At 69.5% G+C, this 57,282-nt stretch carries 48 protein-coding genes, 4 tRNA genes and 1 pseudogene (2 of these 53 running past the window's edge); 25 read left to right on the forward strand and 28 right to left on the reverse strand.

The window, feature by feature from the left end:
- On the forward strand, window positions 1-322 hold the 3' end of the coding sequence (locus H5398_RS05860; RefSeq protein WP_182799351.1) for a DNA polymerase IV. The gene continues 1,007 nt to the left of window position 1, outside the view; only the last 322 of its 1,329 coding nucleotides appear in the window; the start codon falls outside the window, past its left edge; its stop codon occupies window positions 320-322.
- A 4-nt stretch (window positions 323-326) separates the two neighbouring features.
- Here H5398_RS05860 and H5398_RS05865 read toward each other — a convergent pair whose 3' ends face one another.
- Together H5398_RS05865 and H5398_RS05870 are read right to left on the reverse strand one after the other, a co-directional pair.
- On the reverse strand, window positions 327-1,637 hold the full coding sequence (locus H5398_RS05865; RefSeq protein WP_182799352.1) for a DUF2254 domain-containing protein: 1,311 nt from the start codon (window positions 1,635-1,637) through the stop codon (window positions 327-329).
- 67 nt (window positions 1,638-1,704) lie between these two features.
- On the reverse strand, window positions 1,705-2,388 hold the full coding sequence (locus tag H5398_RS05870) for a hypothetical protein (RefSeq protein WP_182799353.1): 684 nt from the start codon (window positions 2,386-2,388) through the stop codon (window positions 1,705-1,707).
- Between the two features lie 73 nt (window positions 2,389-2,461).
- Here H5398_RS05870 and thpR point away from each other — a divergent pair, with 73 nt between their 5' ends.
- The 3 genes from thpR to H5398_RS05885 all read left to right on the forward strand — a co-directional run bounded on the left by thpR (window position 2,462) and on the right by H5398_RS05885 (window position 3,566).
- The gene (gene thpR, locus H5398_RS05875; protein WP_182799354.1) at window positions 2,462-3,019 is read left to right on the forward strand and encodes an RNA 2',3'-cyclic phosphodiesterase; all 558 of its coding nucleotides are present in this window, start codon (window positions 2,462-2,464) and stop codon (window positions 3,017-3,019) included.
- Between the two features lie 21 nt (window positions 3,020-3,040).
- Window positions 3,041-3,122: transfer RNA gene (locus H5398_RS05880), tRNA-Leu, on the forward strand.
- Between the two features lie 96 nt (window positions 3,123-3,218).
- Entirely contained in the window at window positions 3,219-3,566 is a 348-nt protein-coding gene (locus tag H5398_RS05885) for a NifB/NifX family molybdenum-iron cluster-binding protein (RefSeq protein ID WP_182799355.1), read from the forward strand.
- Between the two features lie 128 nt (window positions 3,567-3,694).
- Here H5398_RS05885 and H5398_RS05890 read toward each other — a convergent pair whose 3' ends face one another.
- The 4 genes from H5398_RS05890 to H5398_RS05905 all read right to left on the reverse strand — a co-directional run bounded on the left by H5398_RS05890 (window position 3,695) and on the right by H5398_RS05905 (window position 8,688).
- Window positions 3,695-5,521, reverse strand: coding sequence for an HNH endonuclease signature motif containing protein (locus H5398_RS05890; RefSeq protein WP_182799356.1), 1,827 nt, complete (start codon window positions 5,519-5,521; stop codon window positions 3,695-3,697).
- 833 nt (window positions 5,522-6,354) lie between these two features.
- On the reverse strand, window positions 6,355-7,479 hold the full coding sequence (locus tag H5398_RS05895) for a serine protease (protein WP_182799357.1): 1,125 nt from the start codon (window positions 7,477-7,479) through the stop codon (window positions 6,355-6,357).
- An 80-nt stretch (window positions 7,480-7,559) separates the two neighbouring features.
- On the reverse strand, window positions 7,560-8,216 hold the full coding sequence (locus H5398_RS05900) for a YigZ family protein (RefSeq protein WP_182799358.1): 657 nt from the start codon (window positions 8,214-8,216) through the stop codon (window positions 7,560-7,562).
- Window positions 8,209-8,688, reverse strand: a complete 480-nt coding sequence (locus H5398_RS05905; protein WP_182783577.1) for a peroxiredoxin — start codon at window positions 8,686-8,688, stop codon at window positions 8,209-8,211. Before H5398_RS05905 ends, H5398_RS05900 begins: the two co-directional genes overlap by 8 nt.
- Before the next feature lie 76 nt (window positions 8,689-8,764).
- On the opposite strand from H5398_RS05905, the gene H5398_RS05910 reads away from it, so the two are divergent.
- Complete coding sequence (locus H5398_RS05910) at window positions 8,765-9,097, forward strand: DUF3618 domain-containing protein (protein WP_182783579.1); 333 nt, start codon at window positions 8,765-8,767, stop codon at window positions 9,095-9,097.
- On the opposite strand, the gene H5398_RS05915 is transcribed toward H5398_RS05910, so the two are convergent.
- The 4 genes from H5398_RS05915 to H5398_RS05930 form a co-directional block, all read right to left on the reverse strand.
- Window positions 9,098-9,505: an arsenate reductase ArsC gene (locus H5398_RS05915; protein ID WP_182783581.1), complete on the reverse strand. Its 408-nt coding sequence runs from the start codon at window positions 9,503-9,505 to the stop codon at window positions 9,098-9,100.
- A 15-nt stretch (window positions 9,506-9,520) separates the two neighbouring features.
- Window positions 9,521-10,513, reverse strand: coding sequence for a metalloregulator ArsR/SmtB family transcription factor (locus tag H5398_RS05920; protein WP_182799359.1), 993 nt, complete (start codon window positions 10,511-10,513; stop codon window positions 9,521-9,523).
- Between the two features lie 197 nt (window positions 10,514-10,710).
- Window positions 10,711-10,786, reverse strand: a tRNA-Lys gene (locus H5398_RS05925).
- Window positions 10,787-10,859: 73 nt separating this feature from the next.
- Window positions 10,860-11,336, reverse strand: coding sequence for a hypothetical protein (locus tag H5398_RS05930; protein WP_182799360.1), 477 nt, complete (start codon window positions 11,334-11,336; stop codon window positions 10,860-10,862).
- A 140-nt stretch (window positions 11,337-11,476) separates the two neighbouring features.
- On the opposite strand from H5398_RS05930, the gene H5398_RS05935 reads away from it, so the two are divergent.
- A complete protein-coding gene (locus tag H5398_RS05935) occupies window positions 11,477-12,379 on the forward strand; it encodes an SDR family oxidoreductase (RefSeq protein WP_220489177.1) in 903 nt (300 codons plus the stop codon).
- Between the two features lie 491 nt (window positions 12,380-12,870).
- Here H5398_RS05935 and H5398_RS17220 read toward each other — a convergent pair.
- Window positions 12,871-13,320: pseudogene (locus tag H5398_RS17220) on the reverse strand (O-acetyl-ADP-ribose deacetylase); the annotation flags it as partial.
- A gap of 83 nt (window positions 13,321-13,403) precedes the next feature.
- Here H5398_RS17220 and H5398_RS05945 point away from each other — a divergent pair.
- Genes H5398_RS05945 through H5398_RS05955 form a run of 3 tightly spaced genes read left to right on the forward strand, consistent with a single transcriptional unit; the run spans window position 13,404 to window position 15,907 of the window.
- The gene (locus H5398_RS05945) at window positions 13,404-14,303 is read left to right on the forward strand and encodes an ABC transporter ATP-binding protein (RefSeq protein WP_182799362.1); all 900 of its coding nucleotides are present in this window, start codon (window positions 13,404-13,406) and stop codon (window positions 14,301-14,303) included.
- The gene (locus H5398_RS05950) at window positions 14,300-15,100 is read left to right on the forward strand and encodes an ABC transporter permease subunit (RefSeq protein ID WP_182799363.1); all 801 of its coding nucleotides are present in this window, start codon (window positions 14,300-14,302) and stop codon (window positions 15,098-15,100) included. Before H5398_RS05945 ends, H5398_RS05950 begins: the two co-directional genes overlap by 4 nt.
- A gap of 9 nt (window positions 15,101-15,109) precedes the next feature.
- On the forward strand, window positions 15,110-15,907 hold the full coding sequence (locus H5398_RS05955) for an ABC transporter permease subunit (RefSeq protein WP_182799364.1): 798 nt from the start codon (window positions 15,110-15,112) through the stop codon (window positions 15,905-15,907).
- A 51-nt stretch (window positions 15,908-15,958) separates the two neighbouring features.
- Here the strand turns inward: H5398_RS05955 and H5398_RS05960 are convergent.
- Together H5398_RS05960 and orn are read right to left on the reverse strand one after the other, a co-directional pair.
- Window positions 15,959-16,034 (reverse strand) — tRNA-His (locus H5398_RS05960).
- 54 nt (window positions 16,035-16,088) lie between these two features.
- Complete coding sequence (gene orn, locus H5398_RS05965) at window positions 16,089-16,724, reverse strand: oligoribonuclease (RefSeq protein ID WP_182799365.1); 636 nt, start codon at window positions 16,722-16,724, stop codon at window positions 16,089-16,091.
- A 50-nt stretch (window positions 16,725-16,774) separates the two neighbouring features.
- Here orn and H5398_RS05970 point away from each other — a divergent pair.
- Window positions 16,775-16,847: transfer RNA gene (locus H5398_RS05970), tRNA-Arg, on the forward strand.
- Here H5398_RS05970 and H5398_RS05975 read toward each other — a convergent pair.
- Complete coding sequence (locus H5398_RS05975) at window positions 16,813-17,445, reverse strand: 2'-5' RNA ligase family protein (RefSeq protein ID WP_182799366.1); 633 nt, start codon at window positions 17,443-17,445, stop codon at window positions 16,813-16,815. The genes H5398_RS05970 and H5398_RS05975 overlap by 35 nt on opposite strands.
- A gap of 60 nt (window positions 17,446-17,505) precedes the next feature.
- Between H5398_RS05975 and H5398_RS05980 the strand changes: the two genes are divergently transcribed.
- The 7 genes from H5398_RS05980 (at window position 17,506) to H5398_RS06010 (ending at window position 26,030) form a co-directional block, all read left to right on the forward strand.
- Window positions 17,506-18,882 (forward strand): PrsW family intramembrane metalloprotease, encoded by a 1,377-nt coding sequence (locus tag H5398_RS05980; RefSeq protein ID WP_182783598.1) that lies wholly within the window; start codon window positions 17,506-17,508, stop codon window positions 18,880-18,882.
- Window positions 18,879-20,606 (forward strand): ABC transporter, encoded by a 1,728-nt coding sequence (locus tag H5398_RS05985; RefSeq protein ID WP_182799367.1) that lies wholly within the window; start codon window positions 18,879-18,881, stop codon window positions 20,604-20,606. Before H5398_RS05980 ends, H5398_RS05985 begins: the two co-directional genes overlap by 4 nt.
- The gene (locus H5398_RS05990) at window positions 20,606-22,207 is read left to right on the forward strand and encodes a GTPase (protein WP_182799368.1); all 1,602 of its coding nucleotides are present in this window, start codon (window positions 20,606-20,608) and stop codon (window positions 22,205-22,207) included. The genes H5398_RS05985 and H5398_RS05990 overlap by 1 nt, the downstream gene beginning before the upstream one ends.
- Before the next feature lie 73 nt (window positions 22,208-22,280).
- Window positions 22,281-23,963: an energy-dependent translational throttle protein EttA gene (gene ettA / locus H5398_RS05995; RefSeq protein ID WP_182799369.1), complete on the forward strand. Its 1,683-nt coding sequence runs from the start codon at window positions 22,281-22,283 to the stop codon at window positions 23,961-23,963.
- Between the two features lie 119 nt (window positions 23,964-24,082).
- On the forward strand, window positions 24,083-24,442 hold the full coding sequence (locus H5398_RS06000; RefSeq protein ID WP_182783606.1) for a GntR family transcriptional regulator: 360 nt from the start codon (window positions 24,083-24,085) through the stop codon (window positions 24,440-24,442).
- Window positions 24,439-25,317 (forward strand): ABC transporter ATP-binding protein, encoded by an 879-nt coding sequence (locus tag H5398_RS06005; protein WP_182799370.1) that lies wholly within the window; start codon window positions 24,439-24,441, stop codon window positions 25,315-25,317. The genes H5398_RS06000 and H5398_RS06005 overlap by 4 nt, the downstream gene beginning before the upstream one ends.
- Window positions 25,314-26,030, forward strand: a complete 717-nt coding sequence (locus H5398_RS06010) for a hypothetical protein (protein WP_182799371.1) — start codon at window positions 25,314-25,316, stop codon at window positions 26,028-26,030. The genes H5398_RS06005 and H5398_RS06010 overlap by 4 nt, the downstream gene beginning before the upstream one ends.
- Window positions 26,031-26,095: 65 nt before the next feature.
- On the opposite strand, the gene H5398_RS06015 is transcribed toward H5398_RS06010, so the two are convergent.
- The 4 genes from H5398_RS06015 to H5398_RS06030 form a co-directional block, all read right to left on the reverse strand.
- Window positions 26,096-27,007 (reverse strand): hypothetical protein, encoded by a 912-nt coding sequence (locus tag H5398_RS06015; protein WP_182799372.1) that lies wholly within the window; start codon window positions 27,005-27,007, stop codon window positions 26,096-26,098.
- Entirely contained in the window at window positions 27,000-27,491 is a 492-nt protein-coding gene (locus H5398_RS06020; RefSeq protein ID WP_182783614.1) for a SigE family RNA polymerase sigma factor, read from the reverse strand. The genes H5398_RS06015 and H5398_RS06020 overlap by 8 nt, the downstream gene beginning before the upstream one ends.
- A gap of 94 nt (window positions 27,492-27,585) precedes the next feature.
- The gene (locus H5398_RS06025) at window positions 27,586-30,366 is read right to left on the reverse strand and encodes an FAD-binding and (Fe-S)-binding domain-containing protein (protein ID WP_182799373.1); all 2,781 of its coding nucleotides are present in this window, start codon (window positions 30,364-30,366) and stop codon (window positions 27,586-27,588) included.
- Window positions 30,367-30,371: 5 nt separating this feature from the next.
- Entirely contained in the window at window positions 30,372-30,827 is a 456-nt protein-coding gene (locus H5398_RS06030; protein ID WP_182783617.1) for a MarR family winged helix-turn-helix transcriptional regulator, read from the reverse strand.
- Window positions 30,828-30,953: 126 nt separating this feature from the next.
- On the opposite strand from H5398_RS06030, the gene H5398_RS06035 reads away from it, so the two are divergent.
- From H5398_RS06035 to H5398_RS06050, 4 genes are all read left to right on the forward strand, one after another.
- Entirely contained in the window at window positions 30,954-32,789 is a 1,836-nt protein-coding gene (locus H5398_RS06035) for a long-chain fatty acid--CoA ligase (RefSeq protein WP_370586066.1), read from the forward strand.
- Window positions 32,790-33,638, forward strand: a complete 849-nt coding sequence (locus H5398_RS06040; RefSeq protein WP_182799374.1) for a thioesterase family protein — start codon at window positions 32,790-32,792, stop codon at window positions 33,636-33,638.
- A 114-nt stretch (window positions 33,639-33,752) separates the two neighbouring features.
- A complete protein-coding gene (gene araA, locus H5398_RS06045; RefSeq protein WP_182799375.1) occupies window positions 33,753-35,261 on the forward strand; it encodes an L-arabinose isomerase in 1,509 nt (502 codons plus the stop codon).
- A gap of 43 nt (window positions 35,262-35,304) precedes the next feature.
- On the forward strand, window positions 35,305-36,276 hold the full coding sequence (locus H5398_RS06050; RefSeq protein WP_255443592.1) for a LacI family DNA-binding transcriptional regulator: 972 nt from the start codon (window positions 35,305-35,307) through the stop codon (window positions 36,274-36,276).
- A 4-nt stretch (window positions 36,277-36,280) separates the two neighbouring features.
- Here the strand turns inward: H5398_RS06050 and H5398_RS06055 are convergent, their stop codons facing one another.
- From H5398_RS06055 to gndA, 8 genes are all read right to left on the reverse strand, one after another.
- Complete coding sequence (locus tag H5398_RS06055) at window positions 36,281-37,696, reverse strand: glycoside hydrolase family 43 protein (protein WP_182799376.1); 1,416 nt, start codon at window positions 37,694-37,696, stop codon at window positions 36,281-36,283.
- 1 nt (window position 37,697) lies between these two features.
- A complete protein-coding gene (locus H5398_RS17725) occupies window positions 37,698-39,224 on the reverse strand; it encodes an alpha-N-arabinofuranosidase (protein ID WP_370586067.1) in 1,527 nt (508 codons plus the stop codon).
- Between the two features lie 12 nt (window positions 39,225-39,236).
- A complete protein-coding gene (locus tag H5398_RS06065) occupies window positions 39,237-40,730 on the reverse strand; it encodes an alpha-N-arabinofuranosidase (protein ID WP_182799377.1) in 1,494 nt (497 codons plus the stop codon).
- A gap of 135 nt (window positions 40,731-40,865) precedes the next feature.
- On the reverse strand, window positions 40,866-41,885 hold the full coding sequence (locus H5398_RS06070; protein ID WP_220489179.1) for a LacI family DNA-binding transcriptional regulator: 1,020 nt from the start codon (window positions 41,883-41,885) through the stop codon (window positions 40,866-40,868).
- A 72-nt stretch (window positions 41,886-41,957) separates the two neighbouring features.
- Window positions 41,958-42,803 carry an Fpg/Nei family DNA glycosylase gene (locus H5398_RS17730; protein ID WP_182799378.1) on the reverse strand — a complete coding sequence of 282 codons (846 nt, stop codon included), beginning with the start codon at window positions 42,801-42,803 and terminating at the stop codon, window positions 41,958-41,960.
- Window positions 42,796-47,358: an ATP-dependent helicase gene (locus H5398_RS06080; RefSeq protein ID WP_182799379.1), complete on the reverse strand. Its 4,563-nt coding sequence runs from the start codon at window positions 47,356-47,358 to the stop codon at window positions 42,796-42,798. The genes H5398_RS17730 and H5398_RS06080 overlap by 8 nt, the downstream gene beginning before the upstream one ends.
- Entirely contained in the window at window positions 47,355-48,350 is a 996-nt protein-coding gene (locus H5398_RS06085) for a hypothetical protein (RefSeq protein WP_182799380.1), read from the reverse strand. Before H5398_RS06085 ends, H5398_RS06080 begins: the two co-directional genes overlap by 4 nt.
- A 140-nt stretch (window positions 48,351-48,490) precedes the next feature.
- Window positions 48,491-49,945: an NADP-dependent phosphogluconate dehydrogenase gene (gndA, locus tag H5398_RS06090; protein WP_370586084.1), complete on the reverse strand. Its 1,455-nt coding sequence runs from the start codon at window positions 49,943-49,945 to the stop codon at window positions 48,491-48,493.
- Window positions 49,946-50,028: 83 nt separating this feature from the next.
- Here gndA and H5398_RS06095 point away from each other — a divergent pair, with 83 nt between their 5' ends.
- Window positions 50,029-50,472 (forward strand): VOC family protein, encoded by a 444-nt coding sequence (locus H5398_RS06095; protein ID WP_182799382.1) that lies wholly within the window; start codon window positions 50,029-50,031, stop codon window positions 50,470-50,472.
- Window positions 50,473-50,475: 3 nt separating this feature from the next.
- Here the strand turns inward: H5398_RS06095 and H5398_RS06100 are convergent, their stop codons facing one another.
- On the reverse strand, window positions 50,476-51,594 hold the full coding sequence (locus tag H5398_RS06100) for a glycoside hydrolase family 32 protein (RefSeq protein ID WP_182799383.1): 1,119 nt from the start codon (window positions 51,592-51,594) through the stop codon (window positions 50,476-50,478).
- Window positions 51,595-51,792: 198 nt separating this feature from the next.
- Complete coding sequence (locus H5398_RS06105; RefSeq protein WP_182799384.1) at window positions 51,793-52,788, reverse strand: aldo/keto reductase; 996 nt, start codon at window positions 52,786-52,788, stop codon at window positions 51,793-51,795.
- A 133-nt stretch (window positions 52,789-52,921) separates the two neighbouring features.
- On the opposite strand from H5398_RS06105, the gene H5398_RS06110 reads away from it, so the two are divergent.
- From H5398_RS06110 to H5398_RS06120, 3 genes are all read left to right on the forward strand, one after another.
- The gene (locus tag H5398_RS06110) at window positions 52,922-54,379 is read left to right on the forward strand and encodes a class I SAM-dependent DNA methyltransferase (protein WP_182799385.1); all 1,458 of its coding nucleotides are present in this window, start codon (window positions 52,922-52,924) and stop codon (window positions 54,377-54,379) included.
- A gap of 2 nt (window positions 54,380-54,381) precedes the next feature.
- Window positions 54,382-55,530 carry a restriction endonuclease subunit S gene (locus H5398_RS06115; protein ID WP_255443596.1) on the forward strand — a complete coding sequence of 383 codons (1,149 nt, stop codon included), beginning with the start codon at window positions 54,382-54,384 and terminating at the stop codon, window positions 55,528-55,530.
- A gap of 654 nt (window positions 55,531-56,184) precedes the next feature.
- Window positions 56,185-57,282, forward strand: partial view of a hypothetical protein gene (locus tag H5398_RS06120; protein ID WP_182799387.1) — the 5' portion only. Its footprint extends 279 nt past the window's final position; the window shows 1,098 of its 1,377 coding nt (coding positions 1-1,098); it begins with the start codon at window positions 56,185-56,187; its stop codon lies off the right edge, out of view.

The raw sequence follows: 57,282 nt of genomic DNA on the forward strand, positions 1-57,282 counted from the left end.
CGGGGTGAGCAACTTCGCCACCTCAGCACAGGAGCGCCTCTTCGGTGATGAGGAGGCCGCATCGACGGTCACGGAGGTGAGCCTCGGCGACGACGTGGGGCTCAGCGGGGTGCGCGGCCGCGGCTTCCATCCCGGGGCGGATGTGGTCCATGACGAGCACGGTCGCGGCTGGGTATGGGGGTCCGGCCTGGGGAGGGTCACGGTGCGGTTCGAGACGCGCACCACGGGTCCGGGACCGATCCGGACGCTGCCCGTCGACGACCCGGGCCTCAGCCCTGCGGGGATCTACGCGCTCCCGCGAGCCGTGGTCGACGACGGGTGACAGGTCAGGGCCGCGCCGGAGGCTGTGTGACCGAGTCTGCCCGGCTCGTGGCCACGTACTGCCTGAGGGTGGCCAGATCCGGGGCGGTGAGTTCACCGTCGGCCTCCTGCACCAGCAGATCGACGTGGCGGTCAGCACGGGCGGCCAGCTCAGCGTCCACCGCCGCCACGCGGATCCTGGCGGCGAGGTCCACCAACGATTCCAGCACGATGCGGGCGTTCAGCGCGTAGGGGCGCAGGTGCTCGAAGGGCATGTCGACGATCTCCGCGGCGCGCACGGGCCTCAGATACAGGCGCGGTGCCCCGTCGTCGTCGACGAGAATGGTGCCGGTGTCGGGCCTCGACACGGCGGTCAGCACCCCGGCGGCCACTTCCTCGACTGCGTTGACCGCCGTGTACGGGTCGTTGGTGCCCGGAGAGAGCGCCCGGACGGCGAGCTCCACCACCTGTTGCTCCGCGAAACGCACGTCCTGCTCCGTCGTCCGGGAGGGGCCGACGTGCACGTGGTCGCGGATCCCGTGCTGCGCCACGTCGACGGCCTCCGCCGGCCACACCAGTGCCAAGGGTTCGTCCTCCATCACCTGGTCCCCGACCCGCTTGAGCAGCCGCACAGAGGTGGCGGTCTGGGTGAGGTCCTCGGCGAGGTCGCGGACGTCGATCCTGGTGAGGTAGCCGGAGCGGCCGAGCGTCGCGACGCCGCCACCCTCGCGGGGCTGATCGAAGTGGTCGACGTGCTCGTCGTCGGGGTCGAGCCAGTTGTCCCTGACCGCGCGGCGGAAGTCGTCGCGGGCACCCTTGACGAGGGCGTCGACCTGGACCGATCCCGCGATGTGGTTGATGAACCAGACGAACAGGAAGACGTCCACCACGCCCAGGGCGATGGCCCCGTTGACGGCGATGTGCGGCACGAAGGCGGACCCGTCGTCGCCCTCGGAGCGGATGGTGCGCAACACCATGAGCGTGTAGACGAACGTGGCCACCAGCACCCCCAGGACGATCTGGTTGTTGCGGTCCCGCATGAAGTTGCGCACCAGACGCGGCCCGTACGTGGTGGAGGTGGTGCTGATCACCGAGATGGTGATGGAGAAGGCGGTGCCCGCGACGCCCAGGAACGACGCGACGGCCGAGAGCAGGGCCCTTGCCCCGTCGACGCCGGTGTCGAACAGGAAGCTCTCCACCACGCCCGGGAGGGGCAGTTGCGCGCGATCGGCCGCTACCAGGAGTTGCGACGCTGCGATCGCGGCGGTGATGAACAGCGCGGGGATGAACCAGAACCGTTGCGGAACGTCAGATAGCCAACTGCGGAGTCTGCCCATATCGGCAGGCTAGTGGAGGGCGCTCCGCCGTGGGAGAGGCCCGCGTCACGGGTCGGTCAGCGACGCCCTAGCTGAAGGCGGACCAGCCCACCATGAACAGCCCGCGCTGGGGCAACCAGAAGTCGCCCAGCGCCTGCTGCTCGGCAAGCGGGGCCGGGACGCCGAGAGAAACCCCGGCCAGCGTCGCTGACGAATCCTCAACCAGCCAGATGCGGCGCGGTCTGGCCACATAGCTCTGTCCATTGGGCGTCCCGCCGATCAGCGCCAGCCGGCCGGTGCGGAGGAAGGCGGAGGCGACCGCCCCCATCATCCGGGAGAACACCTCACCTCGCCACAGCGGATCGGGGAGGGCGTTGCAGGCGGCCGACATCGCCGTCGTCAGGGGAGTGGATCGCAGGGTGATCGTCCAATCGAGGTCCACGGGGTGACCCACATGGACCCGAAGGGTCGAGTCTCCGGTCCAGGCAATCGAGACAGCTGTTTCGAACTCCCCGTCCAGGGCGGCCCCGAAGTACCGGGGGCAGGACTGCTGAGGGGCGACGTTGGCGGCCATCGTCCAGGATCCGGCGGGATCCCTGATCCAGACAGCGTTGTACCCCGGCCCCACCGTCGAGACCGGAAAATGACGAAGGGCGAGGAGGTGCCCCGACGAGAAGGGCTGGCCGACCACGCCGAAACCCGCGAACCGTTCGTCGGTGCCGGCCGGCGGCCTGGCATCCTCAGCCTCAAGTGCGGCAGAACTGGGATCCATGCCTCACTCTACGTCCGGCTCAGGGCGGTTGACCAGAGAGCGACGGGCGTACGCTGGCCGCATGGGAGCGCGCATGTTTACCGCAGTCCTGCCGCCCGCCGGTGTCATCCGTCAGTTGGACACCCTGCTGGAGCCCAGACGCGACGCCGAACCGTCGCTGCGCTGGACCCGCCCCGAGGGGTGGCACATCACCACCTCGTTCATGGGCGAGGTGCCGGAGGAGAACCTCGGGCGGCTGGAGGAGAACCTGGCGGAGCTGGTGGCCCGGACGCGGCCGTTCGACGTGGAGCTCGTCGGCGGCATCGCTTTCCCCGATCCGGCCAGGTCCCGGGTGCTCGGCCTCGCGGCGGCCACCCCGGACGACCGGTTGGCGTCGCTGTCGGCGAGCTGCCGGGCCGCCGCCAGCAGGGCTGGGGTCGCGGCGGACGGCGCCCGGTTCGTCGGACACCTGACCCTGGCCCGGCACAACCGCGGGCTGCTCGCCGTGCGTTGGCTCGAAGTGTTCGACTCCTTTCCCAGCTGGCGTTGGGTGGCCGACGAGTTGTGCCTGGTGGAGTCGCACCCGGGCGCGCGCTATGTGGTCGCGGAGAGGTTCCCGCTGGGCGGGAAGCCGACGGGTCCCCTAGACTGAACGGCGCCCCCGACAGGGCGAGCCGAAGTGGTGGAATTGGTAGACACGCAGGATTTAGGTTCCTGTGCCCTCGGGCGTGCGGGTTCAAGTCCCGTCTTCGGTACCGCGCAGGTGCGATGATCCCACCCGCCTTCAGCCTCGTCTCCGCCCAGTGCGATAGTGGGCGGGTTCCACTCCGCTCGTCTCACTGGAGGACCTCATGTTCGTCGCCACACCCGTCACCCCCGATGGCCACTCCGCACCGTCCTGGGGCAAGGCGCACTGGATCGGCGTCGCGGAGGTCACCGATGGCGAGGTCACGTCGTGGCGGATCGACGAGGTGGCCTGGGATATGTCCCACGACGCCGGCACCCACGGCTCGCACCACGCGCGCATCGTGCGCTTCCTCAAGGACCAGTCGATCAGCGCCGTCGTGGTGGATCACATGGGGGAGGGGATGGTGCGCGTCATGAACACGATGGGTATCCCCATCCTCTCGGCCACTCCTGGCGACGCCCGCGTCTCCATCCTGAAGGCTCTGGAGGCCGCCAGTACCACCGCCCCCTGAGGAGGGCCGCCCGCACCACCGCTCCCTGAGGAGGGCCGCCCGCGGAGCGTGGCCTGTCCCCATCGCTCCCTGAGGAGGCGCGCCGCCGAAGGCGCGGGTGCCGTCTCGAAGGGTTGTGACTACCACCTTCACGCAGTTTTTGTGGTCGGGTGTGGTGAGCCGTGAGCCGATGCCCATGCGGCCGATGTCCATGTTCTTGAGGTCGTCACGGCCAGGGTTTGTGGTCGGGTTGTTGAGGCCGCCCGGGCGTCGTCTCGCGTCTCCCCGCACTCGCCCTGCTTGTGGCGTTGCCTGTTCCCGGGTGCGGCTCGGTAGGGCGGCGTTGGGGGTTGGGTGTGCTTGGGCGGGATGCCGGTTGGGCGATCCTCGGGTTGGGCACCGCTGCGCAGTGCCGCCCTGCCGTCCCCCACCCTGGCTCTCAGGGGAGGGTTCTCGACCTGAACATCAATCCCTGACTGAGTCCGCTGCCCTGCACTCGTGAGCGGGTCGTCGGGCCCTGGTGAACCAGCGGGCTGACCTCTAGCCGGCGGAAGCCCAGACGGCGGAGCTGCGGCCGATGAGTTCGTCGAGGTCCGGCGCACGGCGCTCAGGCACGACCGGCGAGACCGAGTCAGGCAGCCGGGGTCGGGTGGGCAGGGTGGTCCCGCGACGCGGGGTGTGAGTTGCTGCAGCCGGTGGCGTTGATGCTGCCTCGGCCTGCGCGCCGGATCGATGTGCCGGGGTGGGGTGAACCAGGGCATACCTGTGGCGGGGTCGAGGTGGACCTGCCATTGGGATTCTTCGGATTGGAGGGGGTCGGGTTCGACGAGGCGGTGGTGGAATGGGCAGAGCAACACGCCGTTGGCGAGGCATGTTGCGCCGCCTTGCCACCACGGAATGATGTGATGCGCCTCACAGCAGGCCGGTGTTGCGGCACAGCCGGGGAACACACAGCCCTGATCCCGCTCGACGAGTGCGGCCCGGAGGGCGGGGGTGAACATGCGATGCGTGCGGCCCACGTCCAGTGGCCGCGATGGGGTGCCCAGCATCATCGGGATCAGGCGCGCGTCGCAGGCCAGGCGGCGGGCCTCCCCCGCCGACAAACCATCGACCCCGCCGGAGCCGAGGACGCTGACTTCACCCAGCCCGGTGGTGAGGGTGTCGTAGTTGAGGGTGATGTGGACCTGGGGCCGGTCCACCCCATGCGAGGGGAGGGTGCCGCCACTGGCGGCGTGCTGGGTCAGCAGCACCAGGGCGTCGGCGCGGCGCGCGCCGCGGCTCGGGGTCTCGCCGGTGGTGCCGTAGGTGGAGGCGGCTGGCATCAGGGCGTCGAGTTGGGCGGTGAGGAGGGCGGCGTCGGCGACGGGGAGTTGGCCGGTGATCCGCATCGACCCGTGGAAATCGGGAGACAGGTGCAGGAACCTGTCGCGCCGCGCGGCGGTCTCTTCCCGGGCCAGACGTGTCGCGTCGTCGGCATCTGAGTGGTCGGGGTCGATCACCTCGACCAGCCGCGATGCCAGGATGCGTAGCTCTCCGGGGCCGAGGGTGTCGGCGTGGGCGAGGATCAGTTCCTGGCATTCGATCAGCTGGGCGCGGGTCAGGCGCGCCGGGAGTTTCCGCAGCCCGGCGACGATCGCTTCCGCCTGCGCCACCGACACTGAGCCTTCACTCAACGCGGCGCCGATCAGCGGGAACCGGTCCCCCAAATCCTGCGCGAGGGGCAGTGTCGCGGTGGCTTGGGCGGGGGTGGTGCGCACCGACTGCCGCACCCCGTCGATCACCGCGTCCGCGGCGGAGAGCTTGGCTTCGTGGAGGAGGTGCAGACGGAGTCCGGCCAGTTGGGCTTCGGCCTCACTGATGGAGTCCATCAGCCCGGCCAGGCGTTGCATCGCGATCTGGTCTGCGCCGATGGATGCGGCGGCGTCCCAGAGGGCGGCGATGTATCGCTGTCCCAGGTCTGCCACCGTCTCGCTCATGTGAACAATTCTGTCACCGGCCACTGACAGAAACGGGCCCAGAACCCCGCCCCTGCAGAAGAAATTCAGGCAATTTCTGGTTGTCTCTGGGAGCATGCCGCGTAGGTCGAGGCCAGGAAGTGACATGCCTTGTCAACCGACAGTTGAGTCGGTTCGAGAGCATCCGTGGTTCCCGATGTGAACACTTGGTCGGGGCCTGCTCGACGGTCGGGTTGGCTTCGACGCGGGCTGCGCCGCTACGCGGCTTTGCCCGGCTCACCCAGCTGTCGGAATGGGGCGGGTTGGCCACGACGGAGGTTGCGCCCTCCGCGGGCAAGTTCGAGCACGGAGGGTCCCGCGCCTGACAGGTAAGGGTGGGGGACGGCAGGGCGGCACTGCGCAGCGGTGCCCAACCCGACGATCACCCAGCTGGCATCCCGCTCAAGCAGACCCAACCTCAACGCCGCCCTGCCGGCCCGCACCCGGGACCTGGCAACGCCACAGGCATGACGAGTGCGGGGAGACGGGAGACGATGCCCGGGCGGCCTCAACACCCCAGCCACCAACCAGACCAGCAGTCGACAACGGGACTCTGGACAACGGCCGCCCGGACATCGACTCACGGCTCACCGCACCCGACCATGAGATTCGCACGAAGGTGGTAGTCACGACCCTTCGAGACGGCACCCGCGCCTTCGGCGGCGCGCCTCCTCAGGGAGCGGGAGCCGACCGGCCACATCGCTTCGCGGGGGCCCTCCTCAGGGAGCGGGAGTCGACCTGCCACGCCGCTCCGCGGGCGGCCCTCCTCAGGGAGCGAAAGGGGACAGGCCCCGCCGCTCCTTAAGCGGAGCTGCTCAGGGGAAGTCGTTGCGGGCTCGGATGATGAGGTCCACCATGTGTGAGCCGCCGCTCGCACCATTGGTGGTGGCGTTCTGCCAACTCTGGTCGGCCACCACTCGGGGCCACGGCTCACCCTCCCACCACCCGAACATGGGCCCGCCGGACTGGCCCGGGATCACGTCGGCCTGGTGCATGATGGCCTGCGCCGTCTCCGGCTGGGAGTCGTGCCCGTCGAGGCTGAAGTCCCCGACGAAGCATGGGCGGCTGCCGCCGGCGATGTCTTGCGGGTAGCCGATGTGGCTCCAGTAGTTGCCGCCGTCCCACGAGTCCGAGTAGGTGCGCGAGCCCATCCACCCGGTCAGGTCACCCATCCGCCGGTCGAGCACCACCACCACGTAGTCGTGCCGTTCCTCCGTGCCCTCGATGGTGGGCCCGAACACCTGCTCCTGCCAGTAGATGTGGATCCCCCATGCCGTGCCGAACGGGGTGCTGCCGTCGAAGTAGCTGGGCATGAACTTGATCCAGCCCGCCACGTGCGGGTCCGGGTTGATGATCCAGCCGATAGCGTGGCTGCAGGTCAGGAGGTGGCGGGGGCCCACCATCGCCCCCGACGCCCAGCCGCCGTTGGACGTCTCCACCCTGCCGGCGGTGCACCACGGGAAGCCGGTGTCGCTGAAGTCGTAGCGGTCGTCGGTACCGAAGACGGTAGTGGCCCACTTCGCGTCCGGGTCATCGAGGCTGGGGATGCGGCCCTTGAGTCGACGGCGCAGCCTTCGGTCCAGCTTCTCCGGCTTCACCCGGAGATCCAGGTGGTCAGGCAGGAAACCGACCACCGCGTCGGAGTGCTCCTCCTCCGTGAACAACCGTCGTCGAGAGGAGAGTTTGGTGCTGTCCACGCCGGGTCCGAACGAGTGGACGCCGATGGCCTTGCGAGGGATGGTCAGGTCCACACGGAAGGTCTTGTCGTCGCTGAGCGCAACCACAGGCTCGACCACCTCGACGTGGCGCACCTCCGGGATGGGTTCGCGGCCGGTGAGGAACAGGGTCTCGGTCACGCCCTCATCGGGCGGTGATGTGAGGGCCTCGCGGGCCTGGACGGCGCGTTCGAGGCGCTCATAGCGGATCGGTTCGGAGCTCATGGTCATCTCCCTCGTCTGGGACCGCCGTGCCAGCGGTCACACCCGTGAAGAGGCGCGCAACAGCCGTCCTGATACGCGAGCTATCCCATCCAGCGCTCGCCGGCTGGCGCCGCTGTCAGGCTCCCCCCGGAGATCGTTGCCAGCACCGCCGCGAAGTCGGACTCGCCGCCGGCCTCCACCGCGACCGTGATGTGTGCGCGGTCGGTCCACTCCACCCCGTCGACCACCACGGTCAGGCCGGACGGCAGGATCAGCCCCCGTAGCTGGTTCTCGTAGGCGCCGGCCTCGGCGTAGTCCACGTCGACCCTGAGCAGGCGGCTCAGCCGCACCTCGCGGATGCCCACCGCCTCCACGGCCGCGGCGACGGCGTCGGAGTACGCCCGCACAAGTCCTCCGGCGCCCAGCTTGATGCCGCCGAAGTAGCGGGTCACCACCGCGACAACGTCGGTCAGCGCGTTCTTCTGCAGCACCTGCAGCATCGGCAGCCCGGCGGTGCCGGCGGGCTCGCCGTCGTCAGAGCTGCGGGCGGTGCGCCCATCCACCCCCAGAACGAACGCGGAACAGTGGTGGCGGGCGTCAAAATGTGCCGATCGCCGTTCCTCGACGACGGCGCGGGCGGCGTTTTCAGTGGACACCCTGCGGAGCCGGGTGAGGAACCGCGACCGCCTGATCTCGAGTTCGACGTCGACGCCACCGCCCTGCGAGACGTCGATGGTGCGGAACGAGGTCTCAGACACCCAGCTCGCGCCGCAGCTTGGCCACGTGGCCCGTGGCCTTCACGTTGTACTGCGCCACGCGCACGATGCCCTCGCCGGCGTCGTCGACGTCGATGACGAAGGTGGAGCGGAGCACGCCCTCGATCTCCTTGCCGTACAACTTGCGAGGGCCGTAGGCGCCGTACAGGTTGTGCACCGCCTTGCCCGGATCCGCAAGGAGGGTGAAGCCCACTTCAGAGGTCTGCTTGAACTTGGCTAGGCGTTCCACCGGGTCCGGCGAGCAGCCGAGCACCGTGTAGCCGGCTTCGGTGAACTCCTCCAGCGACTCGGAGAAGTCCACGGCCTGCGTGGTGCATCCGGGCGTCATCGCCGCGGGGTAGAAGTAGAGGATCACAGTGCCGCCGGCGTGATCTGCCAGGGAGACGCTCGCGCCGTCCTGATCAGGGAGGGTGAAGGCGGGGGCGGCGGAGCCGGTGGTCAGGCGTGCGGTCATGCGCCACATTCTAGGGCCCCCAACCACGGGCTGGTTTCGTTGAATAGGCTGGGGGCAGTCAGTTGAGGAGAACCGCATGTCTAATGGCTCACGATCCGTCGATGAGATCCGCGCAGACCTGGCCGCGGCGCGCGCGAAGCTCGCTCAGGCCACGTCGGATGCGGTGGAGTCCGTCAAGCCGCAGAACATCGCCCGGGCTGGGGTGGACCAGGCCAAGCAGTTCGCCAAGGCCGAGTTCGACGCTGTGGCCGCCCAGGTTCGCGACGATGAGGGCGGCTGGCGCACCGACCGACTGATCGCCATCGGTGGGGCGGTGCTCGGGCTGGTGGTGTTCGTGGTGACCATCAACACCATCGCCAACCGTCGCACCTCCCTTGAGGCGCGCACCCGGCGGGCCCTCACCCGCTGATCACGCAGCCGGCAGTAGCTCGGCGATCAGCTCCTCCACGCGACGGCGGATGTCGTCGCGGATGGGGCGCACGGACTCCACGCCCTTCCCGGCAGGGTCCTCCAGGACCCAGTCCTCATAGCGCTTGCCCGGGTAGAAGGGGCAGGTGTCGCCGCAGCCCATGGTGACCACCACGTCGGAGACCTGCACGGCCTCCGTGGTGAGGATCTTGGGGCTCTCGGCCGAGATGTCGATCCCCTCCTCGGCCATCGCCTCGACGGCGGCCGGGTTGATGCTGTCGGCGGGGGCCGAGCCGGCTGAGAGGACGTCGATCCTTCCCTGGCCGAGGTGGCGCAGATAGCCGGCGGCCATCTGGGAGCGGCCGGCGTTGTGGATGCAGACGAAGAGGACACTGGGCTTGTCGGTCATGGGGTCAGGGGCCTTTCAGGTGGTGGGGATGCCGAGCTCGACGAGCAGGCCTTGAAGCTTGGCGGAGATCTGGTCGCGGATGGGGCGGACGTCGTCGGGTGACTGGCCCGCCGGGTCCGGGAGCTCCCAGTCCAGGTAGCGCTTCCCGGGGTAGATGGGGCACGAATCGCCGCAGCCCATGGTGACGACGACGTCGGCGGCGCGCACCACGTCGTCGGTGAGGGGCTTCGGGAACGCCTGACCAAGCTCGAGGCCGATCTCGGCGAGGGACTCGATCACGGCTGGGTTGATCTCGGAGGCAGGCAGCGAGCCGGCGGAGCGCACGTGCACCCGGCCGGGGGCCATCGCGGTGAGGAGCGCGGCGGCCATCTGGGAGCGGCCCGCGTTGTGGGTGCAGACGAACAGCACCTCGGGGACCGTCTTGGCGATGTGGCCCTGCGACTGCGCCAGAGCAGTCAGCCGCTCCTGGGCGAAGCGGACGGCCAGCACCGGCACGAAGGTCTTGATCCGTGCCGTGCGGTACAGCGTCTGGAAGGACTCGTGGACGTAGCGGTCCACGGTCTCGCGGGCGAAGGTGCCGGTGAAGCGGTAGGTGAGCTCGTCGACGCCGCGGGCCAGGACATGCTCGACGGTTCCTGCCGAGGGCAGCTCGAGGTGAGCGGATTCGTGGACCTCGGGCGCCGGCCCCTTGCTGAAGGAGCCCAGCGCCTGGGCGACCTCATCCAGCTTGGTGGGCACCACGCGGTAGAAGACCCACGTGCCCTCCTTGCGGCGGGTGAGGAGCCCGGCCTCGAACAGCACCTTGAGGTGGTGGGAGACGGTGGGCTGGGCCAGGTCGATTGAGCCGGTGAAGTCGCAGACGCAGGCCTCGCCGCGCGGGTCGGCGGCGATCATGGCCACCATGCGCAGGCGTGCGGGGTCTGACAGTGCCTTGAGGGCGGTGGTGAGCTCGGAGGCGCGCTCCGGGCTGAGCGGATCAGGTAGGTCTAACTGCTCACAAATTGACATAGATAAATAGTGACATGCGTCGATACAAGGTGCAATGTGCTGGGTCCGCGAGGCGATGGGCGCACAGGAGTGGCTACCTGATGTCGCTCGCGATTCGATGATGAGTCCGGCGCTGACCAGATCGAAGAGGGGCCCCGTGGGGCACGAACGCCACGTGGCCCCCACCCCGAAGGGCGAGGGCCACGTGGCTACGACGTTGGTACACCGCCAGGGACTTGAACCCTGAACCCGCTGATTAAGAGTCAGCTGCTCTGCCAGTTGAGCTAGCGGTGCGCGCGAGGACCAACTGTAGACGCTACCTTCCGGCGAAGTCCAATCGATCGGGCCGGCTCTGACCGGGTGACGGTCAGGGTGCCGCTTGGATGAGCTCCAGGAGCGCCGGCTCCAGGTTGCGTCCGTTCTTCGACACGTCCGTCACCTGAACGTCCACCGCCCCCTGCCACTCGATGGCCAACGAGTCGGCCAGAATGCCGCGGGCGGAGGTCAGCCTGAGATCGGGGTGGGCCCGGTAGTCGATGCTGATCGCGGTGCTTTGATCGTCGGGTTCCCGGATGATGCGGAGAAACCGGTCCGTCAACACGATGGCCGCCGGCTCGAGCGTCAGCGACTTGTCCACCGGCACCTGGCCGACGCACACCAGGATCGCGGTCTCCCCGCCGTCGAGGAAGTAAGGCAGCGTTCCCAGGAGTTCGCGGTTTATCGTCACTTCGCCCTCGGTCAGCCCGACGGCGGCCTGCTGTACCCCATGGCTTCCGGGTAGCGCGGCAGCTGGCGCGTCCACGTCCACCGCCTGATCCTCGTTGCCCGGCCCCCAGTTGCCCATGTGAACTCCTTCGCCCGCAGGTTCGCTCATGGTAGCGCCGCATAAATCGGGAGGCGGGACGTTGTTTGCCACTCAGAGGAAGTGGGTACGTCCCCTCCAGGGGCAACGCTCCGACCAGAGAGAACCACGGGAGGATGACCATGGATCTGTACGCAGTGGACAAGTCAGCTCGAGAGCTCGCAGGGGAGAAGGGCGGGTTCCCCGCCCAGGAGCAGCAACCCCCGGGCCTGACCCCACCGATGGACCCGTACCCCGATCACGGCGAGGAGTCGTGGGTGGGCCGCGACCGCCTTGCCGGCCTCAAGGCGCTCATCACCGGAGGAGACTCGGGCATCGGGCGTGCCGTGGCCATCGCCTACGCCCGTGAAGGCGCCGACGTCGCCATCAATTACCTCGCCGAGGAGCAGTCCGATGCCGACGAGACCCGGACGTGGGTGGAGAAGGCGGGCCGGACCTGCGTGCTGCTGCCTGGGGACCTGACCGACGAGGCTGTCTCCCGCGGAATCGTCGACGACGCGGCCTCCGCGCTCGGCGGCCTGGACATCGTCGTCAACAACGCAGGCTTCCAGTGGGCCCGCCGCGGGAACGGGCTGGCCGATGTGACCACCGACGAGATGGACCGCGTGTTCAGGACCAACCTGTATGCCCTGTTCTGGGTGACCCAACAGGCACTCGAGTACCTGGGCAGGGGGTCCAGCATCATCAATGTGAGCTCCATCCAGGCCTACGATCCGTCGGAACCGCTGATCGACTACGCGGCCACGAAGGCTGCGATCAACAACTTCAGCGTCAACCTGGCCGCCGACCTCGGCGCGAAGGGCATCCGGGTCAACGCGGTGGCGCCCGGGCCCATCTGGACTCCGCTGCAGCCGGCCACGAAGCCGGGGGAGGGCATGCCCACGTTTGGCGGAAACACCCCGCTGGGCCGCGCGGGCCAGCCGTCGGAACTCGCCGGCGCCTTCGTGTTCCTCGCCAGCCCGGCCGAGGCGTCCTACGTCAGCGGCACCGTGATCGGGGTCACCGGCGGGCGTCCGGTCTTCTGACCGCATCAAGCCCCGCCCGGTGGGTGGGGGTACCGAACACCGCTTCCCCAGCCGATCTCCCAGCCTGCTGAGTCGTCGAAGTAGTCAGCGGAGGCGAGGGGCAGCCGTCCGGCCTCCTCAACGCGGCTCAGCAGCCCGGCGAACCACTCGACGTAGGCGGGATCGTCGTGCGTGGCGCTGAGCCCCGGCCACTGGCCGAGGATGAGCTCGGCCACCTCCTCGGGGCCGGCGGCGAGGGTGACCTCCCCGCCGGCGAATCCCGTCAGGTCGCCGGTGGTGTAGCGGAGCACCTCGCGTGGCGGGCGATCCGCACCGGGATCCGTCGCGGTGAGGGTGGCCCGCCAATGCATGCCCGAGGGGCTGATGCTCGGCCAGACCCGGATGCGGTGGTAGCCGCGCTCGTGCAGCGCGCGCACCCCCCGGAGGATGCGCAGCGGCGTCCCCGCCGCGAGCGCCTGCCGGACCTCCTCCAGCGTGCTCTGGGCGGGCGTCACGATCCTCACCTCGTCGACCCGGGTCGACGCCGACGCGATGCTCTCGACGGCCGCGGCCACGGCGTCGCTCAGCGGCCAGCCGTACACGCCGGCGCTGATCAGCGGGAACGCCACGCTGCGGGCCCCGAGCTCGTCGGCGACCTGCAGCGCGCGGCGATAGCAGGATTCCAGCAGGGCGCGGTCGCGTTGCCCGGCGGCATAGTTGGGGCCGACGGTGTGGATCACCCAGCGGGCCGGCAGGTCGCCGCCTGTGGTCCATCCCGCGTCTCCTGTGGCGAGCCCGGTCGGGAACCGGGCGATGCAGTCGCGGAGGATCGCGGGGCCGCCGGCTCGATGGATGGCGCCGTCGACGCCCCCGCCTCCGCGCATCCGGTTGTTGGCGGCGTTGACGATCGCGTCCACGCTCTGTTCGGTGATGTCGCCCTGCACGACAGTGATCGCGGTCATGATCCCAGTGTGGCCCGAAGCTCACTCCGTCAACCGTGGATGGCTACGATTGGAGGTGGTTTCCACCGCTCATCGGAGCAGAGATGTACGTCATCGAGACGCAGAAGCTGACCAAATCCTACGGCAGCGCCCGCGGCATCGTCGATGTCGACATGTCGGTGCTGGACGGCGAGATCTACGGCTTCATCGGACCCAACGGGGCCGGCAAGTCCACCACCATCAGAACGTTGCTCGGCCTGATCCACCCCACCAGCGGCTCCGCGACCGTGTTCGGCAAGGACATCACCCAGTTCGGGCCCGAGATCCGGCAGGAGGTCGGATACCTGCCCTCTGAAGTCTTCTACTACGACGACATGCGGGTGATCGACCTCCTGAAGTACTCGGCGAGCTTCTACGCCAAGGACCGGAAGGTCACCGAGGCGAGGATCCGGGAGCTCGCCGAGATGTTCGACCTGGACCTCAAGAAGAAGATCGACGACCTGTCCTACGGCAACAAGAAGAAGGTCGGGATCATCCAGGGGTTGGCCCACGAGCCGAAGCTGATCATCCTCGACGAGCCCACCGGCGGCCTGGATCCGCTCATCCAGCAGCAGTTCTTCCACCGGCTGAGGGAGGAGAACCAGAGGGGCGCCACCATCCTGTTCTCCTCGCACATCCTGGGGGAGGTGCAGCGGCTCTGTGACCGGGTGGCCATCATCAAGGAGGGCTCGATCATCAAGGTCGAGGAGATCAGGACGCTGCTCGAGAACCAGACCAAGCGCTTCACGGTGGAGCTGGCGGAGCCGCCGGACCCGTCGCGCTTCGGGATCGAGGGCGTGAGCGACCTCGTGGTGGCCAACCACACGGCGAGCTTCCTGTACCGCGGCCGCATCAACGAGGTGACGAGGATGCTCGCCGAGCAGGACCTCGTCGACCTCCTCGTCGAGGAACCGGACCTGGAGGAGATCTTCCTGCACTACTACCAGAGGGGGGACGAGCGGTGAACGTCTTCCTCCGAGAGCTCAGGGCCTACCGGGGGTCGACGATCACCTGGGTCATCTCCCTCTCCTCGATCCTGGTCGTGTTCATGGCCCTCTATCCCGCCTTCACCGCGGATGTCGCGGTGACCCGGCAGGTGTTCGAGCAGTTCCCCGCGGTGGTGATGGACGCCTTGAACATCTCGCTTGCGAGCTTCTTCACCATCTTCGGCTTCTTCGGATACCTGCTCAGCTTCGCGATCCTCGCCGGATCCATCCAGGCGATGAACCTCGGCACCGGGATCATCTCCAAGGAGACCTCGGGAAAGACGGCGGACTTCCTGTTGACCAAGCCCGTCACCAGGTCCCGCGTGGTCACCGCCAAGCTCGGCGCGGCTCTGGCGCTGCTCATCCTCACCAATCTCGTCTTCGCAACCGTCGCCTACGCGGTGGCGCGTGTCATGTCCGAGGAGGCCTTCTCGGCCCGGACCTTCCTCGTGATGGCGTCCACGCTCTTCCTGGTGCAACTGTTCTTCCTGGCGCTCGGGGCGCTGTTCGCCGTCACGATCCCCAGGATCAAGTCGGTTGTCGCGGTGTCCCTGCCGACGGTCTTCGCGTTCTACATCGTCGGCGTGGTGGGCGACGTCGTGGCCAACGACGAAGCCTGGTTCCTGACGCCGTTCAAGTACTTCGAGACCGAGCACATCATCGCCAACTCGAGTCTGGCGACCGCACCGCTGATCGTGCTGTCCGTCTTCGTGGTCGTCACGATCGGCCTGAGCTATCTGATCTACGTGCGCAAAGACGTGCGGGCGTCGGCGTAGGAGAAAAGGATGAACGTCTTTCTGCGTGAGTTGAAGGTGCACCGCCTGGGGCTGCTCTTCTGGTCGCTGGGGATGGTGGCCCTCGTCGGCGCCGGCATGGCGAAGTTCGCCGGCTACGAGGAGGCGGGAGAGTCCGTCGAGGCCTTGATGGCCACTCTGCCGAGGGCGGTCCTGGTGGTGTTCGGGATGACCGGCTTCGACCTGTCGACGGCGAGCGGGTTCTACGGTGTGCTGTTCCTGTACGTGGCCGTGATGGGGGCCGTACACGCCGTCCTCCTCGGCTCCACCCTCATCTCGAAGGAGGAGCGGGACAGGACCTCCGAGTTCCTGTTCGCCAAGCCCATCACCCGTGGCCGTGCGCTGACCGGCAAGCTGCTCGCCGGCCTGGTCAATGTCCTTGTCCTCAACCTCGTGACCACCGCCTCGTCGCTCTACTTCGTCGGCTTCTTCGGCGACGGGCGGTCCTCCAGCGATGAGGTGGCCGTCCTGATGGTGGGGCTGCTGTTCCTGCAGCTCATCTTCCTGGCGGTGGGCGCCCTCGTGGCGGGTGCATCGAGGCGCCCGAAGCTGGCCGCCTCAAGGTCTACCTCGGTGATGTTCCTGACCTTCCTCGTCTACTACCTGGTCAACCTCAACGAGGACCTCGCCTTCCTGAGGTTCCTGACGCCGTTCAAGTACTTCGACGCGGCCACGCTGATGGCTGACGGCGCCCTGGACCCGGTGTTCGTGGCACTGTCTGTCGGCATCATCGCGCTTGCCGTCGCCGGGACCTATCGCCTCTTCGCGGACCGCGACCTGGCCGTGTGAGCGCCGATGGCGCAGAAAACCCGCCCCGAGATGCTCGGGGCGGGTTCTGCGTGGGGTGAGTAACGGGACTTGAACCCGCGGCCCCCTGGACCACAACCAGGTGCTCTACCAGCTGAGCTATACCCACCATGTTGCCGTCAAGCCCACAGGGGCGCGACGACTGAGAAACAATAGCGCACCCCTAGTGGCCCTGCGAAATTGCCTCTCCTGCGGCCCCGGTGAGGGTCCCGCGATGGCGCTCCGCGATGGCGCGCAGCTCCGTCGGCGACGGACCTGGCGGCGGCACGAAGACCGCCTCGCGGTAGTAGCGCAGCTCCTCGATGGATTCCTGGATGTCCGCCAGAGCCCGGTGGTTGCCGGCCTTCTTCGGCGCGCCGTAGTGCACCCGCGGGTACCACCGCTTCGACAGCTCCTTGATGGTGGACACGTCCACGTTGCGGTAGTGCACCCACTGCTCCAGCTCCGGCATGTCGCGGGCGAGGAACGCGCGGTCCGTCCCGATGGTGTTGCCCGCCAGCGGAGCCTTGCGGGCGACCGGCACGTGGGTCCGGACGTAGTCCATCACCTGCTCGGTGGCCTCGGCCATGGTCACGCCCAGGGGCAGCTGATCGAGGAGGCCGGACTTGGTGTGCATGGCGCGGACGAAGTCCCCCATCTGCGCCAGGGCCGCGTTGCTGGGCTTGATGAGGATGTCCACACCCTCGCCCAGCACGTTGAGGTCGCCGTCGGTGACGAGCACGGCCACCTCGATCATCGCGTCCTCGACGACGTCCAAGCCGGTCATCTCGCAGTCGACCCACACCAGTTTCTCGCTCATGGGAGCCAAATCTAGGCCCTCGGGCCAAGCCCGTTACACTCAGGTGACCAGCCCCTGTAGCTCAGCGGATAGAGCATCTGACTTCTAATCAGCCGGTCGCAGGTTCGAGTCCTGCCTGGGGCGCCGTCGTTGGCAGAGACCAATTGGCCAACTCGATGAAGTCGAACCACCCCAGCTCCGGGCGCACTGTCACGGACAGCAGGTGCGCCGTCGCCACCCGCATCCGACCCACCGGCGCAGCGCCCGTCAGCCTGCCCCGCACCTCGTCGTCGGAGACCTCCCCTGTGGCATAGGCCAGCGTCACGTGCGGCGCGTACGGGCGGTCGGGCATCGTGCCCCCGAACGTGGCCAGGGCGGCGCGGCGCACCGCGTCGACCAGCGACTCCCACCCGGACGTGGACCCCGCGACACACTCGACGGCGACGTCGTGCACCTCCGGCGCCCCCACCTCCAGATCGAATGCCGGGACGCCGGCCAGCTCGACGGTGAGGGCGTCGCCGAGGCGCGTCAGCTCGGCCATCGACAGATCGTCGAACTGGGCCAACCGGTTGACGGTGAAGTGCAGCCACGCGCGCGGCATCACGGGGAGGTTCGGCACCCCGGCCAGCCGGGACTGCAGGTCCTCCAGGCGGTCCGCGGCCTCGTCGTCGGGCAACACGTAGACGTGGAGTGAGCCATCGGGCTGGTCCCAGGGCGTCATGGAGGCGAAGAAGCTCTGCATGGCCACACCGTAACGGCATCTCGCCGGTCCCGGAGGCGCGGCGGGTAGGCTGTCGCCATCATGACTACCGCGGAGATCGCCACCAGGCAGCGACGCCTCAACGGGCTGCCCGTGCCGGATGCCCGCCCGTGGTACCGGCGCATGCTCGCCAATCCGCTGTTCTGGATGACGCTCGTCCTCCTCCCGGCCTACGCGTACTTCGTCTACGCCCAGTACTGGATTCTGGCTCCGCCGCAGACGTTCGAGGACGGCACCCAGACCCTCGGCATCACCACGGAGGCGTTCCGCAAGGCCGCCTTCTGGGCGATGTGGACGGCGCTGGCCTACTCGGCGCTGTTCATCTGGCTGGACCGCTTCCGGGCATCATCGCCGGTTGCCTGGCTGCTGACGTTCCTGTGGGGAGCCTGCGCCTCCACCTGGGTGTCCATCCACGTCAACTCGTGGGCCGCGGAGATGATGGCCACCACAGAAGCCAACTCGGACACCGGATCACGCGCGGCGGTGTTCTCGGCGCCGTTCATCGAGGAGCTGTCCAAGGCCACGATCCTCGTGGTGCTGGTGATCTTCATGCGGCGGCGGCTGGTGTCGCGGCTGAGCATGGTGGCGCTGGCGGGCCTGTCCGCGGCGGGCTTCGCCTTCACGGAGAACATCATCTACTACGCCCGCGTGTGGATGCAGGCCACCAACGACATCACCATCGCCAACCCGGACGAGACCATGATGGAGTTGGTCATGCTGCGCGGGGTCTACACCTCGTTCGGGCATCCGCTGTTCACCCTGATGACGGCCTCGGGCCTGGTCATCGGGCTGGGCGCGCGCAGCAGGATCGTGCGCGTCCTGGCCCCGGTGGGCGGCTTCCTGCTCGCCTGCGCCGGCCACATGTTGTTCAACGGCCTCGCCTCCACCAATCCCATGGACCAGCTGCAGCGGGCCTGGTACCTCGCCCTCGCGCTCGTCGGTGTGATCATCATCTCCCTGATCGTCAGCGTCGTCGGAAACGGCCAGCTGATCCGGGCCCGGCTCACCGACTATCAGCGCGCCGGATGGCTCACCGAGCAGGATGTCGCGGTGTTCGGCGGCCCCCTCAAGCGGCTCAAGCTGCTCTGGTTCGCCCTCTTCAGAGGGCCCCGCACCTGGTGGCACACGGCCACCCTGGTGCGGCGCGTCACCGAGCTGGCCTACCTCCGCAACTCCATGACGCGCGGCGTCGTCGACGAGGCGGGGGACCTGCACGCCCGAGACCTCGTCCACGAGATCGACGCCCTCCGCGGCAAGGCCCTCACCGACACCACCGGCCTGCGCCTGATCGAGCGCCGCCGCACCCGGTCCCTGCCGCCCCCACCGCCCGACGGCGCCACCCCTGGCCCGCTGACCAGCAGCTATCCGCCACCCCAGGCGCCCGGCCCCGCCGGCGTGGGCGGGAACTGGCCCCGATGAGCGGCGCAGACAGCCTCGCCCGGGCCTTCCACCAACTCGACGACGCCCTCGGCGGCGCCCAGTTCCCGCTGCCTCTGCCAGGAGCCGAGGAGCTGCGGGCCATGACGGTTTCGCTGGGTCACCAGGTGCGCGACTACCTCCTTCCGCGCGCCTCGCGCCTCGACGCCCCGCTGCTGGCCGTCGTCGGCGGGTCCACAGGCGCAGGCAAATCCACCCTCGTCAACTCCCTGCTGCGGGCCTCCGTCACCAGGCCCGGCGTCCTGCGCCCCACCACCAAGTCCCCGGTGCTGGTGTGCAACCCGGCAGACGAGGCCTGGTTCCGCAGCGACCAGGTGCTGCCCGCGCTGGTGCGCACCGACACCCAGCTGCACGACTCGCGCGCCCTGCACATCGTCTCCTTCCCGGACCTCAAGCCGGGCCTGGCGCTGCTCGACGCGCCAGACATCGACTCGGTCGACGACGCCAACCGCACCCTGGCGCGCCAGCTCCTGCTGGCCGCGGACCTGTGGCTGTTCGTCACCTCGGCCGCCCGCTACGCCGACGCCGTGCCCTGGGACTACCTGGCCGCCGCCGCCGAGCGCAACACCGTCGTCGGCGTCATCGTCAACCGATGCCCGCCCGGCGCCGTCGGCGAGGTCTCCGGTCACCTCGCCGAGATGCTGGCCGAGCGCGGGCTGGCCTCGGCCAAGCTGTTCGCCGTCGTGGAACGCTCGCTGCCGCCGGACGGCATGCTCCCGGCCGGGGATGTGGCAGGCATCCGGCACTGGCTGGAGTCCCTCGCCGCCCAGTCCGAGGCCCGCTCCCAGGTGGCGGTACAGACACTGGCGGGGTCAGTGCGCTCCATCGACACCCAGCTGAAGGACCTCGGCGAGGGAATGGCGCGCCAGGAGGCCGCCATTGAGGAGCTCCGTGAGCAGGCCGCCCGCGCCTACCGCCAGTCCGCGGCGGACGTCAGCCAGGCCGCCGGCGACGGCACCATGCTGCGCGGCGAAATCCTCAGCCGTTGGCAGGACCTGGTGGGCACCGGCGAGTTCATGCGCACAGTCGAACAGCGCATCGGCGCTCTCCGAGACCGGATCACCGGCTGGTTCACCGGCGACGAGCGCGTCCAAGCCGTCGAGGTGGCCATCTCGGACAACCTGGCCGCCGTCGTCAAGGACGCCGGCGAGCGGGCCGCCGAGGCCACCGCCGTGGCGTGGTCGCACACCCGATGGGGCCGCGACATCATCGTCGCCGAACCCTCGCTGGCCACCGCGTCGGCAGGCTTCGACGAGGCCGCGGCCGCCGCCATCCGGGCCTGGCAGTCCGACGTGCTTCAACTCGTCGAGGAGCAGGGTCGCGGGCGGCGGATGCGGGCCCGGTTCCTGGCGCTCGGCACCAACGCCGTCGGCGCCGCGCTCATCATCTACGTGTTCACGCTCACCGGCGGCCTCACCGGCGCCGAGGTGGGCATCGCGGGCGGCGCCTCGGTCCTGGCCCAGCGCCTCCTGGAGGCCGTCTTCGGCGAGGACGCCGTCCGCAAGCTGGCCGAGCAGGCGCGGCGGGAGCTGGAGGCCCGCGTCGACGGCGCCCTGGGGCTCGAGCTCGCCCGCTACACCGAGGTGCTGGACTCGCTGGCCGTGGAAGCGGGGGCCGCGGCCGGGCTCGAGGCCGCCCGCAGCTCCCTCCGGTCGGCCGCCCGGGACGCGTTCGACGACCTGACCAAGCCCGTGGGGATGGATTGATGGCCGCCGTCGCCCAGCAGCTGGAGGTGCTGCGCGAGGCGCTGGACCTGGTGGCCGGGCGCATTCCCGAGGAGGTGGAGCGGCGAACCCTGGACGTCCTCGGGCGCGCCGGGCGCCGTCTCGCCGCCGGCGAGCAGTCCGTGGTGGCGCTGGCCGGCGCCACCGGCTCCGGGAAGTCGTCGCTGTTCAACGCGCTCACCGGCGCGCGGCTGGCCGAACAGGGCCCCCGCCGCCCCACCACCTCCACCACGCTGGCGGCCAGCTTCTCCGCCACCAACGTCGCGCTGCTGGACTTCCTCGGCGTTGAACGCCGCCACGAGGTGGCCCCGCCGGAGCCGCGGATGGCGGATCTGGTGTTGCTGGACCTCCCGGACCACGACTCCACGGCCTCGTCGCACCGCGTGGAGGTGGACCGCATGGTGGGTGTGGTGGACCAGTTCGTCTGGGTGCTCGATCCGCAGAAGTACGCCGACGCGGCGCTGCACAAGAACTACCTGCGCCCCCTTGCCCAGCACCGCGAGGTGATCACGGTGGTGCTCAACCAGGCGGACCGGCTCACCCCGGCCCAGCTCGAACTGTGCCTGGCCCACATCCGCCGGCTGCTGGTCGACGACGGCCTGGACGACGTGCCGCTGATCGCCACCAGCGCCGTCACCGGCACGGGCGTGGCCGAGCTGCGCGACCACCTGGCTCGAGTGGCGGCCGGGAAGCGGGCCGCTGCCGCCCGGCTGGCCGCGGACGTGAGTGTCGCGGCCGGGGCGCTGGACGAGGCCGTCGGCCGTGGACGGGTCGGCACCGCGGACAAGAGCACCGTCAGCCGACTCACCGCCGACCTGTCGGGTGCCGCCGGTGTTCCCATCGTCGTCGACGCCGTGCGAACCTCTGTGCGCCACCGTGGCCAGCTCCACACCGGCTGGCCCCTGGTCAAGTGGCTCGGAAGGCTCCGGCCGGACCCCCTCAAGCGACTGCGGCTCGGCGCGCCGAAGGAGAAGGCGCAGCTGGAGGGCCCGGCGCTGACGCGCAGCTCGCTGCCGGCCCGCTCAGCCGCGGCAGGCGCGCAGCAGTCCTCCGGCCTCCGGGCAGTCGCGGCCGAGCTGGGCGAGGGGATGCCGCCGGTGTGGCAGGAGGCCATTGGCCGGGCCGTGCGCAGCAACGAAGACACGTTGGCCGACGAGTTGGACCGCGCCGTCGTCGCCACAGACCTGCGGGTGTCGCGGACGCCGCTGTGGTGGCAGGTGATCCGCGTCCTGCAGTGGCTCCTCATCGGCGCCGTCGTGGTGGGTCTCGGCTGGCTCACGCTCAACGTGGTCCTCTCCTACTTCGGACTGGGGCAGCTGACCACGGTGCCCGTCGGACCCGCGGACGGCCCGCGGGTGCCGCTGCCCACGGTGCTTGCGCTGGGCGGGGTGGCTGCCGGGATCCTCTTGTCCTTCGGGTCGCAGCTGGCCATCGGCGCATCGGCCAACCGCGCCGCCCGCAGGGCGAAGAAGGCGCTGGAGGCCTCCGTCGCGACGGTGGCCCACGAGCTGGTGCTGCGGCCCGCTGAGGGTGAGGTGGCCCTCTACGCCGCCGCCCGGGCCGCGTTGGACCGTCTGCTCTGAGGCCACACCGCCGAATCGGGTCTCCTGGGGATTGCTGGCATACTGGCGTGCGGTCAATTCGAAAGGCTTTCAAGTGGCTGAGTTCATCTACACCATGCACAACGTGCGCAAAGCGGTGGGCGACAAGGTCATCCTTGACAACGTCACCCTCTCCTTCTACCCCGGCGCGAAGATCGGCATCGTCGGCCCCAACGGCGCCGGCAAGTCCACCATGCTCAAGCTGATGGCGGGCATGGACCGCCCCAACAACGGGGATGCGCAGCTGCAGAAGGGGGCCACCGTCGGCATCCTGCTCCAGGAGCCCCCGCTCACCGAGGGCAAGACGGTTCAGGAGAACGTGGAGGAGGCCGTCGCCGAGATCAAGGCGAAGATGGCCCGCTTCGAGGCGATCGGCCACGAGATGGCCGAGCCGGATGCGGACTTCGACGCCCTGCTCGTCGAGATGGGGGACCTCCAGACCTACCTCGACGCGCACGAGGCATGGGACGTCGACGCCCGCCTGGACCAGGCGATGGACGCGCTCCAGTGCCCGCCGGCGGATGCCATCGTCGACGTGCTCTCCGGCGGCGAGCGCCGCCGGGTGGCGCTGTGCAAGCTGCTCCTGCAGCAGCCGGACCTCCTGCTCCTCGACGAGCCCACCAACCACCTGGATGCCGAGTCCGTGAACTGGCTGGAGGGCCACCTCAAGGCCTACCCGGGCGCTGTCCTGGCCGTCACGCACGACCGGTACTTCCTCGATAACGTGGCGCAATGGATCTGCGAGGTGGACCGCGGCAAGCTCCACCCCTACGAGGGCAACTACTCCACCTACCTCGACACCAAGCGCCAGCGCCTCCAGATCGAGGGCAAGAAGGACGCCAAGCGCGCCAAGATCCTGGAGAAGGAACTCGAGTGGGTGCGGTCCTCGCCCAAGGCCCGCCAGGCCAAGAGCAAGGCGCGCCTGCAGCGCTACGAGGAGATGGCGGCCGAGGCCGAGCGCGATCGCAAGCTCGACACGGGAGAGATCAACATCCCGCCGGGCCCCCGCCTGGGCTCGATCGTCCTCGAGGTGAAGAAGCTGACTAAGGGCTTCGGGGACCGCGTGCTCATCAAGGACCTCTCCTTCACCCTCCCGCGCGCCGGGATCGTGGGCATCATCGGCCCCAACGGCGTCGGCAAGACCACCCTCTTCAAGACCATCACGGGCCTCGAGGAGCCGGACTCGGGCTCGGTCAAGATCGGCGAGACGGTCTCGTTCAGCTACGTGGACCAGAACCGTTCGGGTCTCAACCCGAAGGACAACGTGTGGCAGGTGGTCTCGGACGGCCTGGACTTCATCAAGGTGGCCAACTTCGAGATGCCCTCGCGCGCCTACGTCGCGTCGTTCGGGTTCAAGGGGCCGGACCAGCAGAAGCTGGCAGGCATCCTCTCCGGCGGTGAGCGCAACCGCCTGAACCTGGCACTCACCCTCAAGCAGGGCGGCAACGTGCTGCTCCTCGACGAGCCCACCAACGACCTGGACGTCGAGACCCTCTCCAGCCTCGAGGACGCACTGCTGGACTTCCCCGGCTGCGCCGTCGTGATCTCCCACGACCGTTGGTTCCTGGACCGCGTCGCCACCCACATGCTCGCCTGGGAGGGCGAGGACGAGGACGGCACGCCGCGCTGGTTCTGGTTCGAGGGCAACTTCGCCGACTACGAGGTGAACAAGCTCGAGCGCCTCGGCCCGGAGGCGGCCCGCCCGCACCGTTCGACCCACCGGCGGCTCACCCGCTGACCACCCCTGTACGACAGGCCGTCCCCTCGGGGACGGCCTTCGTCGTTCCCGGGTCTTGCAGATCGTCGACATGGTTGCTAGGTTAGTTGGTGTACTAAGTAACCAAGAAGGAGCGGGACGTGTTCGACGACGCATCACCGATCTTTCAGCAACTCGCCGACTCGCTGAGTGACGACGTGCTGCGCGGCGTCTACGCGGAGGGTGATCAGGTGCCCTCCATCAACGAGCTCGCCGTCTTCCACCGCATCAACCCCGCCACGGCCAACCGGGCCGTCTCTCTCCTCGTAGACCAGGGGGTCCTGGTCAAACGAAGGGGTGTGGGCATGTTCGTCGCCGACGGTGCACTGGACCTCATTCGCACCGCACGCCGCACAGCCTTCACCGCCCGATTCGTCGTGCCCCTCCTCGCCGAGGCGCGCACCCTCGGCATTCACCCCGACACCCTCGTCGACCTGCTGCGAAAGGAAGCCACCCCATGAGTGCAGCCATCGAGGCCCGCAGCCTCACCAAGCGCTACGGGCCGGTCACCGCTCTAGACGGTGTGACCCTCTCCATCGAACGCGACGCGATCACCGGGCTGCTCGGGCGCAACGGCGCCGGCAAGACCGTTCTGATGTCGCTGATCACCGCCCATGAGACACCCACGTCCGGCACGGTCCGGGTGCTCGGGGAGGACCCGCGGGAGAACGAACGGGTGCTCGGCCAGACCTGCTTCGTCCGCGACAACCAGCGTTACCCGGACGAGTTCCGTGTGCCCCACCTCCTGAATACGGGCGCACGCTTCTACCCGTCCTGGGACGCGGACCTCGCCGCCCGCGTCGTCGACACCTTCGAACTTCCGACGGACCGCGACATCCGCAAGCTCTCGCGCGGCCAGTTGTCCGCCGTGGGCATCCTCGTGGGGCTGGCCTCTCGGGCACCCCTGACGTTCTTCGACGAGCCGTACCTCGGCCTCGACGCCACGGCGCGCATGCTCTTCTACGACCTGCTCCTACGCGACTACATCGCCCATCCCCGCACCATCGTCGTGTCCACGCACCTCATCGACGAGATCGAGGAGCTGCTGAGCAGGGTGATCGTGCTGGACCACGGCCGGGTGCGCGAGGACGCCGAGGTCGACGAACTCAGGGGCAGGGCGCTGCGGCTGAGCGGCCGGATGGACGCCATCGAACGCGTCACCGCCAACCATGCGGTGCTGCACCGCAACTCGCTCGGGGTGCTGGGCACAGCCGTCGTCACCGCGACGACGGACCTGGCACACGAGGCCGCCGCAGCCGGCCTGACGACGGAGCCCGCTTCGCTGCACGAACTGGTCGCGGCCTACGGGCTGCACACGAAGGAGGTCTCGTCATGAAGCGCGCGCTCGACGTCTTTGCGCTGCACGTCTCCCGCCGGTCGACGACGTGGTTGATGCCGCTCTGGCTGAGCCTCGGGGTGGTCGCGGTCATGGTCGTCATCACGTTCGCGATGAGGCTGGCCGGCGTGGACACCCTCGACCCGGAGATCGCCGACGGGCTGCGCAACAGCCAGGGCATCCTCTGGACTCTCATCGGCTTCCTCATCGCGCTCGGGGTGCAGTCCTCGGTGGCGTGCTTCGCCTTTGCCCTGGCCCTGGGCACGACGCGTCGGCAGTACGTCATCGGGACCGGCCTGTACTTCCTCCTGCAGACCGCCTACCTCTCGGTCCTGCTCTCCCTGCTCCTTGCGCTGGAGAAGGCCACGAACCACTGGTTCATGGGCGCGCACACCCTCGACATCTGGGCGCTCGGGGCCGGCGACTGGGCGCACTTCCTCACCGTGGTCCCCAGTGGGGTGTTGGCCAGCCTGGCCCTCGGCGCCCTGTCCGGCGCCTCCTGGTTGAGGTTCGGCAACCGTGGACCGATGATCATCTGCGGGGCGTTCGTCGTGCTGGTCCTGGCGGGGATCCTGCTGGTCATGCCGAGACTGGAGGCGTTCCTGGGGTGGTTCTCAGTGCTGTGGGCCGGTGTGGCTCTCACGGTGCTGGCCGCCATCTCGCTGGCAGGGGCCTGGAGCTTCCTGAGCCGGGCCAGCGTCCGAAACGCCTGACCCCCCCATCGCACGAGCGGCGTTTCCCGGTCCGGGCCGGGAAACGCCGCTCGTGTTTCGGGCTGCTACTTGACGAGGAGCTCGAGCACCTCCGGCATCGACTTGGCGAACGAGCACTGGCCGGCGTCGTCGTTGGCCAGGACCGAGCAGTTGTTGTCCATGCCCTCGAAGGTGCTGACCAGCCACACCACGCGCTCGCCGGCCTGCATCACCAGGGTGTCGTTGAACACGCCGACGTCCTCACCCTCCATGACGGCCATGCCGAAGAAGTAGGCGGCGCGCGTGGGTTCCTCCTCGACGGTGGAGCCGTCGAACGGCAGCCTCGTGTCCTCGGCCGAGCTCACCCGGTCCCAGCCGGCCTCGGTCATGATCGACTCGCACTCGACGGCGGCGGTGTGGATCTGGTCGAAACCCTCGGAGGCGGCAGCCTCGTCGGCGTACCCGAGCACGATGGCGTAGGTGGGCAGCTCGCCCTCGATCCCGAACGAGCGGACCAGGGTGGTGGTGGGACTGCCCCACTCACCGCGGTCGCACAGTCCCTTGGCGGTCTCACCCATCGCCTCGCTCTCGGACAGCACCCCGACCAGCGGTGAGGAGCCGTACGGGTACATCAGAGCGGCGGTGGGCACGTTCGCCCACGTCGGCGGCACCGGCACGGCCGGCGCGGTGGGCGACGGCGCATCCGTCGGGCTCGGCGAGGGCGTCGGGTCCGGCGAGGCAGTGGGGCTGACGGTCGGGCTGACGGTCGGGCTGGGCGAGGCGGCCCAGTCGGGGTTGTCGGCCCCGCGGAGCAGGGGAGTGACGGCCCAGACGCCCACGCCGAGCGCGGCGACGGCGCCGACCGCGGCCACGGCCAAGCCCGCGCGTCGCGTGGTGCGACGGCGGTCGCCGAGACGACGGACTTCGTGAGCGGGGAGCATGGGGGCCTCCTGAGCCTGGGCCGCGAGGTCGTCGAGTTGGGGGATGTGTTCAGGCATGACGAACCTCCAGATCGGTGTTGAGCAGGCGGGCGAGTGTCTGGCGCCCGCGGGCGAGCCGGGCCTTGACGGTCCCGGTGGGGGAGCCCACCTCCTGCGCGATCTCGCTGACGCTCAGATCGCACAGGTGGTAGAGCACGATCGCCCGACGCTGGGCGTCAGGCAGTTGCTCGAGGGCGCGGTTGATGGCGACCCGGTCCGGGGTGGGCTCAAGGGTGCGCTCGGGCTCGAGTGCCCGGTCCGGCTGCCGGAACGCGCGGCGCGCCTTGCGCCAGCGGCTCACGGCCAGGCGGTAGGCGGTGGTGCGCACCCAGGCGTCCGGGCTGCGGAGCACGTCGAGTTGGCTGCGATGGTCCCACGCCCGGATGAACGCCTCCTGGACGCAGTCCTGGGCCTCGGCCAGGTTGCCGCACATCGCATAGACCTGGCCCACGAGCTTGGAATACGAGTTCGCGTAGAACCGGTCGAATTGGGCTTCGTCCACGTCCCTCCCCCTCCTTCTTGGCGTTGTGAGTGATGTGTCCTGTCTACGCCCGGGGGGAGGGTGCCGGTTGCATGTGAGTTCCGGCGCGCCGCGATCAGTGGGTGGCGAGCAGCTCCGCCAATGACATCGAGGACCGACCTGCCAGGGAGGTGAGCTGGGTCTGGCAGCTGAATCCGTCCGCCAGCACGATCGCGTCCGGGTGTGCCTCGACGGCGGGGCCGAGGTCGTGCTCGAACACCTTCACGCTCACGTCGTGGTGCCCCCGCTCGACGCCGAAGTTTCCGGCCAGGCCGCAGCAGCCGCCCACCGCGACGAGCCGGGCGCCGGTGGACTCGATGAGCGCCTTGTCGTGTCCCCAGCCGATGACCGAGGCATGGTGGCAGTGGGGCTGAGCGACGATGGTGTGACCCGTGAGGTCCGGGGCGCGGAAGTCGGCGTCGGTGGCCAGGAACTCGGCCAGAGTCAGCACTGTGCCGTCGAGCGCGGCGACGTCGGCGTTGTCCGGGAGAAGCTCGGGGGCATCGCTGCGCCAGACTGCGGTGCAGGAGGGCTCGACTCCGACGATCGGCACCCCGTCGCGCACGTACGGGGCCAGGACGGCCGCGGCGTTGGTCAGCTGACGGCGGGCGCCGTCGAGCTGACCGGTGGAGATCCAGGTCAGGCCGCAGCAGGCGTTCTCGTTCAGGACCTCGGGCTCGTAGCCGAGCCGCACCAGCACCTGGACCATGGCGGCGAACGAGGTGGACTCGAAGCAGTCCGAGAACGAGTCCACCCAGATGAGGACCCGACCCTTGCTGCCCGCGGGCACCGCGGGCATCCGGCTCCGGGCGCTGCGGTTGGCGAAGCGGGGAATGTCGCGGCGGGCGTCCACGCCGGCCCCCCATCGCAGCAGCCGCCCGAGCCCGGGGGTCTTGCCCACCACGTTGATCAGCGAGCCCAGCCCGGGGATGGCGGTGATGAGCCGACCCCAGCGGGGGAGCCAGCCCAGCGCGTAGTGGTTGCGGGGGCGGAGCCTGCCCTTGTATCGCTCGTGGGTGACGCGGGCCTTGTAGGCGGCCATGTCGATGCCGGTGGGGCAGTCGCGTGCACAGCCCTTGCAGGAGAGGCACAGGTCCAGCGCGGCGTGCACCTCGGGGGAGCGCCAGCCCTGGGTGATCAGCGAACCGTTGACCATCTCCTGGAGCGCCCGCGCCCGGCCACGCGTGGAGTCCTTCTCGTTGCGGGTGGCCTGGAAGCTCGGGCACATCACCCCGCCTGCGCCCGTGGTGTCCGCCAGGCACTTGCCCACCCCGCTGCACTGGTGGACCTGCTCGACGAACTCAGGCTCCGACAGTGACAACGGTGACCGGCTGGCGGCCACCATCCTGAGATCGGCCTCCACGGGGGCGGGGTCGACGAGCACCCCGGGGTTGAGCAGGTTCCTCGGATCGAAGATCTGCTTGACGCCCGAGAACAGCTCCAGCGCTTTGGGCGAGTACATGTGCGGCAGCAGGGCCGAGCGTGCGCGTCCGTCGCCGTGCTCGCCGGACATCGAGCCCCCGAAGCCCGCCACCAGCGCGGCCGCCTCCTCGACGAAGGCGCGGTACCGCGCGGCGCCGTCGGGTTCGGTGAGGGGGAAGTCGATCCGGCAGTGCACGCAGCCGTCGCCGAAGTGGCCGTAGGGGAGGCCGTGCAGGCCGTACCTGGCCAGGAGGTCGTCGAACGCGCGCAGGTAGTGGCCGAGCTGGGCGGGCGGGACCGCCGCGTCCTCCCAGCCCCCGTAGGCGGGCTTGGCCAGGCTGACGCCCGCGAGGCCGGCGCCATCTGCGCGGATCTTCCACAGCTGGGAGGCCAGGGCCGGATCGTCGACCACCCAGCCCTCGCCGGCCTTCGCGGCGGCCGCCAGCGCCTCAGCCCTGGCGCGGACCTCGGCGGCGTCGTCGCCGACCACCTCGAGGAACATCCAGCCGTCACCGGCGGGCAGTGGCGGGACGGCGGCGGCGCCCGACTTGGCGACCACCACGTCCACGATGCGCCGGTCCAGGCCCTCGCACGCGGAGGGCTTGAAGCGCAGCAGGTTGGCGATGTCGTCTCCCGCGTCGGCCATCGTCGGGTAGCCGAGCGCCACCATGAGCCGCTCGGGGGCGTCGGCTACAAGGCGAACGGTCGCGCGGACGATCACGCCGAGCGTGCCCTCGGTGCCGGCGAAGAACTTCGCCACGTCGAACTTCCGCTCCGGCAGCAGGTGCTCGAGCGAGTAGCCGGAGACCTGGCGGGTGAACCGGCCGAACTCGGTGCGGATGACCCCGAGGTTGGCCGCCACCAGCGAGCGCAGCTCGGGCACGTCGTCGGCGCCGAGGGTCAGCAGCTCGCCGTTCCCGGTGATGATGTCCAAGCTGACCACGTTGTCCGCCATCCGGCCGTAGCCGAGCGCGCGGGGGCCGCAGGCGTTGTTGCCGATCATGCCGCCGACGGTGCACCGGTTCGAGGTGGAAGGATCCGGGCCCAGCCTCAGGCCGAACGGCCGGGCGGCGATCTGCAGTTGCTCCTGTACCACGCCGGGATCGATCACGGCGGTGCGGGTCTGCGGGTCGATGGAGTGGATCCGATTGAGATGCCGGGAGGTGTCGATGACCAGGCCGGGGCCGACGGCGTTGCCGGCGCAGGAGGTGCCCGCGCCGCGGGCGGTGATCGGGGTGCCGGTGTCCAGGGCTGCGCGCACCAGCGAGGTCAGCTCTTCGGTGGTGCGGGGATGGGCCACCGCCTGCGGGGCCACCCGGTACAGCGAGGAGTCGCTGGAGTACAGAGCGCGGGTGAGCGTGGAGGTGTCGACGATCCCCGCGAGGTCCCCGAGGCGGTCGAGCAGCTGAGCGTGGGGCGCGGAGGTGGTGGTCACCCGCCCTAGTCTGCCACCGCCAACACCGCCGACATCGCGCGCCCGAGCGCAACATAGTCCTCCGGGGACATGGCGTCGACGAACACGCGCCGCACCGAATCCACATGGGCAGGCGCGGCCTTCTTCAACAGATCGAACCCAGTCTGGGTCATGGTGGCCTGGACCCCGCGACCGTCGGAGGCGCACGACGTCCGCTTGACGAAGCCCGCCTGCTCCATCCGCTTGACGGTGTGCGTGAGGCGCGACCTCGAGTGCCCGACCGAGGCGGCCAGCTCCCCCATCCGGATGGTATGGTCCGGGGACTCGGACAGGCGCACGAGCAGCTCGTATTCGGCGAGGCTCAGCCCGAAGTCGCGCAGGGCCTCCTCCAGGTATTCCTCGATGTGGGTCTTGGCCAGGAGATAGCTCCGCCAGACGCGTTGCTGGCTCTCGCTGAGCCACCCGTTCACTGGTTCGGACATTCCGTCAGTCTAGCAGGTTGTTAAGCTTTCAAGTATCCCTGCCGATACTTCGCCCACGGCTCAAACCCCTACCCGCTCAATGCCACCCCCGATAGTCTTGGCTGAAAGTGAGAAGGGACTGCCACCGTGGGTATTCGTGAAGACATCTTGGAGAAGGCGGCCGACAGCGTCGGCCACATGTTCCGGCGGCGCGTTGAGGCGACGCCCAACAAGCTCGCCTTCATGTATCCCGAGGCGGCGGCCGACATGCCGGCCGGGTGGACGAAGCTGACCTGGCAGGAGACCAACGACGTCGTGGAACGTCTGGCTGCCGGACTGCTCGCACGCGGTCTGCAGTACGAGCAGCGCGTCGCGATCTGCTCCAACACGCGCATCGAGTGGATCTTCATGGATCTCGCGATCGCGCTCGCCGCCGGGGCCACCACCACGGTGTACCCGAACACGCAGGCCTGGGACCTCCACTTCATCGTCAAGGACTCCGACTCGGTGATCTTCGTGGCGGAGAACGCCGAGCAGGTGGCCAAGCTCACCGACACGCCCGAGTTCGATGCGCAGGTGCACACCATCGTCGTGTTCGACACCACAGGCCTGACCCTTGACGACCGGATCATCTCCTTCGAGCACCTGCGTGAATCCGGCGAGCGCTACCTGGCCGAGCATCCCGAGGCCGTCGACGAGGCGGTCTCCTCCACCCACCGGGAGTCGCTGTCCACCCTGATCTACACCTCCGGCACCACTGGCCGGCCCAAGGGCGTCCGGCTCAACCACATGTCCTGGGTCTACGAGGGCGCCGCCACCAAGTACCTGGACATCATCGGCCCGGACGAGCTGCAGTACCTGTGGCTGCCGCTCAGCCACGTCTTCGGCAAGGCGTTGATCGCCGTTCAACTCGACTACGGCTTCGCCTCCGCCGTCGACGGGCGCATCGACAAGATCGTCGAGAACCTCGGCATCGTGAAGCCTTCGTTCATGTGCGGCGCGCCCCGCATCTTCGAGAAGGTCCGTGCCGCCGTCATGACGGGGTCCACTGGGCTCAAGGGCAGGATCGCCCGCTGGGCCTTCCACGTGGGCTACCAGTCCATCGACGACCGCCTCGCGGGCCGCCCGCTGACCGGTGCCCTGGCGCTGCAGTACAAGGTCGCGGACAAGCTTGTCTTCTCCAAGCTCAAGGAGAAGCTGGGCGGCAACATCAAGTTCATGATCTCCGGCGCGGCCAAGCTCTCGCCGCAGGTGCAGCAGTGGTTCTACGGTGCGGGCATCCTCATCGTGGAGGGCTACGGCGCCACCGAGACCAGCGCCATCGCCGGCGTCGACCTCCCGCGTGACCCGCACTTCGGCACCGTCGGCCCCATCCTGCCCGGCATCGAGCGGAAGCTGGCGGACGACGGCGAGCTGCTGCTGCGCGGCCCCATCATCACACCCGGGTACCACAACCTTCCCGAGGAGACGGCGGAGGCGCTCGACGCCGACGGCTGGTACCACACGGGCGACATCGCCGAGATCACGCCGACCGGCCACGTCAAGATCACGGACCGCAAGAAGGACCTCTTCAAGACCTCCGGCGGAAAGTTCGTGGCCCCGCAGAAGGTGGAGAGCGCCATCCAGGCCAACATCCCTTACGTGGCGCAGTCGATCGCCATCGGCGACGGCCGCAAATACGTCTCCGCCCTGGTGGTGCTGGACCCGGTGATGCTGCAGAAGTGGGCGGACAACCACGGGCACGGCGGGCTCAGCTACGCCGAGCTCAGCCGGCGTCCCGAGATCCGGGCCTCGATCGAGCGTTGGATGGAGCGCGTCAACGCCAAGCTCGAGCGGTGGGAGACGGTCAAGCAGTTCGCCATCCTGGACCACGAGCTGACGGTGGACAACGAGGGCGTCACGCCCAACATGAAGATCCGTCGCTCCATCGTCACGGAGAAGTACTCGGACCTGGTCAACTCCCTGTACCCGCAGGAAGGCTGAGTGTTCGAGGTCCGCTGCCCCCTGCGCTGGTCAGATCTGGACGCGCAGGGGCACGTGAACAACGCCATCGTGGTGGATTACCTGCAGGAGGCCCGCGTGGCGTTCCTCCGCAGCGGCCCGGCCTCCGACCTCCTGGACGCCGGGGTGGTCGTGGTCGGCCACGAGGTGGAGTATCGGCGGGCCATCGACTATTCGGACGACGGCGTGGACGTCCGGCTCGGCGTGGCGGAGCTCGGCGCGGCGCGGATCGCGCTGTCCTATGAGCTACGCCAGGCGGGCGAGCTCGCCGTCGTCGCCCGGACGCTGCTCTGTCCCTTCGATTTCGAGGCGCAGGCGCCCACGCGGATCCTCCCGGAGTACCGGGAGTTCCTTCAGGCCCATCGCGTGGAGGCCGAGCCGCTCAGGGCGCTGGCGGCGCCGTCGCTCGAGGGTCGCGGGACGAGGGTGCCGTTGCCCGTGCGCTGGACGGACCTGGACTCCTACGGCCACATCAACAATGCCAAGGTGTTCGACTACCTGCAGCAGGCGCGGATCTCTGCGACGACGGCGTGGGATCCGGACATGGCCCGCGCCGGCTCGGCGGGGAGTCGGCATCTGTGGCTGGTGGCTCGCCAGGACGTGGACTACGTGGCCCAGATGGACCACCGGATGGAGCCCTACGAGGTCCGAATCGCACCGGTGGCGCTGGGGTCGTCGTCGATCACCCTGGCTGCCGAGATTCTCGATGCGGAGGACGGGACCCTCTTTGTGCGCGGCCGCACCATCCTGGTCTGCGCGGACCTCGACGGTCGCAAGACCCCCCTCGACGAGACCACGAGAGAGCGCCTCGGCAGGCACCTCGTCACCTGAGCCGACCGGCTGGACACGGCCGCCGGACGGGCGTAGATTGTGAACGTTCACATCGGCAGGTTGTGCCATCGACGGTGACAACGGCCGGAAGCGAAGATCCCTCAAGGAGAACCCATGGAAAGCCCCTTCGCCGGCAAGGAAATCTGGTTCCTCACCGGCTCCCAGGACCTCTACGGCCCGGAGACCCTGGAGCAGGTCACGGCCCAGTCGCAGGATGTCGTGGCCCTGCTCGACGCCGCCGAGATCATCCCGGTGTCGATCGTCCACCGCCCCACCCTGAAGGACCGCGACGCCATCCGCGCCGAGATGCTGGCCGCCAACGCTGATCCCTCCTGCATCGGCGTGATCACCTGGATGCACACCTTCTCGCCGGCCAAGATGTGGATCCTCGGCCTTGCCGCCCTGGACAAGCCGATGCTGCACCTGCACACGCAGGCGTCCATGGGTCTGCCTTGGGACACCATCGACATGGACTACATGAACCTCAACCAGTCCGCGCACGGCGACCGCGAGTTCGCCTACATCGCCTCCAGGCTCGGCAAGGCCCGCCGCACCGTCGTCGGTCACGCGTCCACCGAGCCGGTGCAGGCGAAGATCGGCACCTGGGCGCGCGCGGCCGCAGGCTGGGCCTCGCTCCACAACACCAAGCTGGCCCGCTTCGGCGACAACATGCGCAACGTGGCCGTCACCGAGGGCGACAAGACCGAGGCCGAGCTGCGGCTCGGTGTCTCCGTCAACACCTGGGGCGTCAACGACCTGGTCGCGGCCGTCAACGCCGTCGCCGATGAGGCCATCGACGCCCTCGTGGCCGAGTATGAGGAGCTCTACGACGTCGTGCCCGAGCTCCGCAAGGGTGGCGAGCGGCACGAGGCTCTGCGCTACGGCGCGCGCCAGGAGCTGGGGATGCTCAGCTTCCTGGAGGAAGGCAAGTTCGGCGCCTTCACCACCAACTTCGAGGACCTCGGCGGGCTCAAGCAGCTCCCCGGGCTCGCCGTGCAGCGCCTGATGGCCGCCGGCTACGGCTTCGGTGCCGAGGGCGACTGGAAGACCGCCATCCTCGTGCGGCTGGCCAAGGTCATGGGCTACGGCCTCCCCGGCGGCGCGTCGCTGATGGAGGACTACTGCTACGAGATGACCCCCGGCAAGGAGAAGATCCTCGGTGCCCACATGCTCGAGGTCTGCCCGTCGTTGACCACGGCCAAGCCCAAGCTTGAGATTCACCCCTTGGGCATCGGCGGCCGCGAAGACCCCGTGCGCCTCGTCTTCGACGCGGACCAAGGCCCGGCCCTCGTCGTGGCCATGGCGGACATGCGCGAGCGCTTCCGCCTCACCATGAACATGGTCACCAACGTGGCGCCCGACGCCCCGCTGCCCAACCTGCCCGTGGCGCGCGCCGTCTGGGAGCCGGCCCCGGACTTCGCCACCTCGGCCGAGTGCTGGCTGATCTCCGGCGCCGCGCACCACACGGCCATGTCCACCGCCACCACCCGTGAGATGTGGGAGGACTTCGCCGAGATCGCAGGCATGGAGCTGGCGATCATCGACGAGCACACCACCGCCCGCGGCTTCGCGCAGGAGCGCCGCCTTGAGCAGGTCTACCACCGGCTCACCCAGGGCATCTGAGCCCGCCCGCGGGGGTCGCGCCGCCGGCCGGCCCCCCGGGATGATGGCCGTGGCCCGTCTGGCGGGCGTGTCCCACCAGACGGTGTCGCGGGTCATCAACTCGCCGGACACCGTGCGCCCCGAGACGCGCGAGCGCGTCGAGGAGGCCATCCGGGAGCTGGGGTACGTCCGCAATCTGGCCGCCCGCTCGCTGATCACGCAGCAGACCGCGCTGCTCGGAGTCGTCTGGACGGGCTCGGGCTACGTCGGCCCGTCGAGCACGGTGGCAGGCATCGAGGTCGCGGCCAGGGCCGCCGGCTACGCGACGCTGGTGGCCGCCCTCGAGAACCCTGACGACGACGAGGTGGCTCAGGTCTTCAAGGGCTTTCGGGATCGCGGTGTGGAGGGCATCGCCATCGTGGCCCCGCACGACCGGATGGCCAGGCTGGCCCGCGAGTGCAGCATCGGGATCCCCACCGTGCTCGTCGCCGATACCGACCCCACCGACGGCTGTCAGGTCGTCACCGTCGATCAGCGGCTGGGTGGCCATCTGGCGACGGCGCATCTCATCGAGCGCGGATGCCAGCGAATCGCACACATCTCCGGCCCCCTCGACTGGTTCGACGCGCGCGCCCGGGTCGCGGGCTGGCGCGACGCCCTCGTCGAGGCCGGGTTGCCCGTGCCCGAGGTGATCGTGGGGGACTGGTCCGCCGAGTCCGGGTACGCCGCGGCGCGGCAGATGCTGGCGGAGGCAGACCTTCCCGACGCGGTGTTCTGTGGCAACGACGCCACCGCCCTCGGCCTGATGGCGGGCCTCCGAGACGCCGGCGTCGAGGTGCCCGGGCAGGTCAGCGTGGTGGGCTACGACGACTCGATCGGTGCCGCCTTCTTCGCGCCCCCGCTGACCACCGTCGCGCAGCCGTTCACCGAGCTGGGTGGCGCGTGCCTGGAGGTGCTGGTGGCAGCCATCACGGGCGACGCCCCGGCGCTCACGCAGTTGGCTCCCCAGCTGCGTGAACGACGGAGCGTTCGCTGACTCCCTAGCCCTGCGGCACAGCCCAGAGCGCGGTGGACCCGGGGCTGACGCCACTGAGCGTGGTCACCCATGTCTGGGCAGTCTCATCCCACTGACGGAAGGTCTCGGCCGAGACCTCCTCCCCGTCGAGGGTGAGGAGCACGCGGTCCCCGTCAGCCGTCCACGTGCCCGGGCGGTCGCCATTGATGCTGCCGTCCTCCAGCAGCGTGATGGAACCCGCCTCGCCCATGGAACGGTCGATGGTGCGCGGGCCGTGGTCCACCAGTGCATAGGTGCCGGGGATGTCCTCGGCGGTCGTCTCCCGGTCCGGGGCCCCCGCCCAGCGCAGCGGCGAGATGACCGGCCAGCCGTCCTCGTCGATGGCCACCTCGTGCACGCGCACCTGATGAGCCTCCCCGCGGCCCGGGAAGCGCGCGTGGAACGCGATGAGTGAGCGTCCGCTCTCCTCGTCGACGAACGGCGAGCTGCCACCGGGGGAGACGTATCCGAGGGCGGGCAGCGTCTCGGTGGCCGGTGCCAGCACGTGGTTCCCCATCAGCTTGACCGCGGACTCCGCGATGGTCACGTCATCGAACAGCGGGAGCGTGGGATCCGACTTCACCTCGGCCATGTCCAGACCCTCCGCGTCCACATACGGCCCGTCGGGGCTGGTGGAGCGCGCCACGCGGATGTTGTAGCCACCCGCCGCGTCCAGGCCGCCGTAGGTGACGAAGAGGTAGTAGTACCCGGTCTCCGCGTCGTAGCTGACGGCCGGCCCCTCGATCCGGGAGTGGTTGCCGCCCCAGAGGTGCTTCCCGTAACCCTGATCGGGCAGCGGGAAGCCGGTGGCCGGGTCCAGCTCCAGGATGAACAGGCCGCCCGAGAAGCTGCCGTAGACCATCCAGAGCCTGCCCTCGGCGTCGTAGAACACGTCCGGGTCGATGACGTTGGGATGGACCCGGGCGTCGAACGGGGTGCCGTCCTCGCTCTCCCCGCTCATGCCGGACTTGAGGATGAGGCCGAGGTCCTCGTAGGGTCCGGTGACCTCGTCAGCCACCGCGATCCCCATGGCCGACAGCGGGGAGTCGCCGCGGCAGGCGTCGTAGTAGAGGTAGAAGCGGCCGTCTGCCAGCTGGATGATGTCCGGCGCCCAGAGCGTGTCGGTCTCGGCCCATTCGAGGGCCTCCGACAGCTCCTGCGTGACGTCCTCGAACAGGGGGTTGTCCGCGTTGACGCCCTCGGCGATCTGCGTCCAGTCCATCAGGTCCGGGCTGGAGGCCGCCTGCAGGTGGGATCCGATGAGGTAGTGGGTGCCGTCGACCTCGATGTGGTCCGGGTCGTGCACGGTGGCGTCGGCGAACTCGGGTGTGGCACCCTTGGCCTGACATCCCGCCAGGCCAAGGGCGACGGCGAACGCGAGCGCCGCGAGACGGGTCCGCACGTCAGCCCAGCGCTAGGGTCAGGGTGAGGAAGCTGTGCACCGGGAGCTCGATCTCGAGCGCGCCGTCGACGGGTAGCGGGACCGGGAACTCCGCCGGGGCCACCGCGTTGGGTGTGGCGGCCGTGTTGTGGTCGGCGATCGCGCCGGCGGTGAGGATGCGGCCCTGCACGGCGGTCACGCCGCGTCCGCGGAGGTCGAGGCGGATGGTGTGGTCCTGGTCGAGGTCGAGGTTGGACAGGGAGATGACTGCTTGTCCGTCCTTCACGCTGGCCGAGCCGCTGACCAGCGGCATGGCGGTGCCGTCGACCTGGCGGGTGGGCACTGGCTCCCCGATCCAGTTCACATCGAGGCTGTGGGCGTCGTGGTGGCCTTTGTTCATGTCGAAGACGTGGTAGGTGGGGGTGGTGATGAGGGTGTCGCCGTCGGTGAGGAGGACGGCTTGGAGGACGTTGACGGTTTGGGCGATGTTGGCCATCGCCAACCGGTCGGCGTGGCGGTGGAAGGAGTCGAAGTGGACGGAGGCCACCAGAGCGTCGCGCATGGTGTTCTGCTGGTACAGGAAGCCGGGGTTGGTGTCGGGCTCGACGGCGAACCAGGTGCCCCATTCGTCGAGGACCAGGCCGATGCGCTTGGAGGGGTCGTAGACGTCCATGATGTTGCCGTGCCGGGTGAGGAGCTCGTCGATCCGCCAGGCTGCGGCCATCGTCTGGTAGTAGGTGGCGTCGTCGAAGTCGGTGGCCGACTTCTTGTCCTCGAAGCCGGTGGGCATCGTGTAGTAGTGCAGGGAGATGGCGTCGAAGAAGTGGCGGGGGTTGCAGCCGCAGCCGAGGTCTCCGAGGGTTTTCATCAGGGTTTCGGTCCAGTGGTAGTCGTCGACGTTGGCGCCGCCGGCGATCTTGTAGAGCTGGTTGCCGTCGTGTTCGCGGCAGTAGGTGGAGTACTGGCGGGCGAGGTCGGCGTAGTACTCGGCGCGCATGTTGCCGCCACAGCCCCAGGACTCGTTGCCGATCCCGAAGAACTTGACCTTCCAGGGTTCGTCGCGGCCGTTCTGGCGGCGCAGCTCGGACATGGGGGCGGCGCCGGAGCGGGTGAGGTATTCGACCCAGTCGGCCATTTCGCGGACGGTGCCGGAGCCCACGTTGCCGCAGATGTAGGGCTCGGTGCCGAGCTGGTCCACCAGGTCCATGAATTCGTGGGTGCCGAAGGAGTTGTCTTCGACGACGTTGCCCCAGTGGGTGTTGACCACCGAGGGTCGGTCCTCACGGGGGCCGACGCCGTCGTGCCAGTGGTACTCGTCGGCGAAGCAGCCGCCGGGCCAGCGAAGGTTGGGGATGTTGATGGCCTTCAATGCTTCCACCACGTCGGTGCGCATCCCGCGCACGTTCGGGATGGTGGAGTCCTCGCCGACGAACAGGCCGCCGTAGATGCAGGCCCCGAGGTGCTCGGCGAAGTGGCCGTAGACGTGCCGGGAGATGGTGGGGCCCGGCACGTCGAGATTGACGACAGCGGTGATGGGCGTTTTCGTCACGGGTGGCTCCTCTCAGCGGGCCAGGCGGACCATGGCCCACGAGGTGGGGGGCAGGTCGAGGGTGAGGGTGGTGCCGGTGAGGGCGGCGGTCTCGAGGGCGCGCGGGGCGACGGTGGTGTCGTCCTCGGGGCTGGCCTGCCAGAGCGGGTCGCTGTGGTGCAGCGCCACCGCCTCGGTGAGCGTGAGCCCCTCGGGCACCTCGCAGGAGATGGCGATGGTGTCGGTCTCGTGTCGGTTGACGAGGAACAGCGCGCCGTCTGTGTCGGTCCAGGTCGCGACGGCGTCGACGGCCTGCACGTCGCCGAACTGCTCGCTGTGGATGGTGGGGCCGTCGATGATGACGCGCAACACGTCGCCCTGGGCGAACTTCGAGGTGAGCGCGAAGGGGTGGAAGATGGTCTGCTTCCAGACCGGTCCCTCCGGCTCGGCCATGATCGGGGCGATGACGTTGACGAGCTGGGCCTGGCTGGCGGACCACACACGGTCCGTGTGACGCAGGAGTGAGATCAGCAGGTTGCCCACCACGACGGCGTCGGCGACGCTGTAGTTGTCCTCGAGCAGCCGAGGGGCCACCGGCCAGTCGTCGCCGGTGGGGGGCTTCGACGGAGTGCGGTCCTGGTACCAGACGTTCCATTCGTCGAAGGAGATGCCGATCACCTTCTCGCTCTTGCGGGCGGTGGCGACGGCGTCCGCGGTCGCCGCGACGGAGGCGATGAACCGGTCCATGTCCTCGGCGCTGACGAGGAACTCCTGAAGGTTGCCCTGCTCCCAGTAGTAGGCGTGGGCGGAGACCATGTCGACGTAGTCGTAGGCCTCGGTCAGCACGGTGCGTTCCCATTCGCCGAACGTGGGCATCGAGCGGCCGGACGAGCCACAGGCCACCAGTTCGAGGCCCGGGTCGATCATGCGCATGGCGCGGGCCGTCTCAGTGGCGAGGCGCCCGTACTCCTCGGCGGTCTTGTGGCCGATCTGCCAGGGGCCGTCCATCTCGTTGCCGAGGCACCACATCTTCACGCGGTAGGGATCCTCGGCGCCGTTGGCCCGGCGCTGGTCGGCGAAGTGCGAACCGCCGGGCACGTTGCAGTACTCCAGGAGGTCCAGCGCCTCCTGCACGCCGCGGGTGCCGAGGTTGACCGCCATCATCGGCTCGATGCCGGCCTTCGCGGCCCAGGTCATGAACTCGTCGGTGCCGAAGGTGTTGGGGTCCGTGGAGTGCCAGGCCAGGTCCAGGCGTGCGGGGCGCTGGTCGACGGGGCCGACGCCGTCCTCCCAGCGGTACCCGGAGACGAAGTTCCCACCGGGATAGCGGACGCTGGAGACGCCGAGTTCCTTCACCACGTCGAGTACGTCGGTGCGGAAGCCGTCCTCGTCAGCGGAGGGGTGGCCGGGTTCGTAGATGCCGGTGTAGACGCAGCGGCCCAGGTGCTCCACGAAGGAGCCGAAGGTCCGGCGGCGGACAGGCCCCACGGTGAAGGCGGGGTTGATGACGAGTCGGGCAATTGACATGGCTGGACGGGCTCCTTCGCCGGTCGAGATTTCATCGATGTAACCGATCATGTCACGGCCCGGCGGCGAGGTCAAGAGGCATGGCTGCCCCCACCGTCGCCATCGATGAACGACGACGCCGTGCAGGGTGGGTGGTCAGCGCGACGAGTCGCGCAGGACGAGCTCGTAGTCTGCGTAGATCCGCTGAATCGGACTGCGTTGGTCCAGCGGGGCATGCGCTTCGGTGATGCGCTTCTGCAGCAGTTCCACGGCCGTCCGGGCGATCTGGGTCCGCCCGGGGGCCACCGAGCTGAGGGTGGGGCGAGTGTAGGCGGCGTCTTCGATGTCATCGAAGCCGATCACGGCCACGTCTCCCGGCACGTCGATCCGATGCGAGCTCAAGCTGTGCAGCACACCCATGGCCATCGCGTCGTTGAGGGCGAACACGGCGTCGAACGGTTCACCGGAGGCGATGAGGGCCTCCATAGCCTGTGCGCCAGTGTTGCGATGCCACAGCTCCGCGGGGCACAGGAGCCTCTCGTCGACGGGGACGCCCGCCTCCGCCATCGCCGCCCGGAAACCCTGCTCGCGGAGGGGGCCTGAGCCCACCTTCTCGCCCGGGTGGGTGCCCACGACGGCGATCCGCCGCCGCCCGCTCTGGAGCAGGTGCTGAGTGGCGGCCTTGGCGGCCTCCACGTTGCTCATCGTGATGTGGTCGTTGGTGGACCCGAACACCCGCTCGCCCAGCAGGACCATCGGAAAGTCCACCTGGAACAGGTGGATGTCGTCCTGGCCGAGCGCCAGGGGGGAGAAGATCAGGCCGTCGGTCATGAACCTGCGTTGGCCGTGCAGGACGTCGATCTCGCGGTCGCGGTCGCTGTTGGTCTGCTCGATGAGCACCCGCAGGCCCACCTTCTCCGCCTCGACGATGACCGAATCGGCCAGCTCCGCGAAGTAGGGCAGCTTCAACTCGGGAAGTGCCAGCCCGACGAGCCCCGTGCTGCCCTTGCGCAGGTTGCGCGCGGTGATGTTGAGCTCGTAGCCAAGCTTGTCGATGGCAGCCTGTACGCGGGCCTTTGTTGCGGCCGCCACGTGCGGGTGGTGATTGACCACGTTGGACACCGTCTTGGCGGAGACGCCCGCCAGTTTGGCGACGTCCTGCATGGTGGCTGCCACCCGTGACTCCTCTCGGTGAAATCCTCTGTGTCGATCCTCCCACATTCATCGTTGAAATGGCAGGTGGGGTGGTCACATCCCGGCGGCCCCGAGCAACGGCTGACAGGCGGGGCACCACCAGATGACCCGCTCCTGACCGGCCCTCGGATCCGCCACGGTGGTGGCCCCGCCGAGGGCTCCGCCCAGGATGGCCGCGCCACACCGTCGGCAGGGCCGGCCCTTCCGTCCGAAGACGAAGCTTGTCTGCCCCGGCCGGTGGTCGCCGGTGAAGGTCCGCACGGGGCTGGTGAGGTTGCCGCGCATGACGCGTCCCGCCAGGTTCACGACGGCCGAGGCGTCCGTCGCGCCCACCGGCGTGGCGGGGTGCACGCCCAGGAGGAAGCACAGCTCAGCGCGGTACTCGTTGCCCACCCCGGCCAGGACCCGCTGATCCAGGAGCGCCTCGCCCACGGTGCGCTCCGGGTGGGCCGCCAAGCGGCGCACGGCCTCGTCGCGGCCGGTGGGTGCCCAGCGGCCGGTGGTCAGCCAGTCCTCTGCCAGCGGATCCGGGCCGAGATGCCCCATCCGCGCCTGGAACTCGCCCGCGGGCCACAGCTCCACCAGGCCGAGCGAATGTCCGACCAGCTCGATGCCGCCGCTCACCCGCAGCACCACCCGGGCGGTGTGCGCGGGCAACCCCCATCGGGTGCCCGCCGGGTGGATGCGCCAGGTGCCGTCCATGCGCAGGTGGGTGTGCAGGATGCGTTCGTCGCAGCGCCAGAAGAGGTGCTTGCCGTGCGGCCACACCCGGGTGATCGTCGATCCGGTGAGGGTGGCGGTGGCCAGCGGTGGGACCCTGAACTGGCTGTCCTCGATGGTGCGCCCGACGAGGGGCTGGAGCCGCTCGGAGAGCCTCCAGACGGAATCGCCCTCAGGCACGCCCGGCCTCCAGCGTGAGGCCTTTCGGGGAGATCCGCCCGCCGGCGGCGCGCATGGCGGGCTCCAGCCCCGAGGCGCCCACGCGCTCGCCGTCGATCTCCTCGATCCGGAGACGCTCCATGCGCCCCTCCGCGATGGCCTGCAGGAGCGCGCGGGTGACCAGGGCCGCCCGCTCCTCGCGCGCGGCGGGGTCGCCGAAGAGCGTAAGCGTCCGCCCGCCGCGGGTGAGGTGCGCCAGGCACAGGCCGTCGGCCAGCACCACGAGCGCGCCCGCCGCGCGGGCCACTCGTGCGCTGGGATGCTCGGGCCACGGGAGGATGCTGCCGTAGGGATTGGCCGGATCGAGTGCGGCCAGTACCACCGGCGCCGGGTGCCCGGCTCCCGACGGCCACTGGCCGGCGTCGGGCGAATCAGCGAAACTGCGCACCTGCTCGATGACCTCGCGGGTGGAGAACTGGGCGCCGCCCAGCCCCTCCACCACGTAGCCGCGCATCACTGTGCCGGCCGCCTCCAACTCAGAGAGGAGGCGGTAGGCCGCCGCGAAGCCACCGGGGGTGCCATCGGCGGTGACCCCGCCCCGGGTCACCACGCCGTGCCGCTCCAACCAGGCCGACGCCACAGCGATGGCCGCCTCGGGGGCCGCCAGGAGGGGATCCCGGACGCGGTACCAGCGGCCGGCGGCCGACGGCGGGGTGAGCGTGCCGCCAGCCATGAGCAGGGCGCGCGACGGACGCGGCAGCCTGGCCCGACGGCGGGGGGAGGGGCGTGCCGCACGATGGGCCGCCCTGGAGCTCCCGCCGATCCGGGCGCGGACCGGAGACATGGATGCCGGGGCGATGGCTCCCTCCTCCGCGGCGCGCCAGAGCGCGTCCGCCAGCTCCGCGGTCGACCCCCCGAGCGCGAGGTGGAGGGCGGGGAAGGTGCCGTCACCGTCGGCCAGGGCGGCCGCGACAGCCAGCGACTCCGCCGACGGGGCGCCCTCGAAGGGACCGAGCAGGTCCAGATCCGTGGCCGGCACGAGCGCGACGAGCGGGTCCTGGGGGCCGGCCGAGCCGCGTACCCGGACCACCACCTCGGACTCTGCCAGCAGCGCGTCGAGGTGCGCGGGGGAGTATCCCGCGACCCGTGCGGGGAGCACCTGGGTCTCCCAGGCGCTGGCCGGGAGGACCGCGCCTGCCAGGCGTTGCAGCGCCAGGAGCACCTCGTCCGGGCTCGACGGGGGGCGGTCCGTCAGCTGATGGCTACCTGCCAGGAAGCGCGCGTAGGCGCTCTGCGACACGGGCTGCAGCTCGCGCCTGGCTGCGGCGAGGCTGCGGCCGCGCAGGCGGCGAAGGACCTCGGTGTCCACGTACTCCGGCTCGAGGACGCCCGGCGTGAAGCGGCCGGTGGTGAGGCGGCGGGCCGCGGCCTCACGATCCAGCACCAGCGCCACCGTCGAAGGTCCGAGACCGAACGCGGCCGCGGCGTCGTGGGCGGTGAACGGGCCGTGGGTCCGGGCGAAGCGGGCCACCAGCTGGGTGAGGGGGTCGCGGCCCTCGGTGGGCGGCACGCTGTGGCCGTGCGGCACGGGGATGCCCAGCGCGTCGCGCAGCAGCCCCAGGTCCGAGGGGGCCACCAGGTGCGGCGCGCCGGCGAGCCGCACGACGGCCACGCGGCCGCCCAGCGAGGCCAGCGCGTCGTCGAGATCCGGGACCGTGGTGCGGCACGCCAGATCGGTCAGCGGGATGGGCCCCAGGAGGCGGGGGAGTTCGGCCAGGTCGTCCGGCGTCGCGGCCCGGCGCTGCGGCGCGGTGTGCTGGAGCTCGGCCACCACCTGCTCCACGATGTCCGGATCCAGCAGCTCCCGCAGATCCAACGTGCCGAGCGCCGCCGCCAACAACTCCGGATCCATCGAGAGCATCGCGGCGCGCCGCTCGGCCAGCGGGGCGTCGCCGTCGTACATGAAGGCGCCGGTGTAGCGGAACAGGAGTGTCGCGGCGAAGGGGCTGGGCTGCTCCGTGGCCACCTCCACCAGCCGGACGCCCCCGGAGCGGAGGCCGCGCATGAGGTCCACGAGCCCGGGCAGGTCGTAGACGTCCTGGGTGACCTCGCGGACGGTCTCGATGATGATGGGAAACCGGGGATGGTGGCGGGCCACCTCCAGCAGGTGTGCGGCCCGTTGGCGCTGCTGCCACAGCGGCGCCCGCCGCCCGGGTGTGCGCCGGGGCAGCAACAGGGCCCGGGCCGCGCACTCCCGGAACCGCCCGGCGAACAACGCGGTGCCGCCCACCTGGGACGTGACGATCCCGGTCACCTCGTCGGGATCCACCACCAGCAGCTCGGGCAGCCGGTCCACCGCATCGCAATCCGGCAGCCGCAGCACCACGCCGTCGTCCGAGACCACGGGCTGCACCTCCACCCCCGCCGCCCGCGACAGCGACTCGGCCATCACCAGGGCCCACGCGCCCAAAAGCCGCCGGCCGAGGGGGGAGTGCACCACCACGCGCCAATCGCCCAGCTCGTCGCGGAAGCGTTCGATCACGACGGTCGCGTCGTCCGGGAGTGTGCCGGTGGCGGCCCGCTGCTCCGCGACATAGGTGGCGAGGTTGGACCGGACGTTGGCGTCCAGCTGCGGAGAGTCAAGGCGGGCGGGGTTGCGGGAGATCTCCCTGGTCAGGCGGCCGATCTGGCGCCCCAACTCGGCCGGGCGCCCCTCGTCATCGCCGCGCCAGAACGGGAGCCGGCCGGTGCGGCCGGGCGCCGGGATGACTCGCACCTGATCCCGGGTGATCTCCTGGATCTGCCAGGCCGAGGCGCCGAGGGTGAACACGTCGCCCACCCGCGACTCGTAGACCATCTCCTCGTCCAGCTCGCCGACGCGCCGCGACCCCTGCTCGTCGGTGGCGAGGAAGACGCCGAACATGCCGCGGTCCGGGATGGTGCCGCCGGAGGTGGCGGCCAGGCGTAGCGCGCCCGGGCGTGGGTAGAGCCGCCCGTCGTCCCCGAGGATCAGCCTGGCCCGCAGCTCCCCGAAATCTGCCGACGGGTAGGCGCCGGTCAGGAGTTCGACGATGGAGTCCAGCAGCGCGCGGTCCAGGCCCGCGTAGGGGTGGGCGCGGGTGATCATCGCGAACCAGGCGTCCACCTCGAGTCCCGCATCGCCGGCGGCCGCGGCCGCCGCGACCGTCTGCTGGGCCAGCACGTCCAGAGGGTGCCTCGGCACGCGGAGCTCCTCGATCTCGCCGGCCAGCATCCGCTCGGTGGTGACCACTGCTGGGGCGAGGTCGCCGCGGTGCAGGGGATAGACGTCCCCCGTCGAGACCGCCCCCACGACGTGCCCGGCGCGCCCGATGCGTTGCAGCGCGCTGGCCACCGACGGCGGGGCGCCCACCTGGATGACGCGGTCCACCGCGCCCATGTCGATGCCGAGCTCCAGGGAGCTGGTGGCCACCACGCAGCGCAGCTCCCCCGACTTGAGTGCAGCCTCGATCTCCGCGCGGGCCTCCTTGCTCACGGACCCGTGGTGGGCTCGCGCGATGACGGCCGGCGCGCCGCGGACGGTGTCCACCGGTGCCATCACCTGCGCGGGCGGGCGGTCCGGCGGCGGGGGGAGCGTGTCGGGTGCGTGCTCGGCGGCCCACAGCTCGTTGAGACGGCCGGTGAGGCGTTCGGCCACGCGTCGGGAGTTGGTGAACACGAGCGTGGAGCGGCCCTGCATGATGCTGCTGTACACCTGTTGCTCGATGTGGGGCCACAGCGAGGCGCCCGCCGGGCCGTCGACGGTGAGAGTGTCTGTGCCCGCACCGCGCAGCAGGGGGTCCACCGGCGCCTCCGCACCGGGGGGCGGGCCGGGGTCCGTGATGTCTGGCACGGGGAGCCGGACGGAGACGTCCCACTCCTTGTGGGATGGGGGAGCCACGACGGTGACCTGGCGGTCGCCGCCCAGGAAGGCGGCCACCCGCTCGATGGGGCGGACCGTCGCGGACAGCGCCACCCGCTGCACGTCGTGGCCCACCAATGCGTCCAACCGCTCCAGGCTGAGCGCGAGGTGGCTGCCGCGCTTGGTGCCGGCCACGGCGTGGATCTCGTCGACGATCACCGTCTCCACCCCGGTCAGGGTGGCGCGCGCCGAACTGGTGAGCATGAGGTACAGCGATTCGGGCGTGGTGATGAGGATGTCGGGGGGGCGGCGCACCAGGGCGGCGCGCTCCCGTGACGTGGTGTCTCCGCTGCGCACCCCCACCGTGACGTCCGCCAGCGGGACGCCGAGCCGTTCGGCCGTGAGCCGGATGCCGGTGAGCGGTGCGCGGAGGTTGCGCTCGATGTCCACGCCCAGCGCCTTGAGCGGCGACACGTAGACGACGGTGGTGCCCGGAGTGCGGGGATGCGCGGCGAGCCGGTCCAGCGCCCACAGGAACGCCGCGAGCGTCTTGCCGGACCCCGTCGGGGCGACGACCAGGGCGTGATCCCCGCGCGCGATCGTGGCCCAGGCTTCCGCCTGCACCGCCGTCGGTGCCTCGAAGACGCCGTCGAACCAGCCGCGCGTGGGCGCGGAGAAGACGGCTGATTCGCTCATGCGTAGAGTCTGCCACCGCCCTCCGACGGCTGAGTGAGGGTCTCTGGGGGGAACTCACCCTCAGGACTCACACTGGTCTCCTCCGGACACCCGGGGCACCGCGTCATGGCACCCTTCCATCCGTGCGCGGACAGTGCGGAGGCGAGTTGGGTGGCCACCGCGCAGGGGGTCAGTTCCACGGCCCACCAGCCGTAGCGGAGGGTAACCGCGCCGAGTTGCAGCGCGTGCTCGTTGTCGCGCCACATGTCCTTCGACCAGTCGGTGTGATCGCGCATCCCGTCAAGCTCGACGATGATCCCCTCATCGTCGTAGATGCCATCCATCCGTCCCACGTGTGTGCTCGCCTGCCGTCGGGGTGTGGCGAGGCGGTGAGGCTCCAGCACTCGGGCGTGAAATCTCCACTCGAGGGCGCTCTCGATGCCGGTGTTCGCATGGGTGAGGAGTTGGGTGAGAACGGGGAGGTGCCCCGTCGAACGCCGCTGCCTCAGGGAGGTCTGCAGGCGTTCGGCAGTGGTGCGTCGGTTGGCGAGGGCGGATGCGAAGGCGGCGACGGTGGTGGTCTCGTCGCTCTCGTCGGCGAGATCCCACAGGGCCGCCTCTGCGGCAGTCCGAGGCGGGGTGCCCCTGCCGGCCCGTGGGCCGCGTCGGAAGTCGACGCGCCACTTCGCCACCTGCAGTGCGCCCCGCTGCCTGTCCGTCCACACCGTGAGTGAGGCCGGAGGATCCCTCAGGAACTTGTGCAGGTAAGCGGCGCCGGCTCCGCTGATGACGGCTGATGCGCCTCCTCGAAGGAGGCCCGCCCAGGCGGCCGATTCCCAGGTGGGTGAGTGGATGAGGTAGAGCTTGGGGGCGATGGTTGTCCAGTCTCTCCGGAGGCGCCGCCGGACGTCGTCGCTGACTCCTGCGGCCGTGAGTTGAGCAGCCGAAAGGACGCCGGCTTGGTGCGCAGCGAGCTGGATGATCGAGGGCGGGATGCTCTGGCGGGGTCGCATCCCGTCAGTGTTGAACCGGAGGGCTTCGGAGGGAAGCGAATCTCAGGTCACGGACAACACTTCGGGCACAACGGACAACACCCCTGCGATCGGGTGTGAGTCCTGCGGGTGACTACCCCCACAGGACTCACACTGGCAGCTCAGTGGGCGTCGGTGGCCTCCACCTCCGCACCGTCGGTGGACCAGTTGACGTGGAACGATCCCTCGCGATCCACCCGTCGATAGGTGTGGGCGCCGAAGTAGTCGCGCAGGCCCTGAGTGAGGGCGGCGTTGAGGCGCGGCGCCCGGGCCTGGTCGTAGTGGGCCAGCGCCGACGAGAACCCGGGCACGGGGACACCCGCCCGGACCGCCTCCGCGACCACGGTGCGCCACGCGTCCTGCGCCTCCGCCAGCCCCGCCGCGACCGAGGGCGCCTCCAGCAGCGTGGCGAGCCGGCCGGCCGCGTACTCGGAGCGGATCCGCTCCAGCAGTTTGGCGCGGATGATGCAGCCGCCACGCCAGATCTTGGCCACCTCGCCCACGTTGATCTCCCAGCCGTACTCCTCGGCCGCCATCCGAATCTCGTCGAGCCCCTGGGCGTAGGCGACCACCTTGCTCGCCCACAGCGCCTGGCGGATCTGTTTGATGAAGGCGGCGCGGTCGTCGACCCCGATGGTGCCGGCCGGGCCGTGCAGCGCGGCCTGCGCCGCCCGTCGCAGCTCGGGCGACGACGAGATGGCCCGGGCGAACACCGACTCGGCGATGGTGTTGACCGGCGTGCCGAGGGTGAGCGCCGACTGCACCGTCCAGGTGCCGGTGCCCTTCATGCCGGCGGCGTCGACGATGACCTCCACCAGGGGACGTCCCGTGGAGTCATCAACCTTGCGCAGGACCTCCGAGGTGATCTCGATGAGGTAGGAGTCCAGGTCCCCCTCGTTCCAGGTGGCGAACGTGTCCGCCATCTCCTCGTGGCTCATCCCGAGCGCCTTGAGCAGCTCGTAGGCCTCGCCGATGAACTGCATGTCCGCGTATTCGATGCCGTTGTGCACCATCTTGACGAAGTGGCCCGCGCCGTCGGTGCCGATGTAGGTGCAGCAGGGCTCGCCGTCGACCTTCGCCGAGATCGACTCCAGGATGGGCCCCAGCGCCGCATAGGACTCCGGGGAGCCGCCCGGCATGATCGAGGGACCCTCGAGCGCCCCCACCTCGCCGCCGGAGATGCCCGCGCCCACGAAGTGCAGACCCAGCCCGCGTAGTTTTTCCTCGCGGCGCCTCGTGTCCTCGAAGAACGCGTTGCCGCCGTCGACGACGATGTCGCCGTCCTCCAGAAGCGGGAGGAGGGAGTCGATCGTGGCGTCCGTGCCCGCGCCCGCCTTGACCATGATGATGATCCGGCGGGGCCGCTCCAGGGAGGCGACGAAGTCCTCCAGTTCGGCGGACGGGCGGAAGTCGCCCTCGTGACCGTGCTCGGCGATCACGGCATCGGTCTTGGAGGTGGTGCGGTTGTACACCGCCACGCGGTGGCCGTTGCGGGCCAGGTTCCGCGCGAGATTCGAGCCCATCACCGCCATCCCGATCACGCCGATGTTGGCCGGCTGCGCCTCAGTCATATCGATCCCTTCGTCAGGAAGTCAGGTTCCCGACGAGCCTATCTGGCAGGATCGGAGGACGTCCCGGCCCACCAGCGATTGGATCCGCCATGCGCCTCACGACCACACTCTGGTTCGCCACCGAGGCGGAGCAGGCGGCCGCCCGCTACGTCGAGGTCTTCGGCGGCGCTGCCCCGCAGATCCACCGTGGGCCGGACGGGTCCGCCCTCATGGTGGAGTTCACGGTTCTGGGCTGCCACTTCACGGCGATGAACGGCGCCCGGGTCGCGCCCAGCGAGGCGATCTCGTTCCAGGTGCCCTGCGACACCCAGGAGCAGATCGACACCTTCTCCGACGCGCTCATCGGCGAAGCGGGGGAGCAGCAGGCCTGCGGATGGCTTCGCGACCAGTTCGGCATCTCGTGGCAGATCCTGCCCGCGGAACTGCCCACGCTGATGGCGGACCCGGACTGGGGCCCGCATGTGATGAAGGAGCTCCTCACGATGCGTCGCATCGAGCTGCGCAGGCTGCTGGCCGCCGGCCACGTCGAGTAGGGCTCAGCGCGTCGGGCCCCCGAGCAGTCCCAGCCCGCCGATCACCTCGATGACCTCATCATCCAGCACCACCTCGACGGCGCGGCCGTCGTGCGGCATGCTCGCGGTCAGCGCGGGCGTGGTCAGGCGTAGTTCCTGATCGACCACCTCCAGGCGCACACCGTCGGCCGGCTCCAGCAGCCCCTCGGGTAGCCACGTGAAGCGTTCGCTCGAGCCCTGAGGGGCATGGCGGTCCAGGTCCGGGTGGGGCGTGACAATCAGCGTGTCGTCGACGACGCTCATCACGTACGGCAGCGAGAGGCAGCCGGCCCAGCCGTCTCCGCGCACCTCGCGGATCCACGCCATCACGCACGGGCGGCCGTCGGCGTCGCGGAAGACGGTGGGGGCGTAGTAGGTGCCGTGGGTCAGCCGACCCCAGTTGAGGGCTACGAACCGGCCGCTGGTGAAATCCCCGAGGGCGTACCCGGCGTAGTGCAGGGTGCCGTCCTCCCAGACCGAGGTGAGCATCACCCACGTCCCGTCCACCTCGAACACCTGGGGGCACTCCCACAGCGCACCCATCCAGGCGCCGTCGGTCTGATCCTTGTGACGGCTGAGCGCGACGCCGTCGTAGGTCCACGTCTCGCCGTCATGGGAGACATAGCCGTGCATCATCGCGTGGCCCGAGCCGGAGTCAGAGCCCACCAGCATCCGCCAGAGGTCTCCGTCGCGCAGGACGAAGGGGTCGCGGTAGTCCCTGATCCCGAGTCCCTGGGGTGGCTCAGCCACGACTGCGCCTTTCACCCAGGTGCGCAGGCCTTGGTCGACGGGGCGGGCGGTCCTGATGGCTGCCAGCCCGAGGACGGGCTCACGGGCCGAGGTGTAGTAGGCGATCAGCCCGCGCTCGTCCTCGACGATGCAGCCGGTCCAGATCCCCTCGTCGCCGTCGCCCGGCTCCAACGCGGAGCCCACGTAGCGGAGGCTGAACAGGTCCTCGCCGACGGCGTGGCCCCAGTGGATGGCCTTGTCCCATTCGGCGGTGGAGGGTGAGTGCTGGTGGAACAGGTGGTAGCCGTCCGGGCGGTGGATGACGCCGTGGGGGTCGTTGAGCCAGCCGTGCGGGGAGCGGTAGTGCAGCCTCATGCCGCGAGCCTAGGGCGAACCGGCCGGTCCGGGTAGCAAAAAGTCACCTTCACCAACATTGAACAAACCCTAGACAAAGGCGGCTTTTCGTTGCTGTCCTGATCCTCGGCTGGGCTTGCCCGGCAGCCTCCGCGACCCTCCCGAACCCCCCGTCGGGAACGGTCGCGGAGGCTGCCTCTGTCTTGGCTGATGCGTTCTCTACAGGTTGGTCATCCGGTCCAACTCCTCCGGGTACCGGGCGCCCGTGATGACGATCCGATCGGCGGCATCCCGAATCTCGGCCAGCTGCGAGTCGCTGAGCTGGACGGCCGCGGCGCCGACGTTCTCCTCGAGGCGCTGAATGCGCTTGGTGCCCGGGATGGGGACCATCCACGGCTTCTGGTTCAGCACCCACTGCAGCGCGAGCTGCGCAGGCGTGCACCCCACCTCGGCTGCCACCCGGTTCAGCGTCTCGACGAGGGCCAGATTCGCCTGCAGCGCCTCGCCCTGGAATCGCGGTGTGCGGCCGCGGAAGTCGGTCTCGCCGAAGGTGGTCGAGGCGTCGATGGTGCCCGTGAGGAACCCCTTGCCGAGCGGGCTGAACGGCACCATCCCGATGCCCAACTCCTCGAGTACCGGGATGACGTCCGTCTCGCGCTCCCGCCACCACATGGAGTACTCGCTCTGCACCGCCGCCACCGGCTGGACGGCGTGTGCCCGGCGGATCGTGCCGGCGGACGCCTCTGACAACCCGAAGTGCAGGACCTTCCCGGCGTCGATGAGCTCCTTGACAGTGCCGGCCACCTCCTCGATGGGGACGCTGGTGTCCACACGGTGCTGGTAGTACAGGTCGATGTGGTCCGTGCGCAGCCGGCGCAGGGAGTGCTCCACCGCGCGTCGGATGCTGTCCGGGCGGCTGCAGACGCCTCCCGCGGGGACCCCGTTCTCCTCGAACGCGAAGCCGAACTTGGTGGCGATCTTCACCTGGTCCCGGACCGGTTCCAGGGCTTTCCCCACCAGGTCCTCGTTGGTGAAGGGGCCGTAGACCTCGGCGGTGTCGAAGAGGGTGACCCCGAGGTCGACGGCGCGCCGGATCAGGGCGATCGCCTCCTCCCGGGGAACATTCGCGGTGGCGCCGTAGGCGCCGGTGAGGCTCATGCAGCCCAGGCCGATCTCGCTGACCGTCAGTGACCGGCCGAGTGTGCGTTGCTTCATCGTTCTCCTTCTGTGCGTCGTGTGGAAGCCACGTCTGCCACGCTACGACCCCCGGCTAGGGGGAGGGAGTCTCTGTCAGTACCACGCAGGTGCGCCAGGCCGCGTGTCGGTCGGCGTCGCTAAGGTGGCCAGCGTGATCACCGGTGAGCTCAAGGGCAAGATCGACCGCGTCTGGGACGCCTTCTGGTCGGGCGGCATCTCCAACCCGATGGAGGTCATCGAGCAGATCACCTACCTGCTCTTCCTCAAGCGCCTCGACGACGCGCAGACCCTCAAGGAGAAGAAGGCGAGGCTGTACAGCGCCGAGGTCGATGAGCCGATCTACCGCGAGGAGCAGCAGCACCTGCGCTGGGGTCGCTTCGTCCATGCCGAGGCGGGGGAGATGCACCGGGTCGTCGCCGACGAGGTGTTCCCTTTCCTGCGCGGGCTCGGCGACGGCACCACCTATTCGGCCCACATGCGCGACGCCCGCTTCACCATCCCGACGCCGGCGCTGCTCGCTCGCGTGGTCGAGATGATCGACGGCCTGGAGTTGACGGACCGCGACACCAACGGCGACCTTTACGAGTACCTGCTCTCCAAGATCGCCAGCGCCGGAGTCAACGGCCAGTTCAGGACTCCCCGCCACATCATCCAGCTGATGGTGGACATGACCGCCCCCACGCCCACCGACGAGATCTGCGACCCGGCCTGCGGCACCGCTGGCTTCCTCGTGGCGGCCTCAGAGTACCTGCGCGAGCACCACCCCTCGGTGCTCACCGACGCCGAGCAGCGCCGCCACTTCCACCACTCGATGTTCCACGGCCACGACTTCGACGGCACCATGCTGCGCATCGGCAGCATGAACATGCTGCTGCACGGCATCGAGGCGCCGGACATCCGCTACCGCGACTCCCTCTCCGAGGGCGCCAGCGCCGACGCCGAGAAGTACTCGCTGATCCTGGCCAACCCGCCGTTCGCCGGCTCGCTGGACTACGAGTCCACCGCCAAGGACCTCCAGCGGATCGTCAAGACCAAGAAGACCGAGCTGCTCTTCATGGCGCTGTTCCTCAAGCTGCTCAAGCCCGGCGGCCGCGCCGCCGTCATCGTGCCCGACGGCGTCCTGTTCGGCTCCTCGAAGGCACACAAGGACCTGCGGGGGGCGCTGGTGGAGGACCAGAAGCTCGACGCCGTGGTCAAGCTCCCCTCGGGCGTCTTCCGGCCGTATGCAGGGGTGTCGACGGCCATCCTGTTCTTCACGAAGACCGACAGCGGCGGCACGGACGACGTCTGGTTCTACGACGTGCGGGCCGACGGGTTCTCGCTCGACGACAAGCGCAACCCCGTCGAGGCCAACGACCTCCCGGACGTGCTGGGGCGCTGGCGGACCCGGACGACGACGGAGCGCGGGCGCGCCCGCACCGAGCAGTCGTTCCTAGTGCCGAAGGCCGACATCGTCGCCCAGGGCTACGACCTCAGCATCAACCGCTACAAGGAGATCGTCCACGACAAGGAGGAGCACCGCCCGCCGCTGGAGATCATTGCCGACATCGAGGCGCTGGAGGCGGAGATCACGGCGGGGATAGCCGAGCTGAAGGCGATGTTGTCGTGAGGATGGTGCCGCTGGGGGAGGTCGTACGGCCGGTCCAATCTTGGAATCCCCGGAGCAGGCCGAACGAGCCCATTGCCTACGTGGACTTGTCCGCCGTGGACAACCAGACAAAGGCGATCATCGCGCCGACTTCCGTTCTGGGGTGCGATGCGCCCAGCCGGGCGCGGCAACGCTTGAATGCAGGAGACATCCTGGTGTCTACCGTTCGCCCGAATCTGAACTCGGTTGCTACCGTGCCCAGCAACCTTGACGGCGCCACGGCATCAACAGGATTCACGGTCCTCCGCCCAGATGTCGGCCGTGTGGCGGGCAGATACCTGTTCCATTGGGTGCAGGCTCCTCAGTTTGTGGCTGACTTGGTTCGCAAGGCCACGGGCGCTAGCTACCCCGCCGTCTCGGATCGGATCGTAAAGGAATCCAAGGTACCCCTTCCTGCTTTGGATGAGCAGAGGCGGATCGCGGCGATCCTCGACAAGGCCGACGCGATGCGCGCCAAGCGCCGCCAGGTCCTCGCGCACCTCGACGCCCTCACCCAGGCGATCTTCCACGACATGTTCGGCGACCCGAACCATTCGCAGGAAACGGAACGGTTCGGGGATGTTGCCTCGCTTGTCGGAGGCAGAAACTTGGTCGCCGACGATCCTGACGCCCCGAGCGATTTCCGAGTCCTGAAGATCAGCGCTGTCACGTCCGAGCGGTTCCGCCCTGCAGAGTCGAAACCGCTGCCTCTCGGGTATGTGCCGCCCTCGGAGCACCTCGTCCGGGCCGGTGATTTGTTGATGAGTAGGGCCAACACCGCGGAGTTGGTGGGAGCAGTGGCGTTGGTCGAGTCAGAGATCGAGCACACGGCGCTGCCTGACAAGATCTGGCGTTTCGTGTGGCTCGATGATCAGCGAGTACCGCGATTCTACCGGGCCTTGTTTAGGACCCCTTCCATGCGTCGCCGGATCAGCCAGTTGGCGAGCGGAACCGGCGGATCCATGAAGAACATCTCCAAGGCCAAGTTGGAGGACCTCCTGCTTCCTTCAGTGCCACTCGGTCGGCAACTCGAGTTCGAGCGAAGGGCTAGGTCTATCCCCACTGCGAGCGCTGAGCCGCTGGACTCACTCTTCGCCGCGCTCCAGTCCCGCGCCTTCAGAGGGGAGCTCTGACGTGGGCGCCCAGCTGCCGGAGCGATGACGCCGGTGTGGGAGGCTGCCTGGAAGGTGGGCGGAGTGGCGGGAGCCCTTCCGTCCCGTGACGCCAGGACTGAGTAGCGACGGCGGCACCGACCACGGCGGCAAGTGCCGGGAAGCCGCGGCGAGTGCTGGGGGCCGCGGCGCGTGTCGCCCTCCCGCTGGCTGAGGTGCCGCGCAGCGGCCTCGAAGCCTGAGAAACCTGGGCTGACAAGGTCACTTTCCCGAGGCGTCGAGGCTCGTCGCTGCGCTCCTCGCGCCTCAGCCAACGATGCGGAGCCCTCGCCCCGCTCCTTGGCGTGCGTAGGAACCAGGACCCGGTGATGCAAGCAGTGGCGGGTGGTGGGGGCCGGGCCGGGTTGGCTCGGGCATGTGCGACGAGGACAGGCGCGTCAGCGCCAATTCGAGGAGTCACGGGCGGGACCGGCCCCCACCAGCCGCCACGACCCGGCCACGGCTGAGCCGTCGAATCACGGGCGGGACCGGCCCCCACCACCCGCCACGACCCGGCCGAGGCTGCCAGCCTGAGCCGGGTGCGGTGAACCTCCGGAGCGAGATCTTCATAAGAATTCCCCGCCGCCGTCGCACTGGCGGGCGAAAAATGTCAGTGGTCGGTCATACGGTGGAACCATGAAAGACGAGGCGCGGGAGATCGCGGAGCGGCTGCGCTCCAGCGATGAGTTGCGCCGATTCGCCGAGGCCCAGAACCTCACCCTGATCTGTGACCTGGCCGAGGTCTACCAGGTGGACTACGACGAGGTGCTGGAGGTTCTGGCCGAGCGGAAGGTGGTCGTCGGGGGCGTCGGCACGCCGGAGGTGTCGGAGTTCATCGGCCTGGAGTTGGCCGGGCTGCTGCGCTGCACGCCCATCGTGGCGGCCGCGAAGCTGGCTGACGCGCTGAACCTGAAGCATCGGCATCCGGGCCTGTTCGCGGCCATGCAGCGGTGGGAGGTCGAGCCGGCCCGGGCCTGCAAGGCGGCGTCGATGTGCCTGGACCTGTCACCCGAGGAGGCAGATCAGGTGACCGGGTGGTGGGTGGTCAAGCAGCAGGCGCTCGGCTGGACCGCGGCGTTCACTCTCCTGCGGAAGATGATCATCGAAGCGGATCAGGCCCGCGCCGCCGAGCGGGAGCGCCAGGCGCGCGAAGACCGCGGGGTGCATGTGTGGGGACTGCACAACGGGGTGATGAACCTGACCGGCCGCTTGGACGTCCTCGATGCCCGTTACCTGGACGCCGCCGTGGATCGGATCGCGGACCTGCTGGCCGCTGAGCACCCCGGCACGTCGAAGTCGATCCTCCGGGCGAAGGCCCTCGGTGTCCTCGCCAACCCCGCCTACGCGCTCGCCCTCCTGCAGCGCGCCGCGCAACCCACCCTGCTGGACAGCCTGTCAGCCGTCCTCGACTGTGCGCCCGCCGCTCCGGTGGATCCCAGCGTCCCCAGCCCCGCCTTCGCCGGTGACCAGCAGCGCCATGACCCGCACTGCCTCGGCGCGCTCTGTGGCGCCATCACCACGCCGCTGGCCAAGCTCCGGCCCAAGCTGGAACTGGCGGTGCACATCCACACCGACGCCGTCGGCGGGCTCACCGGCACCGCCCGCGTCGACAAGGCCGGCCATATCACCACGGCGCTACTTGCAGACCTGCTCCCCGGGCTCGACGTCACGGTCCATCCGGTGATCGACCTGCCGGAGATCCCCGCCGAGGACCGGTACGCGCCGTCGGCGGGG

The sequence above is a fragment of the Tessaracoccus sp. MC1679 genome (genome assembly GCF_014164775.1).
Lineage (GTDB): Bacteria > Actinomycetota > Actinomycetes > Propionibacteriales > Propionibacteriaceae > Arachnia.

Excerpts from the sequence above, each read along its gene's own strand:
- H5398_RS05990 (WP_182799368.1), top strand. The coding sequence starts at position 20,606 with ATGGCCGCCGTCGCCCAGCAGCTGGAGGTGCTGCGCGAGGCGCTGGAC.
- H5398_RS05930 (WP_182799360.1), bottom strand. The coding sequence starts at position 11,336 with ATGGGCAACTGGGGGCCGGGCAACGAGGATCAGGCGGTGGACGTGGAC.
- thpR (WP_182799354.1), top strand. The coding sequence starts at position 2,462 with ATGTTTACCGCAGTCCTGCCGCCCGCCGGTGTCATCCGTCAGTTGGAC.
- H5398_RS05885 (WP_182799355.1), top strand. The coding sequence starts at position 3,219 with ATGTTCGTCGCCACACCCGTCACCCCCGATGGCCACTCCGCACCGTCC.
- H5398_RS06030 (WP_182783617.1), bottom strand. The coding sequence starts at position 30,827 with ATGTCCGAACCAGTGAACGGGTGGCTCAGCGAGAGCCAGCAACGCGTC.
- H5398_RS05895 (WP_182799357.1), bottom strand. The coding sequence starts at position 7,479 with ATGAGCTCCGAACCGATCCGCTATGAGCGCCTCGAACGCGCCGTCCAG.
- H5398_RS05920 (WP_182799359.1), bottom strand. The coding sequence starts at position 10,513 with ATGTCAATTTGTGAGCAGTTAGACCTACCTGATCCGCTCAGCCCGGAG.
- H5398_RS05955 (WP_182799364.1), top strand. The coding sequence starts at position 15,110 with ATGAACGTCTTTCTGCGTGAGTTGAAGGTGCACCGCCTGGGGCTGCTC.
- H5398_RS06100 (WP_182799383.1), bottom strand. The coding sequence starts at position 51,594 with ATGAGGCTGCACTACCGCTCCCCGCACGGCTGGCTCAACGACCCCCAC.
- H5398_RS05975 (WP_182799366.1), bottom strand. The coding sequence starts at position 17,445 with ATGCAGAGCTTCTTCGCCTCCATGACGCCCTGGGACCAGCCCGATGGC.
- H5398_RS06080 (WP_182799379.1), bottom strand. The coding sequence starts at position 47,358 with ATGAGCGAATCAGCCGTCTTCTCCGCGCCCACGCGCGGCTGGTTCGAC.
- H5398_RS06005 (WP_182799370.1), top strand. The coding sequence starts at position 24,439 with ATGAGTGCAGCCATCGAGGCCCGCAGCCTCACCAAGCGCTACGGGCCG.
- H5398_RS05935 (WP_220489177.1), top strand. The coding sequence starts at position 11,477 with ATGGATCTGTACGCAGTGGACAAGTCAGCTCGAGAGCTCGCAGGGGAG.
- H5398_RS06050 (WP_255443592.1), top strand. The coding sequence starts at position 35,305 with ATGGCCGTGGCCCGTCTGGCGGGCGTGTCCCACCAGACGGTGTCGCGG.
- H5398_RS06105 (WP_182799384.1), bottom strand. The coding sequence starts at position 52,788 with ATGAAGCAACGCACACTCGGCCGGTCACTGACGGTCAGCGAGATCGGC.
- H5398_RS06015 (WP_182799372.1), bottom strand. The coding sequence starts at position 27,007 with ATGCCTGAACACATCCCCCAACTCGACGACCTCGCGGCCCAGGCTCAG.
- araA (WP_182799375.1), top strand. The coding sequence starts at position 33,753 with ATGGAAAGCCCCTTCGCCGGCAAGGAAATCTGGTTCCTCACCGGCTCC.
- H5398_RS05870 (WP_182799353.1), bottom strand. The coding sequence starts at position 2,388 with ATGGATCCCAGTTCTGCCGCACTTGAGGCTGAGGATGCCAGGCCGCCG.
- H5398_RS06085 (WP_182799380.1), bottom strand. The coding sequence starts at position 48,350 with ATGCGACCCCGCCAGAGCATCCCGCCCTCGATCATCCAGCTCGCTGCG.
- H5398_RS05980 (WP_182783598.1), top strand. The coding sequence starts at position 17,506 with ATGACTACCGCGGAGATCGCCACCAGGCAGCGACGCCTCAACGGGCTG.
- H5398_RS06010 (WP_182799371.1), top strand. The coding sequence starts at position 25,314 with ATGAAGCGCGCGCTCGACGTCTTTGCGCTGCACGTCTCCCGCCGGTCG.
- H5398_RS05945 (WP_182799362.1), top strand. The coding sequence starts at position 13,404 with ATGTACGTCATCGAGACGCAGAAGCTGACCAAATCCTACGGCAGCGCC.
- H5398_RS05915 (WP_182783581.1), bottom strand. The coding sequence starts at position 9,505 with ATGACCGACAAGCCCAGTGTCCTCTTCGTCTGCATCCACAACGCCGGC.
- H5398_RS05865 (WP_182799352.1), bottom strand. The coding sequence starts at position 1,637 with ATGGGCAGACTCCGCAGTTGGCTATCTGACGTTCCGCAACGGTTCTGG.
- H5398_RS05905 (WP_182783577.1), bottom strand. The coding sequence starts at position 8,688 with ATGACCGCACGCCTGACCACCGGCTCCGCCGCCCCCGCCTTCACCCTC.
- H5398_RS06115 (WP_255443596.1), top strand. The coding sequence starts at position 54,382 with ATGGTGCCGCTGGGGGAGGTCGTACGGCCGGTCCAATCTTGGAATCCC.
- H5398_RS05985 (WP_182799367.1), top strand. The coding sequence starts at position 18,879 with ATGAGCGGCGCAGACAGCCTCGCCCGGGCCTTCCACCAACTCGACGAC.
- H5398_RS06095 (WP_182799382.1), top strand. The coding sequence starts at position 50,029 with ATGCGCCTCACGACCACACTCTGGTTCGCCACCGAGGCGGAGCAGGCG.
- H5398_RS05890 (WP_182799356.1), bottom strand. The coding sequence starts at position 5,521 with ATGAGCGAGACGGTGGCAGACCTGGGACAGCGATACATCGCCGCCCTC.
- orn (WP_182799365.1), bottom strand. The coding sequence starts at position 16,724 with ATGAGCGAGAAACTGGTGTGGGTCGACTGCGAGATGACCGGCTTGGAC.
- H5398_RS06065 (WP_182799377.1), bottom strand. The coding sequence starts at position 40,730 with ATGTCAATTGCCCGACTCGTCATCAACCCCGCCTTCACCGTGGGGCCT.
- H5398_RS05910 (WP_182783579.1), top strand. The coding sequence starts at position 8,765 with ATGTCTAATGGCTCACGATCCGTCGATGAGATCCGCGCAGACCTGGCC.